This window comes from Bacillus sp. BSL6 (assembly GCF_052928345.1).
In genome coordinates this window covers 230686-288356 of sequence record NZ_JAVGCW010000003.1, presented here as the reverse complement: position 1 = coordinate 288356, position 57671 = coordinate 230686, and the positions used below count along the sequence as shown (strand labels likewise).

Below are 57671 nucleotides of genomic sequence, written 5' to 3'. Positions count from 1 at the left end.
AAGTTAAACACTTTACCAGAAGGCATAGTTACCATTTCTCCAACAGTAACATTTTTATTTGTTAAATCTGTATATAATTGATCAAGATTTTCTGAGAAGAACATTAAAGATGGTGTACCAAGATTCAATTCTGGGCTCATCTTAGAAATAACTTCTTTATTATGTAGTATAATGCTCGTTTCAGCACCGTTAGTTGGAGCGATTTCAATCCATCTCATTCCTTGTTTGTTATCTTCCTCTGCAACTACATGAAACCCTACCTTTTCCGTCCAAAAATTGACTGCCTCATCTTGATTATTTACATACAGCATAATTTGTCCGACCTTATGGATCATTACATTTCCCCCTAATGTTTTTTATATTCTAAGTAGGTTTCTACATGTACTATCATTATTCCTTTTGAGTTGGTATGTACTTCTTTGCAAAATTTATCGACTGACTCATCCCATCTAGTTCGTCAAAATAATCATTTCTTTCGATCATGTTATATCCATTGAATCCAATTTCATCTAATACTTTAAAGAATATATCGAAATCTACTTCACCATTTCCTACTGCTACTTCAATATACTTACTTGAACTATCGCTTTTCACTTTTGTACAATCTTTAATATGAGTTTGTACTATATAATCTTTTAATAACAATAAACCTTCTACCGGATTTTCATTTACATCACTAATTAAATTTGCTGGGTCAAAGTTAACCGCTCATCCTTTTGAATTTATATTTTCTATAAATCGCTTTTTCAGATCCCGTCTCAATAGCAAAGAATCCTCCAAATCTGAATGCTAATTCCCCTATTTCATTACAAACACGTATCATTTTATCATAGTACTCACTATTTTCATCATCTGGGGTTTTCCCAATATGGGCTGTTACTATGTTAGCTCCTAACCTTAACCCTTTATCACTTGATTACAAACAAAAAAGACGTAACTACAAATAGTTACGCCTTCCACATTATTTATCTAGGCTTTTTCTTCCCAGTAAATGCTGGTTTCTTTTTCTTTGGTGCTTTCGGTTTCGTTTCTACAAATGATCCTTTGAACATTTCTTGCTTCGTAAATACGATACCTAGTTTTTTCGCAAATTGTAGTAATTTACGCTCTTCTTGCGGTGTTACAAGAGATACAACAGTTCCTTCTTTCCCCATACGTCCAGTACGTCCAGAGCGGTGAATATATTGGTCTACTGTGTCTGGTAATTCTAAGTGAATTACATGTGTTAAATCGTCAATATCGATACCGCGTGCTGCAATATCAGTAGCAAGTAGAATTTCTAATTTTCCTCCGCGGAAAGCACGCATCGTCGCTTCACGCTCTTGTTTACTTGCTTCTGCATGAAGAGCCGCTGCTTTCATTTTACGGAATTTCAATTTCTCTGTAATTTCGTCTAAACGGAATGGGTCGTTTAAGAAAGCAACTGCTTTTACATCGCCCATATGCATAATTCTTCTTACGTAATCATTTTTCTCGCGTCGCTCACAAATGATATACGTATGCTCAACTAAGCTTTTTGACTCTGCTCGTGTTACACGTACTAATTGTGGTTCAACTGCTAAATCACGTGCCGCATCTTCTGCAGCTTTTGTCATTGTAGCCGAGAAGAATACTAATTGACGATCGCGCATCGTAGATTTAATTACATCTTGTACAGCGCCCATCATCTTTTGTTTTACAATTTGATCAAACTCATCAAATACAATTGTTTTCACTTCATGCATTTTTAGCTTTTTCATACGAATTAATTCTAAAATACGTCCCGGTGAACCGACAATCACTCTTGGGTGTTTCTTTAATTTTTCTACTTGGCGCTTAATATCTGCACCACCAATTAAAGATGCACCTGAAATTTCAGTTCCTGCTGTAAACTTTTGAACCTCTTCATGAATTTGCATGACAAGTTCACGTGTTGGCGCTAAAACAACAACTTGTGGTTGTTTTACTTCAGGATTGATTTTATGTAAAAGGGGTAATAAGTACGCTAATGTTTTTCCTGTTCCAGTTGGAGATTCAGCTATAACGTCTTGTCCTTCTAAAATAGTTGGAATCGCTTGTTTTTGAATTTCAGTTAACTCCTTAAAACCAGCCTTCTCCCAAGCTTGTTGTAAAAATGGTTGCATATCTTTTATCATTTGTTTTTCTCCTTTATCTCTATTTTTGAAGAAAATGTTGTATTGTTCGCACCGTTTCTATCATGTGTGAAATAACAGCTATTAAATCATCAACATGGTCTTCTGTAATCGCTTTTTGAAATAGAACCTCTACCTTATTATGATATGAAATCGCTTGCTTATTATATTCGTATGAAAGTTTTTGCGTAATCATTCTTTCTTTTCCCCATATAGAATGCATGAAAGTTTCAATTTCACCGCACACTACTTCTGGTTTTTCAATCGGGAATGAAAATGCTAACTTCATTTCGCATCCTGGTGTAAATTGTGGTACTTCTAATATTTCACCAGACAAGTTCTTTGCATCTACAGATAGTGAAAATGTTGCCTCTACTAACGGTTCGAATGGTTCTGTTAACTGAAATGAAATATGATATATACGACTTAATGAAGCAAGGTCCATCATATCTTTTCGATCTGTTACAAGAATATCTCCATGTAAATCAAAATCATATACAGCGCCTTCTACGATTACTTTTAAATTATCAAAAGCAGTTGGATCAAACATAATTTCCTCCAAAAAACAGGCGCCTTTCGATGGAAAGGCGCCACTTGATGTATATATAGTTTACAGATAAACGAGATGAATTACAACCTTTTAGAATAAACCTACTGCTTTTCCATCTTCATTTACATCCATTTGTAGTGCTGCTGGTTGTTTCGGAAGGCCTGGCATTGTTAACATTGTTCCTGTTAACGCAACGATAAAGCCTGCACCAATAGATGGTTTTAGCTCACGAATTGTAACGATAAAGTCAGATGGACGACCTAATTTCGTTGCATCGTCAGAAAGAGAGTATTGTGTTTTCGCCATACAAATTGGTAGGTTACTCCAACCTTCGCCTTCATATTGAGCTAATTGCTTACGTGCTTTCGGAGCAAATTCAATGTCTTTTGCGCCATACACTTTTTGAGCAATTGTACGAATTTTCTCTTCTAATGGTAATTCTAATTCATAAAGTGGTGCGTAGTTGTTTTCACCTTTTTCAATTTCTTTTAACACTTTTTCAGCAAGGTCAACCCCGCCTTGGCCACCTTTCTCCCAAACTTCTGTTAAGGATACCGCATAGCCACGCTCATTACACCATTCTTGTAAGTATGCAACTTCTGCATCTGTATCTGTAATGAATTTATTAATTGCAATTACGAAAGGCACACCGAAGCTTTGAATTGTTTCAACATGCTTCTGTAAGTTCTCCATACCTTTTGCTAATGCATCTACATTTTCTTCTTTTAATTGATCTTTTGCTACGCCACCATGCATTTTAAGCGCACGAATCGTCGCAACAATAACAACTGCTTCTGGTTTAATACCAGCTGCACGAGCTTTAATATCTAAAAACTTCTCAGCACCTAAATCTGCACCAAATCCAGCTTCTGTAATAACATAATCACCTAATTTTGCTGCCATTGTTGTAGCGATAACACTGTTACAACCATGAGCGATATTCGCAAATGGTCCGCCATGAATGATAGCTGGTGTATTTTCTAACGTTTGCACTAAGTTTGGCTTTAATGCATCTTTTAATAATAATGTTAACGCACCTTCTACACCTAAATCTTTAACCGTTACAGGTTGATTTGCAAAATTATAAGCAACTACGATGCGTGATAGACGTGCTTTTAAATCTTGAATATCTGTCGCAAGGCAGAATACGGCCATAATTTCAGATGCTACTGTAATATCAAAACCGTCTTCACGCGGTACACCTTGAACCGGTCCACCAAGACCAATTACTACGTTACGAAGGGCACGATCATTTAAGTCAACACAACGTTTCCAAACGATTTTACGCGTATCAATTCCAAGTGTATTTCCTTGTTGGATATGATTATCAATAAACGCGGCTAACGCGTTATTAGCAGTTGTGATCGCATGGATATCTCCAGTAAAGTGAAGGTTAATGTCTTCCATAGGTACAACCTGTGAAAAACCACCACCTGCTGCTCCGCCTTTTAGCCCCATCGTTGGTCCAAGAGATGGTTCGCGAAGTGCAATTACTGTTTTCTTACCAATTTTATTAAAAGCTTGACCTAAACCAACTGTTACTGTTGATTTACCTTCTCCAGCTGGAGTTGGGTTAATCGCTGTTACTAAAACAACTTTACCGTCTTTCTCATTCTGTAAGCGCTTAAAAATATCAAGAGATAACTTACCTTTATAATGCCCGTATGGCTCTAATTCATCTTCTAAAATATTTAAATCAGCTGCAATTTCTTGAATCTTTTTCATACTCGCTTCTTGTGCGATTTCAATATCGGATTTAACTGTTGTAGTAGTTGTCATATACCCTAGTCCCCCTTTAATTGGTTCTGATGATATTGTATCAGTTTTTTGTATTTTCTGCACTTATTTACCTCCTAAAAATTCTTTCATTTCTTTATGCTTTTTTAACATAAATACCCATAAGAACGTTAACGATTGTTGTAACTCTGTAGGAAGTTGACCTAACATCTTCTCATTTACTCCGCGCTTATATACACCGATACCATCTACAACTTTAAAACCTTGTTCTTTTGCTAACTGTTCAAATTCCCAAGGCATCATCGTATTACATACAACGTCTTTGCCGTATAAACGAGGATAACTGTTCTCTCTTGGCTTTGCTGTCGGCCCTAAAATTGCAATACATGCATACCCATCACTTTTTAGAACACGCTTTATCTCATTTAATGCTCGTAATGGCTCCTCGGTCCATTCTAAAGAATTAATTGCCATAATTGCTTCAAATTGTTCATTTTCAAATGGCAAGGAAGAAAGATCTCCTTTTATAAAAGATAAATCTGGTCCTTCTCCGCGCTCCTTCCCTTTTTGAATCATCACTTCTGATAAATCCACTCCAACTGCTTTATAGCCCGTGCGACTTAATTTATATGTACCGTATCCATCACCACAACCAACATCGAGCACCTCGGCTTCTTTCTTTACGTACTGTTCAAAAAACGGAATAATTGTACTCCTACTCCCGCTGTCCCACATCTCCTGACTATTTTGATTCCAAAACTCTGCGCTACTATCCCATTTCTTTTCTGCTGATTCATGCCAATTAAATTTCGTCATACATTCCCCTACCTTCACGCTTTATCACTCATTTCATTCTACATCATTTTCCAAAATTCCTGTTTTATCTTCATTAGGAAATGTACATGCTAATAAAGGAATCTTTATTCTCCAATTTTTGCTTTACTTGGGTTTAACTCATACTCATGTTCTTCTCTTTATGAAAGATAATATAAGTACACCCAATTGAAAGAGAGGGATGTACATGCGAAGAAAGAGAAATCATCATTTTAAAAGTGGTGAAAAAAACGAAGAGTATGCAGCTGAAATATCACCAGCTGGCATTCCAATTAGACATAAACGTAAAGAAATTGCAAATGAAATAGAAGGTACAAATACCGGTGCAATGATAGGCTATGTCGCTTTATTTCTTTCGCTTTTCTCCATTGCTTTTTATCCAGTTACACTCGGTTCTCTTGCGATTTTAGTTGGCTTATTAGCTGTCAATTTTGGAGCAAGAACACTTGGATATACAGCAATTGGTTTTGGTAGTTTTTCTGTTTTATTTACTTTACTTTATCCGCTTGCTTTGTCAGCGTTTTAAAAAAACACACCAAGTTATACTTGGTGTGTTCATTCGTGATACAACATAATATGACCGCATCCACAACAATGTTTCGCTGTAATTTCTTGAAACACTGGATAATTTTCTTCATCCCGATGCTCAATAAACACCTTTTCAAATCGATACATATTTGGTGCATATGCCCAATCTTGTTTCGTACGTGCGTATAATGTAGAAGAGAAAAACTCCTCACCGCCACAAACAATACATTCCTTTTTCATCAATACCCCTCCTATGCTTGTCTTACTTCATCTATATGAACATAAGCATAAGAAAAAGACCTTCTATTACTAGAAAGTCTTCTCTGAAACAAAAAGAAATGTACCAAACATTCCTACCCCGCTATATTCTCTCGTAACATCAGCTTCTGTTTTAAATGTTTGCTTTACAGTCATAAAGAATACACCATTTCGTGCATCTGTACTTTCAAATTTTAGTTTTTCTTTTTTACCATCTACATTTTGTGTGCATTCAAAACTACCCTCGTCACATTTCAATGCATACTTATCTTCTAGATACAATTTAAAATCTGATTCTTTCGGACAAGTGATAAGTAAAATTGCCACAAGAATAATACTTACAATACCCACACTTGTATAATATTTCTTCATTTGTACTCCTTTCAAAAGACAAGAAAACTTGACTGCATGCGCCAAGTTTTCTTAGTCCACAACCCATTGCCACTCTTGTTCTTTCTTATCAAAAATAAGCCAACCAGTCTCTGTTGCTTCTTCTTTCAATTCATCGATATTATCTAGTACCTCATCCGTACTTTCATACGAACCGACTACATAAACTGGAATTTCAAGACCCCTTCTTGACTCAATTTTCCCTGCCAGATCAATATAAAGACCATCTTCCATTAATGGAATAAGCCCCATAATCACTTCTTTTGAAATTGCTGGGAAAATTTTTGATTTTTGGAAGAAAGAAAAACGTTTCTTACCGAAAGCACCGAGTTTATAAGGAATGACTTTACTTAACATCCCTACAAAGTCTGCAATTCTACGATAATACACTTTGTTGTACCATCCGTCATCATGTGAAAAATAAACAAATCTATTTTTCAATAACGGAAAGAACGTTCTTGCAAGTGGTTCTTTTTTGTGAGCCAAATATAAAAGCTCTGCAATTTCTTTTGGCTCTAGTTCATCTAAATCGCTTGCATCATCAAAATCTACCCAACAAAATTCATCAAATTCATCAATCTCTGCTTGAATTAACTTATGTATATTTTCTTCCTCAACATATTCAAATAAAGTATGATAATGAAAATCTGTCCATTCAAAGTTATGCTTTAAAAGCAACACTTGATGAAGCGGTGAAGGGATGTTACTTGCAAACTCTTTAAACGTAATTCCTGATGTAATAAAACAATGACCCCGACGATTACCATTAATATATATCATATTCTTTACTTGGTCAGATCCTCCAGACAAAGCACCTAGCCACCTTCGTTTTATATGTTTCAATTCTATAGCATATTTTAACATGAAAAATTTTAGAAACATAGAAAAAACTTCAAAAACTATTTACAATTTCATGTGTTTTATTACACAGTGATTACAAGAAAAAACACCTGCTCGTAAGCAGGCGTTTTTAAAGGATTTCATCTGGGTTTTGAGGATGATGATTTCCCTCTTTCTTTTCATCTTTTTGGAACATCGATTGAATTTTATCAATTGTTTGTGGAGCTAATTCAATCATTTTCTCTGCTAAATGTGTCGCATTTTGCAAATGAAGAATATTTACTCCATCTTTATTCACCACAAGAAATGCTACTGGTGTAATAGAAACACCACCCGCGCTACCGCCACCAAATGCAGGGTTACCGTTCGCTCTTTGTCCATCATTCGTTTGGAAATCAGAACCTCCTGCTCCAAAACCGAACGCTACTTTAGAAACCGTTAACACTACACCACCGTCAGCCGTTTGAACAGGCTCTCCAACAATCGTATTTACATCGACCATTTCTTTTAAATTTTCCATTGCCGCTTTCATTAATCCTTGAATTGGATGATCCACCGTTCATAACCTCCTTTGTCATATCTTTCCTAGTTTTTCCGAAAGTTTGTGAACTAAACATAAAATTTTATATTGCTTTCAAAAAACTTAAGTTGTAATATTTAGAAAAATAAAAAAAGAGGTTGATTCGTTATGATGCGAAAATTAACAAAGAAAGATCATGAACAAGTATTCGCTTACCTAAAAGAAGAAGCAGCCCTTAACTTGTTTATTATTGGAGATATTGAAGCTTTCGGTTATGACACAGATTTTCAAGAATTATGGGGCGTATTTAAAGAGAATGGAACATTACAATCGATTTTACTCCGATTCCACGATTCATTTATACCCTATAGTAAAGAAGAACTTGTTACCACTGATTATGAGACAATTCTTTCCGCATATAAGCCGCTGAAACTCTCTGGTAAGTCAACTATTGTAGAAAGGTTTGAAACTGCTTCCAGTCTACAATTAGGCTCCAAAAATGAAATGTATTTTTGCGAATGTATAGATGCCGACAACTTGCCTAGTACACCTGCCCAAGAAACAATTAAACTTGCCACACTAGATGATGTAGAGCGAATTATGCAATTAAGAAGTAGCATCGATGAATTCCCGACTGCTCATGAATCAGAAAAAATTTTAAGGCAAGCTCTCGAAACAAATACAGGACGTACATATTACATTGAAAAAGACGGTGCAATCATCGCATCCGCCTCTACTTCCGCTGAAAATTCATTATCTGCAATGGTTGTTGGCGTATGTACACACCCGAATTACCGCGGAAATGGATTTGCTTCACTCATATTACAAAAAATGATTCAAGACTTTACGAAAGAAAGCCGAACACTTTGCCTGTTTTATAACAATCCAACTGCTGGACGAATTTATAAACGATTAGGTTTTAAAGACATTGGAATGTGGACGATGTATCGATAATTAAAAGCCGATTTTAAATCGGCTTTTATACATACTCTGCTATTCCAGCTTCAAAGGCTTTCTTATCATTATTTAATACGCCAAATAATGCTTCTTGAAGCGCAAATGTACTCTTATAAAAATCCATTCGCTCCTTTACTGCTTCTAAATTAGGATAATAGGCTTCAAATAGTTGTAAAAACTCTTCTCCATAACTAGCTAATATCCCAGCAAAATCATAAGCCGGATCTCCAATGCTCGCCCCACCAAAATCTATGACCCCTGAAATATTCTTTTTTGTTGCACTATATAGAATGTTTGTCATGCCAAAGTCCCCATGAACAAGACTAGGAGTAAAGTTAAAATGGCTACTTTTATTTAAATATAACTCAAACGATGTTGAGACCTCTTTTCTCGCTACATTTCTCATGAATGGATAAACATGTTCTTTTAATTGGCTATATAAACTATTTATTTCTGAATACATATCAGTACTATCACATTGCATAATGCCTTCGAATGTAGATAACGGAATTTCATGCAACTCTTTTAAAAATCTCGCCAATGTGTACGCAAGTTTCTGTAATTGCTTTTTATCATTTATTTCCGTAAAAACATTTTTCCAAAACGGGTCTCCTTCAATCATCTCATAACCTGCAAATACTTTCCCTGGTACTTCATTTTGAAACCCTTGATAACTTGGATTGGGAATTTGAAGCGTAATGAAGGGTCTTATTTTCTGTAGTAACTGTGTTTCTATTCGAAGTTTCTGAATACCTTTTTCATATTTCGGAAACCGAAATACTATATTATCATTTACAATTAACACATCATTATTTTGACCTATTTCATTTATATAGACAGAGTTTATTTGCAATTCAGGATACAACCTTTTTAAATACGCAACATACTCATTTTCTTTTCTCATGCTTTCGCTTCTCCCGTTCAAACTATTATTCTCACTTTAAAGTCATAATGACCTGTCTTTCAACAAAACCAAACTGTTCGTACATCTCTTTTGCAAAATTTCCAGCAAATACATTCAAACGAATTTCTGAATAATTCTTTTGTAATTCCTTAATACCAGCCTCCATTAACTTTCTTGACAATCCTTTCCCGCGGTACTCTGGAAAAACATACAATTCGTATATAAACCCTAGTTTTTCATGAGAAAAATAGTCCGTATTTTCCCCTATTAATATCCAACCCATTACAACGTTTTCTTCTTTAACGACTAAATAATACGCTCCCTTTTCTACAATCGGCCTTGTAATTTCAATCGCTTTCTCTGTATTTAAACGACAATTTCCCCTCGTACCTTCAAAAAGCGATTGAGCTGCATATTGTATTATTTCGTCCGTTTCTTCCCGATTTGCCTTTTCTATCATTTTTTACAACTCTCCTCTTTAATAGGCATTAATATCGCTCGTTCAAGATCCTCCGCTTCCATAACAATTGCCATCAATCCCTTTTCTGTACTCGTTTCATGAAATTCACCCTTCTCCCAAAACACAGCTTGTCCCGCTTCCACCTTCACTTTTTCTTTATTTGCCCCGCATACATATCCTTCTCCGTCCACAATAAGAAGCAGTTGCGATACAACTGCTTCATGATATCCAATTATTCCATTCTCTTTTAAATGCATAGCACCGATATGTATATTCCCTTGATGGTTTACTATTTTCGACATTATGAAATTAGATTGAAATGCTGTAATTTGCTTTCCTACTTTTTCACTAAAATCAAAGATTTTCACTTCTAGTCCTCCTTATATGTATAAAACCATCCTTACTGTCTGCATCATATGTCCTTCAAAATCTTCTTCAAATTCTTCTAATTGTGCAAAACCTTTCGCTTCATAAAACCGTTTTCCTTTTTCATTCGCTGCTTCTACATGAATGTATAGTTTCCGAATTCCTTTTAATACTGTTAACCCTTTTTGTAATAAAGCAGTTCCTATCCCTTTCCCTTGTTGATCTGGTAACAAATAAATTGCTCCTAATTCTGCTTCGTTTTGCAGTCTAACAGGTGAAAAATTTGCAAAGCCAATGACTTCTCCCTCTTCTTCTGCAACGAATAAATGTGTATTCTCAAGACGATATTTCATTTTTTCATCAGAATAAGCCTCGTCTAAAAAACTGTCTTGAATCTCTCTCGGAATAATGCCTTCGTATGTATCATGCCAAGCTATTTTCGCTACTGATTGTACAGCATGAATATCTTCCTGCTTCATTTCTCTAATTACATATGTCATCTCGATGTCTCCATTCTCTTTAAATTATATTCTGCTAATATACGAGAAGAAATGGCAGAACCATTTTCATAATTCACCTTTATTAATTTTAATTTCTCAATTGAAGCTGTTGCATGATCAAATTTTTCATAAATATATTCCATTACACGTAAAAACTGATTTGTATGTAATCTATTTGCAATCGTACAATGCGGAACCCACTTTCCCGGTACGTAATATGAATTTGGGTTGTCATGAAAATTGTTAAAATAATCATGATAAGAATGATGAAAATTTAACAATGTATCAGTAACAGTCGGTGCTAGAAAGACTGTTCCGTTAGTAGGAAAAATTCCAACAGAAGGAAAAGTCACTGGGTCCGTATTTTTTTGCATAACTACAAACTCCCCTAATTTCTCCTTATACAAATGAACATTTAACTCATTATAATCAGCTAACGTAATATGGGGTTCTCCTCCGGCTAATTGATCTGTGCCAATGATATTTGTTAATTCATTTTGCAATTCTGTAATTTTATTAGTAAATACACGATCAAATGTAGCAATAATAGCGTACATATCCCTTCACCCCTTTGTTACACATAGCGCTTCCCATTCTTCACGAATCATTCCCATTCGAATAGAGTCATAGTACGTTCCGTTATAATAACGGCATTTTCGCATTCTACCTTCTAAGCTCATTCCTATTTTCTCCGCCACTTTCATCATTCGTTCATTACCAGACCAAGTCGTGAGCCCTACTCTACCAATCTCCATCTTTTCAAATAGTAAATCCCGATATAACGTTAACGCTTCTGTACCGTAGCCGCCATTCCAGTAAGCCGGATTATAAATGACAATTCCCATCTCCAACCAACGCGTCGGTTTATACTCCCAATAAAATCCGACCGTCCCTATAACTTGACCGTTATGTTCTATAATTAAATTGGATAGCGGTTCTTCTTTTAAACGAGTTTGCATCTTTTCCTTATAGGCTGAGTATTCTTGCATCGAAAACGGAAAATACGGTGCATCCCATTTTTTCCATTCTGGATTTTCTTCTTTAAATACGAGGTTCCATAATGTTTTTATATCCGATTCTTCAATTGTACGAATTGTTACTTTATCCCCTTTTACTATTACGTTTTGCATAATTTCCTCCTACACTCCTCTTTATTTCATATATAATTATAATATTTTTTCAGAAAAATCAAAACAGATATCATTTATTATATTGTATAATTTTGTTATAAGATACCAATTATTCATGTAGAAAGCTGGTGATTCAATGAATAATCGATTTAGTATTGCTTTATTTCTCACTATTGTTACGACAAATATTATTCTCTATTTCTTCTTACCATTAAATATTGTTACGAAATGGGACTTCAATGGAACCCCTACATCAACAATAGATAAAGGCACTTTGGTTATCGTAAATATAATTCTATGTTCCTTCGTATTCTTTTTATTTTTAGCTCTATCTAAAGCAGCGAGTAATCGGAAATTTCTCCTTTGGATCGGCAACACAATGTTACTATTCTTATTTTTTGTTGATATTGTCATTGCCCTTATCGCCCCTGGCTTTTCATTTCCTCTTGATCATTTCATATTTTTAGCATTAGGGCTTTTATTTATATTAATAGGTTATTTCAGTTCCAAAATTGATACGACTAAATCAACCGTTTCATTGGAATGGAATGATAAGCACCTTGAAAAAAGAGCTTCAAATATTTGTAGTATTTCAATGATGATAGCAGGTATTTTTCTAGTGGGGCTTCCATTTATCGTTTCTGCTCCATATAGAGGTTATGCTATACTAACAATTATTTTAGGAATGACGCTTGTCATTTTACCGAGTACGATTTATTTACTTATTAAAGATAGCAAGCAATCTACTTCTTAAAAAAAATAGGAGGTTACATCCCTCCTATTTCAACTAAATATTTTCTTTTTCGCCTTTTCTATCTCAACTAAAATCCCTTTCTCTATCCAACCTTCTACTCCATCTTTTTTAATTAAATCATATCCTGAGCAGCTACCATCAATGAGAGAAACAATATCCCCTTTTTTTACGCTTATTTGCGCACAAGATATATCCGTTTTCACTATGTATTCACCTGAATCAAGTTGCTTAATGTATTCATCTTTCACAGAAAGTAATGTATTCGTTTCCTTTTGCCTGCATATTGTGTAATCTTGCTTCTTCTCAATAAGCTCTATGTAATAATGTGGATAGGTAACCCCGCCCTGCATTGTTGCATCGGCATGAAAATCTGCTATTACTTCATATTCTGGAAAATAGTCTACATATGTATAAGAAAACTTATCACTTGCACTTGTCCTCTGAATGATAAATGCATTTAATTGTCCTGCCTCTTTAATCGCATTTCCGCCGTCAATTGCTATAATCTTTTTCTCCTTATCAATAACTGGATTGTTAGACGGTGCCTTCTCTGAGTAGTTTACAACAGGCCAATGACCAACAACTACATACTTATTTGCTTTATGTGATTGATTGAAAAACTCCGGCATTGCTATCGCATTTTTTCGTTCTGTTTCTTTCCAATCCTCTCTATCTTCAAGGCCAGCATGTACAAAAATATAATCTTCCGTTTCAATCGCTGTTGGTAATTCTGTTAGCCACTTTATTTCTTTTGAGAAATGGCTCATTAATTTTGTTTTCAATTCACGGATATCACTCTCTTCATGAACGTTAATATTCAATTGCGCTAGCCATTCATTAAAAATTGTATTTTTTCGCGTACACAAATAATTTATTAAAGCAGGATTTTCATTTACAAGCGCTTCAACTATAACTTCACAATTCCCTTCAACAACATGAACATTTGAATTGTTCTTTACAATATTCATGACATAGTTTACGACGCCAATACTATTTCTTCCTTTCTCACAAAGATCACCATTAATAATTAAGTAATCCTCATCTTTAAAATTAACTTTATGTAGTAATTCCTTAAAAAGATCTAATTCTCCATGAATATCAGAAATAATGATGACTCTTACATCATTTGGTATAGATAATTCCTTTATTTTTTCCAAGTTTAAACGCTCCTAACATTCTCTAAATTCAAGATTCCATTTTTAATTTCTAATATTCGACAAATCATATTGCTAGACCTGTTCCTAACTCAAATCTGAAAAAGAAAATAGGTTCCACATATTTGTACATATGGAACCTACTTAATATTATAACGCTTTATAAAAAGAATAGCTTACCTTATTAAAGCCCTCTCTTTCATAAAAACGATGTGCATCAATTCTTGGAAACGCAGATGTAAGTACGATAGAACTACAACCTTTTTCTTTCCCCCATTTTTCTACATATGACAGCAGAACCTTACCATACCCTTTTGATCTGTGAGCTTCCGCAGTTACAAGGTCATACACAAAAACATGTTTCTCATTATAAAAATTCGTACAAATCGCTACACCAGCTAGACTAACAACTTCATTCTCTTCGTTACGCAGCGAAAATAGTTTGTAATTTTCTTCTTTCATTTTTTGAAATAAAGAACTTGCTTCTTCTCTTGAAAGTTTTGTTCGCAGCTGCTGTAATACGGGAAATACTTCATGTAAATCTGCCTCTGTTACTACTTCTTTAATATTCATTATGATTCTCTCCTTACTATTTATAAAATTTTCTAAATGTTATATCATCATTATAGAAAGCGACTGCCCTTAGTTTAAGTGACAGTTCTATTCTTTTTTATAAGGCCAGTATAAAAAGGAGCGTCTACAAATGGATCTGACTATCCCATTAGTGTTACAAAATAAAACACCTATTTACTTACAAATTTACGAATATATGAAACGAGAAATCTCTCATGGATCACTACGTGCCGGTACACGTCTTCCTTCTCACAGAAATTTAGCTATGCAACTTAATGTAAGCCGTATTACAGTTGAATCCGCTTATCAACAATTACTAGCTGAAGGTTACGTAGAAAGCAAACCGAAACGCGGGATTTTTGTTGCGGAAGTAGATATTGATGTCATTCAAAAGAAACAACAAATTGCGTCAAGCAGTACTAACAATAAAGAAAAAGAACAATATGATTATGATTGTAGTCAAGGACTTATTGATCAAAAAGCTTTTCCCATAACAAACTGGAAAAGAGCGTTATACGAAACTTTATTTCAGTATGAAAATGAATTATTTGCTAAAGAAGATCCACAAGGTGAGCTCGTTCTACGAGAACATATTTCAAAGTATTTATATCATGCTCGCGGGGTACATTCTTCACCTGATCAAATTATTATTGGAGCAGGTACGCAGCCTCTTCTTTGGCTACTCCTTCAACTACTTGGTTCAAAAAAAGAATACGGAATCGAAAATCCTGGATTTCACCGTATACCTGCTATGATTCAAAGTTGTGGCCTTCCTGTTCACCCGATCCCTTTAGACGATAAAGGGATTCATATTTCCGCTTTACGTGAATCCGGTTCCAATGTGACATATGTCACTCCATCTCACCAATTTCCACTCGGAATCATTATGCCATTATCTAGAAGACTCGAGTTATTAAAATGGGCGAATGATTGTAATGGTTATATTATTGAAGATGATTACGACGGGGAATTTCGCTATATAGGAAAACCTATTCCTTCTTTACAAGGGCTAGATTCAAATGAACGTGTTATTTATATGGGAACTTTCTCGAAATCTTTTTTACCTTCTTTACGAATGGGATATATCGTTTTACCACCTCATCTTTTAAAAGTCTATAAAGAACTTGGTGGTATGTTTAAACAAACTGTCTCTACAATGCAACAACTTACCTTCGCCACCTTTATTCAAAATGGGGATTGGGAACGTCATATTAACCGAAGTCGTACGTTATATAAAAGAAAACATATTTCTTTAATTAAATCTATTAAAAGCGAAATGGGAAATAACGTGCATATACTCGGTGAACAATCCGGGCTTCATATTGTACTTCACGTTCATAACGGGATGAATGAACAAGAACTTATTCATGCAGCTGCAAAACAACGTATTAAGTTATACCCTCTCTCCACATATGATTCTGTTTATAATGTGAGGGAGGAGTCATATGTATTGCTCGGTTTTGGCAGTATTCGAGAGGAATGTATTGAAACTGTTGTCAAATTACTGAAAAAAGCGTGGTTCCCTAAATAAAAATAGCTCCACGCAAGTTATACTTACGTGGAGCTATTTTTATGCACTATTTTTCTGATCTCATTGCCCTTCCCGGACGTTTGACACCAGTTGTTTCTGTTGAATAGGAAGCTTCAATAATAGCAGTTGGATCTACAGAGAGAACGAGATCTTTCATTTTCGGATAAATGAAACGGTTTGTAATACAATAAATAATTCTCTTATGTTCTCCTAAAAAACCACCTTCTCCATGTAGATACGTAACGGATAATTGCAATTCTTTCATAAGTAGATCGCCTATTTCTTTATTTTTACCAGAAATAATCATAACGCTCTTTCCTTGATTAATGCCATCTAATATGAAATCAATCATCTTCGTAACAATATAGAAAATTGCTAATGAGAACATCGCTTGTTCAATTGAAAACAAAATGGCAACAAAGATGAAAATAACCGCATTTACTGCAAGTAAAAATGTACTAATCGGCACTTTAAAATGTTTATTCATCCAAACAGCTAACATTTCTGATCCGTCAATTGCTCCACCCATTTTTACTACAATCCCTACACCAACACCAAATAGAACTCCTCCATAAAGAACAATTAACAATTCAGAAGTTGTAATTGCTGGAAATGGTTTCAAATAAATCAATCCGAGTGTTGTCACAACATTTGCATAGGACGTACGGATAAAGAACTTCTTTCCCATTACTTTTGCAGTAAATAATAAAATCGGGATATTAATCCCTAAGAATACTCCATAAAGCGGCAATCCTGCAACTTTATTCGCCATAATAGCAATGGCTGTTACCCCGCCATCTACTAATCCATTAGGCGCTAAAATAAGCTCTAATGAACCTGCTACAATAATTGAGCCAATTGTTAATAATACGTATTCAAATACTTTCTTCATTCATTACCCCCAAAACTTATATATTTTCTTAGTATTATTTTAACGTAATTTCTCTACTAATACAAAGATATCAGTTTATATACACAAAAGTTTCACCTTTATAGTGATTTTTATGTAATTTTTTATTGAAGCACACTTACCCATTGTAGTAAGTGTGCCTCAAACATTTATTTAAGTTTCAAGTACGAATTCATTTTCATTTTAAATATTTCATCAACTGCCCTTTTATATCCACCAGCCTTTCGAAGTGACTCTCCAACTTTACGACTATTTTCCTTAAACGTTACATCATACATTACTTTCTTTACAGTCTCACGTAACAATTCAGAAGTTAATTCTTTACGATTAAGCCTTATTCCTGCCCCTACTTCATTCACTCGTTTCGCAACTAAAGGCTGATCTCCTGTTACCGGAATTACAACTAACGGGACACCGTAATATAGTGCTTCACTCGAACTATTCATACCACCGTGTGTCACGAATACATCAGCATGCTGTAATACTTCTAATTGTGGCACATAATTATACAACTTAAAGTTATTCGGAATGTTTTCAAACTGACTTATATTTATCTTCTTACCAACAACTAATACGACTGTCGCTTCTACCCCTTTAAACGCTTCAAAACATTTTTCATATAACTCAGGTTGTTCATTAAAAACTGTTCCCATAGAAATAAAAATCAATTTTTCACCTTTTAAATCTTCCATAGGAAAGCTACCTACTTCTTTTCGAGTAGCAATTGATGGACCGACAAACTTATACGATTCATCGAATACATCTGAACGTGGTTGATATTCTTTTGAAGTATACACAATCGTAATATCACCAGGATGGTTCATAATATCATACATACTATTACATTTCATTCCATACTGTTTGTTCCATTTTTCCATTCCCGCTAAACAAGATTGATACAATGGATTCATTTCATCTACTTCTCTTGATTCATGTTCATCGTTAAAAGTAATGTACTGATTAAAAGCAAACGTTGTACAAGAAGAAACACTAGGTACTTTTAAAACATTGGCTATAATACGTCCTACTGGAAAATGATTATCATATATCAAATAATCGTACTTTTCCCCTTTTGTTTCTTCTACAATTTGAGTAACAATACGTTCTGATGCTTCCATCATATGAGACAGCATCGTCAAAGGACTCCCACCTTCATTTACTCGCTCCATAATATTAATTTGAGAGAGGAAATTCTCAAACACTCGGAATTTTGCACCCGTTGCTTCAATCTTCTTTTTATAATCTTCAATACAATACGAAACAACTGTCTCCCCTCGCCGAACTAACTCACTTACAATAGCTAAAGTCGGATTTATATGACCTTCTCCAGGGAAATTTATTACGAGTACATTTGCCATCATCTTCTCTCCTATCTAATATAATTAATAATTAATCATATTAATTAATTTAAAACTATTATAAAGGAATCTATTCTACTTCTTCATATTTTTCTCTTCATTTTATTATTGAGAAATATTTTTCATAACCTACGTTATACTCCTATAGAAAGTGAGCTTAACTCTTCATTTACTGAAAAATATGAGATTTATATTTGGGTATTTTTACAGATTTATCATTAGAAACATTATTTTGATAATTCATACAAAAGTAGAAAAATATAATTTTCACACTGATTTCTCACCGTAAATTTATTTAAATTCTATGTTGTCCCTATCATTATCCACTTGCAACATATTCTGTTATATAATAAATTTATCGAATTTACAGAAAAAGGAGCAATTTCATGCTACAACAACTATTCGTTTCCCCTATTTTATCTGTTCAAACTTTACATCCGGGTTATGAAGACCATGCAAGCGATGTGTTTCTCGTCCAAACAGAAGATGAAGAAGTCATCGTTCGTTCTTCTAAAATGAATGAAGAGCCAAATAATGATTTTTGGTGGGGATGTAAAAACCTATTCGGAATTGATCCAAGGAACGTCCATCATTTAAAACTTATACACGAATTATTGAAAAAGCATACTAACTTGCCCATCCCCACTATTTTGCAAAAACATGTTTTAAATGGCCGGAAGTTTGTTAGTGTCGAAAAACTAACAGGAAATACGCTACAATCCTTTATCGGACAATCTGATTCAATTTTATTCAGCCTTGGAAAAGGACTAGCAGAAATTCATTCGTTTCAAGCAAAGTTTATAGGAAACCCATCAGGTACTTTCCAAGTTTCACTAGAAGAATTTAAGTCTCACATATTAAAAGTCAGTAAAGAACTTGTAAATAGGTTTTATTCCGATAATGCGAGCATCCGTAACGCATTATCTACTTTTGAACAACAACTTTCTTCCTTACCGGTACCAAAGGAAGCTACGCTCGTTTTAATTGATATAGACCCTACTCAGTTTTTATCAGATGGTACAACTATTACAGGTTTAGTAGATACAGAAGCTTATGCAGTTGCTCCCCGAGAATTTGATTTTATCGGGCTAGAATATGTACTTACCGAAAAAGAAGCGCGTGCCTTTAAAAGTGGTTACGAAACAATTATGCCTATTCCTCAACTTGAAAGGTGTAGACAGCCTTACCGTTATTTATACCGACTGTTGTCTGTTCAAGGGAGTGTGGAATTAGAAAAGTGGTTAAGTCACCCATCCTATTTTTAAATATGAATGTGAGGGATTATGAAATGGAAATTCAGAAAAAGTGGTCTTTAACAGAATGTGAAATACAACAAATGAAGGATTTAGCTCATATTTGCGGGCAACACGATCGAATTGATTATTCGTCAGATTTACATATAAACTTTTTAACTGCCCGTAATAAAGAAGAGATAAATGATTTTCTATTTTATGACGATACAAAATTAGTCGGTGCATTAAGTATGTATGGCTTTGAAAGACCTACTAAACTTGAGTTAATAGGCTTTGTTCATCCGAACTATAGGAAACAACGTATAGGTACTACTCTTTTACAAACCGCAATGAAAGAAATACGATTAAGAGGGGCAGACGAAGCTCTTCTTATTATGAATGGGGAGTCTGCTTCTGGGAAAGAATTTGCAATACATATGGAGCTGCCTTATTTACATAGTGAATATAGTATGGAGTTCAAAGGAAAAGAAGTTCAAAAAACAACGAAGAATGCTATACAGCTTACTCTTGCATCTTCAAAATCACTTCTTGATCTTATTGAGCTTTCTAGTAAAGCGTTTGGAGATTCAGTAGAAAATACCGCTACATGGTTACAAAAGATGATGAATTCATCTTCCCATCAAGTTTACAGCGTCCTTATCGATGAAAAAGTGATAGGAACAATTACAGTTTCTAAAGAAGACCAATCTACTACACTATCAGGATTCGCCGTTCACCCTTCTTATCAAGGGAAAGGATACGGTAAAGATATTCTTAAGTCTATGATACATACCCTTATTACAAAAGGAGTTTCAACAATTAAATTAGACGTCGAAACGAAAAATAAAAATGCTTTAAAACTATATACACAATGTGGTTTTGAAATGAAAGCGAAGCATGACTATTATAATGTAAAGAATTTCGGGGTAAATACATATGTCTAAAAAACTAATTTATTCTAATTATGATATTTTCGCATCCATTTATAATAAACATTGGGGGCATTATGCTGAACATGCCTATCTACTTTTGGAAAAACTCGTTTTACAATATGCACCACCACATTCTCATCTTTTAGATCTTTGCTGCGGGGCTGGTCACCTTACTAAGAAATTGATTGATAATTCTTTTGTAGTAACTGGTATAGATGGTTCTGCTCAAATGATTGAATACGCACGTCAAAACGCTCCAGACGCAACCTTTATCGTCGATGATGCTCGTTATTTCAATATAAATAAACAATTCCACTATGTTATCTCTACTGGTGATAGCTTAAACCACATTTTAAAATTAGATGAATTAATAACTGTTTTTCGTAATGTTTATTCCGTATTACATAGCGAAGGTACATTCGTATTTGATATGAATATGGAAAAAGGTTTTCTAGAAAACTGGAGCGCGTCCTTTCACATTTCAGAAACGGAATATGTTTGTACAATCGATTCTACATATGATAATGACAATAAAAAAGCAGTCATGAACTTTATACTATTTCAACATGACATAGATAATAATTGGACAAGAAGTGACTTTTCTTTTGAAGAAGCTTGTTATTCCAATGAAGAAATAATATTTTCATTGGAATCCGTAGGTTTTAAGAACATTCAATCACACGGTACTAATAGGGCATTTTTTATTTGTCAAAAATAAAAAAACTGAATCATAACGATTCAGTTTTTTCTTAGTATATTTACAACAGCAGTTGTTTCATTATTTTCTTTATACACACGTGGAATTCTTCTATCTAACATACATGTAACTTCATAGTTAATTGTACCTAACATATCCGCTATTTCTTCTACTGCGATGTTTTCTTCGCCTTGTTTACCGTAGAATACTACTTCGTCTCCCACTTGTACAGGCATTGCTTTTGAAACGTCTAACATGAGCTGATCCATACAAACACGGCCAATAACAGGTACTCGAACTCCATTTATTAATGCATGCCCTTTATTAGATAACTGACGATTATAACCATCAGCATAACCAATCGGTACAGTGGCAATCCATTCTTCACCAGTCGTTACATACGTATTCCCATAACTTACACCGCGATTTTTCTTCGCATGCTTAATATGGGCTACTTTTGATTTTAACGACAACGCAGGCTGCAGAGAAACAACTGAATGATCTACCTCTTTTGAAGGATACATTCCATAAATTCCGATACCTACACGAACCATATTTTGAAATGTATTGCTAAGTTCCATTGAACCTGCACTATTTGAACTATGAATATATGGAATATGAATTCCTAATTCTTTTGCTGTATTGACAGCTTTCTCAAATAAACTTGTTTGCATATTCGTATATGATTTATCGATTTCATCTGCCGTAGAGTAATGTGTAAACATTCCTACTACCTCTACATACTCCATACGTTTTAATTCTTCTAAAAATGGTTTAACCTCTTCTTCCTGTAAACCAATGCGACTCATTCCTGTATCAATTTTCACCTGAATTTGCGCTTTCTTTTGAAGACGTTTTGCGATTTCATTTATACCTTGTAAATCTTCACTTCTATAAACAGTCATCATAACGTCATATTGAATTGCTTCTTCCGCAGCCGCTACTGATGTATAGCCTAAAATTAAAATCGGCACGTTAATTCCTGCTTCTCTTAACTCTATCGCTTCATCTACAAATGCGACTGCAAGCTGATTTATTCCTGCTTCAATAGCAGCTTTTGCAACTTCAACTGCCCCATGACCATACCCATTCGCTTTTACAGCAGCCATCATTGTAATATTTTCATCATTCACACGTTTTTTAAATTCTTTTACATTATGTTTTACTGCATTTAAGTCAACTTCAACAATTGTATCTCTTCCATATTTCAAACTCATTGGTCTAACTCCTAACTCAATAATTGCATTCCATTCTATTTCACGTTTCATATGACCTTTTACAATATAATACTTTTCAATATGCTAGTCAAACTACTAGAATTTTCGGAATTTTGAGCATGATATAATACCCTCAAGAAACTATTATATACGTAGAAGAGGAGAATTACAATGTTTGTACAATCTGCATTACACCAACTACAAGTTGCTGTTGATACTTCTATTCGAATGCTTAACCGATATAAAGAAGACGAATTAAAAATACAACCAATTCACTCGAAGCGATCATTATTTGAAATGTGTGCACATCTTTCTCTTATTTGCCATGCTGATTTACTCATTTTAAATGGTATTACAGAAAAAGAGCTACATACTTTCTATAAAGAACAAACACCCGAAACAATTATGCAAATACAACAAACGATGATACATGGCTACGATTTACTTTCTAAAACTTTTTTATCTTATTCCAATGAACAATTAGCAGAAATTAAGACTGCTTATTGGGGTATTTCTTATTCACGCTTTGAATGGTTGCTAGAAATTGTTACACACTTTTATCATCATCGTGGACAAGTTCATATTTTACTATGTGAGCATATAAAAGATCCTAACATACCTTTATTTCAATAAAGGTATGTTAGACGATATGAAACTTCTCTAAGGCAAATAAAATACCACCTTCACTCGCCTTCTTTGTAACAAAATCAGCTCTTGTTTTTAACTCTTCTCCAGCATTCCCCATCGCAATACCTAATTCTACATACTGCAACATCTCAATATCATTTCTACCGTCGCCGAAAGCAATGGCTTCTGATTTGCAAATGTTTAGGTGTTCTAATACCTTTTGAATTGCAGTTACCTTTGATACTTTATTATCTTCCAACACATTCATAACGTAACCGTGAAAACGTTCAAACGTAAGTGCTGGATATCTTTCAAGAAATTTTTGAGCTTCTATTTCATCTGCATACAGACATAAACAATAGATTTCTTCTGACAAATCTCTGCTTTTTTCTGGATACTTCTCTAAATTCAACGTCTCGCTAAGCGCTTGCATTACACGCTCATTATCCGAGGCTATTCCGTTCATTGCAAAATCCTCGGTAAAATAAGAAATACCGTGACCATGTAATTCTGCAAACTCTGAGATATCATGAACGATTTCACTTGAAAGTACTGATTTATGTAGAACCGTTTCCTCACACTTAATATGTGCACCATTTGCAGAAATAATTGTATGTATGCCCAGCTCTTTAAATTGCGAACATAAGCTATATGGTCTCCCTGTAGTAACAACTACGTGAATCCCTTTTTCTATTAATCTTTGTATTGCTTCTTTTGTGCTTTCATGCATACTTCTATCAATTTCGCTTAAAAGCGTACCGTCAACATCAAAAAATACTACTTTGTACATAGATCTTTACATCCCGTCCAAATGATTCGTATCATTAATAAAATGTACTGTTTTTTGTTCGCCATCAATTTCAATTAAGCTTATTCCCGTATCTCCCATTTTAAAATAATAGTCCATTGAAATGGGCATTTTGAAAAACGCACGTAATAGACTATTTATTACACCACCATGTGCAACAATTGCAATTCGGTCATACGTATTCTCCGTCACGATTTTAGAAAAGATGCCTTCTATTCTCATTCTAAATTCAATAAATGATTCCCCGTTTTCAAAACGATCATGGAGGAACTTTGGCTCTGGGCATTTCTTTGCTTCTTCAAACGAAAGACCTGCTTGCACTCCATTATTGAACTCCATTAATTCCTCTTCTAATTGAATTGGACACCCAATTCCTTCCGCTAATGTTTCACCCGTTTCACGAGCACGTTTTAATGTACTTGCCCAAATGAAATCTGGCGGAAAATCTGCTTTCACTTTCTGTACAAGCCTTTGCACTTGCTGCCTTCCCTTTTCTGTCAATTCAAAATCAGCTCGTCCTTCATGTACGTTTAAGATATCAGCTTCTGATTCTCCGTGGCGTATTAGCAGTATTTGCATGTATTCTCCACTCCTCTATTTAACATTCGCAAAATTCAATTATATCACACTCTGAATTTTTTATAAAAAAAATAGATTGCTTTAACAATTGTTCAATCCCTTTTAGTTAAGGCGTTATTTCCCTTAACAATTCCATGTACTCTAGACTTATAATTCTTTCAAAAGTGACATAGAAAAAAGTCCTATCCATACGTATAGGACTCTTTTGTCTATTAAAATTCAGCTTGAGCTGTCTTCATCAATTGGGCTTTATAAGATACAATCCCTTTTCCTTCTGTCGCACTTTTCTGTTCACTTTTGAGTTCGATTGTTGCATCCTCACCGTTAATAACTAATATTCCAGTGCCTTTTGTACCGATATCATCTGTCCAAGCAAATATCCAAGTTGTTTCATTTTGTTTTGTAGCCTGTGTTTCGAACATACCGGTAAGTGTATTATTTAGGCGCTGTTCTACATACAGCGTAGCTTTATCTACTTTCGGATTAGATTCAGTAGTTCCCCATGTTTGAATGAATACACTTACCTGATTTTCACTGTTACTATCAACAGGATCGAAGAAGGCCTTTAGTGATTCTGATTGTTCCGTATTGTTTTTAGTGCCATCATTTGGGTTATTTTCATCCGGTTGACTTACTCCTGCGCTGCTATCAGAACTTGGCATTGCTTGTTTTGCTCTCTCTTCCTCCATTGCTTTTTCTGACGATCTTGTTAGGACAATTGGGTAATCCCCTTGAGTAATGCGTATTTTATCCTTACTAAGTTTTTCTAGCTTAAATTCTAAAGCTGGTTCTTGATGCGTACCAGGATACATAAATGTATATTCCGGTTTCCCTGAAAAAACATTTTTTTGTATATTTGTAAACTTCACTACCGCTGTGTAGTCCGTTTCATATAAAGCCATTGCAGAAACTTCAATTATATTTTGACCTTTTTCAACTATCTTATAGAAATATGTTTTATCCTTTTCACTCTGCCACATTCCTTTTAGCCCTTTTGTTGCATCTGAGGCATAATCCTTAATTGTGATAGGTATCTTTCTTGTTAATTCTCCATTATGCTTTTTATTTTTATAACTAACTTCAATTTCCACACTTATTTTTGAAGGTGACTCGTTTGCAATGATATTCACTTGCCCACTTTCGGTTATTTTCACCTTAGCAACATTTTCATCTTTTGATTTAACCGATAGAAATTCTTTTTCAGCCGCCCCTAAGTTTATCGTATTTTCTTTTGCTGTTCCTTCATCGTATAACCTTAAGGATACATTAATGTTTTTTTCTTCACCAGGCTTCAGTGATACTTCACTGAAATTTGCAATAAGTTCCTTGGCTATTATACTTGCATCCGCTTTTTCCACATTCACATTTGTTTTTTGTTCTTCTTTCTTCGGTTCTGTTTGTTTCTTTTCAGTTTGTTGTCGCTCTGTATTCGTTTTTGCCCCTTGTAATTGATACAGAAAAAATACAGATATACACACAATCATAATTCCTATCAAAATAATAATTCCCTTTTTCACAAGCTCCCCTCAATTCTATAATACTGAATAACTTTGCTTTCTTTTCTACTTTTGATAACTATTTATATATAAAATTGACTAATTCATTTAAAATATATTACAAATCAGAAACATATAAAACGTTTATTTCGAATATTTTTTACTTCTCCTCAAAAAGCAGATATAAAATAAATTGAAACTTTAATCAGTAGGGGTTTTCTTCATCCCCACTGATTATTAGTTGAACCAATTGGGCTTTAATGGGCAGTTGATCCCCCACCTTACTTCTTTGTTTTCGCTGAATTTTGAGGTGGGGGTCTTACTGCCCATTAAAGCGGGATAAATAACGAATTGCAAGACTAAGAAATTGATAGCTATATTGTGTACAACAAATAAGAAAAAACACCATCTTAAGATGGTGTTTTTTCTTATCTATCTCATCTACAATATCGATCAGGTTGACCGCAGGTATCACAGTATTCACAGGGATATGAGTCGCATTAACTTCAACACATACATGGATGGTCATTACATTTGCAACATGTGCATTCGCGTTCAATTTCACCACACCCGAAACAGCGAGCTGCATGCATCTCATCTTCATAGTCTCTTTGTTGTGGACTACGTCCTAAAAAGTCGTCAGCTGCATCCACCATATATTCATTACCGCCTTGTTGTCTATAAAAGCGGGCATCTTCCTCAGCTTGATTCTTCCGTTCTTCATAATCGTTAATATGATCATAAGTACCTGTATATCCACCATATCCTGTATTGGTGAGCCTTATTATAGGTTCCCTAATTGGATTACTGTTAAAACCTCCGCCATAATTCCTTTTATCATTTTGTTCTTTTTTTCTCGTTGTATCATACAATATTCCTGCTGCAAATAATACAAGCAAAATGGCAAAAGCACCTAAAAGAATTGAAATAGATATAGCTACAAAGAATAGCATAACAGTACCTAAAAAGAACAACACACTTTTTACATTTTTATATACAATTGTAGAAATTATAATAATAAAAATACAACTATATTCTACAATTGCAGCACTTGGAAAATCCAAGAAATACCAAACAATCGGTATAATCGTTGCTAATATTACCCACATAAATTCTTTCCCCCTTGTTTTCCTCTCTTACATATCATATGAAATATATTATGAAAAATAAATATATATAAGAAAAATGCTAAAAATATATATCGTTTTTTTATATTATTTTTCCGTTAATTATTCTTCGGTTTCTTTCAAGAGCGTTTCCTGTTCCTTTGTGTAGTCTAGTATTTTCCCTTCCATTCTGCTCTTACTATCATTTTTAACTTTATATTCCGTTTATTATAATTTATAATAATTATTTGTTTTTTCTACCAATAAAACGCGTAGACACAAAACAGCGGAATTATAATTCCGCTGTTCGCTTTTTCACTTAATATTAATTCCGAATTTATCTCCAAATTTCAAATCAGCATTAGGAGCAATAGTAATTTCGGCCTGACCTTTCTTAATAGCATGTATTGTATATTCCTCAATAGGCATTGCAACTCTTCCTTCATGAGGAACTTCATCCATACTTAACGTATCCGCACTTACTAAGATTTTAAGTGGCTGATCTGGGTCCATATTCTTATGGTGGAGTTTTAGCTTCTGCCCTACTGACATTTGTAAAAGTCCATCCGCCCCTGGAATATGCCAAATCACTTTATTAGTCCCTTTTTCTATTTCAAAATCTATAATATACTCTCCATTCTCTCCATTCTTGACTTGATTATCATCATCTGCTGTTTTACCTGATGTTTCAATTTGTACTTTAGGTTTACTTTCTTTCGCACCCTGTTTAACACCACTAGAATCTGTTTTTTCCTTAGGCTTATTTTCTTCTATATTTTGTTTTACATCACCTGCAACAGTCTGCTCCTTAGGCTTATTCTGTTCAGCTTTTTGTTTCTCATTACTTGATGTAGCTTGCTCATTCGATTTGCTTTCTTCAGTTTGTGACTTTTCACTACTCGATTCAGTTTTTTGTTTTTCACCACACCCTGATAATGAAATCAATATAACAATAAGTAAAAACCAGCCTTTGCGCATATAACTAATCCCCTTCCCCTTCCCCTTTTATACATGTACTTACTAATGTTAATCCATCTAGCATGTTAATTTGTATTCTCTTATTCAACAAATCTCTCCCAAAAAGCGCACCGCATACGGAATCTCCATTAAATAATTTTCTTGAAAAATAATTAAATCAAACTTTTACCACCTCATTGTGGTACATAATTCTATGTACTTACTTTTTCAAACACCCTAAACCTACAAGTATTTCAAAAGAATCAGACAAGAAAAATCCTATCTATGTGTATAAGATTGAACTTTCCTTGTCTTTTAGAATTCTTGGCTGTGCTGTTTTTTTACTAGTCCTTTTTAAGTTTTACGTTTTGAGTTATTACTCCTCTTCCTTCAATGCCATTTCGATTTCCTTTTAAGTCTAATGTTACGTTGCCTTCTTAAAATGTAATAGTACCTGTTCCTTTGGTTTCAAAGTTATCAACCCATGTGAATGACCATGTGGACTCATTTTGCTTTACGGCATTCGATGTAAACATCCCCATCATGGAAGTTGTTATTCCATTACTATTATTAGACCGCTGTTCTACTTGGATTGTTGCATTTTTGTCATCAACCATGGTAAACAAAGCACTGACAAGAAGTTTATCTCCATTTTGGATATTATAATAATCTCCATTTAGTTTGTTATTTTGACTTGTTTTTACATTATTATCTTGTTTTGCATGTGTAGTGTTGTCTTGGTTGGGTTGCGTATTGGTACCTTGGTCCCCTCCAACAGGAACTAACTGTGCTTGTTCGAATTCTGCTTTAGACGATTTCGTCAAATTCAATACATCTTTCCCTTTTCGCACAATCATTTTATTTACACTAACTCTCTCTAGTGTGAACTCTTCATCTGGTGGTGTATCTCCATCTTGTGCGTACGCCTGTGTATACTTCATTTTTCCGAATAATTCTTTTTGCTTAAATGTATTAAATTGAACATCACCCGTATACCAGATTTCATACAAATCAAACGCTTGAAACTCTATTTTCTTTGCATTTTTCTGATTTATTTTCACAAACAATTTTTTATTATTTTCATCACGCCAATACCCTTCTAATCCTTGTGTTACATTTGTTTCCTGATTGTTAATTGTAATAGGTATCTTTACTGTTGATTCTCTATTTTTCTTTTTATTTCTATAAGTAATCTCAATTTCCGTACTTTTTTGTGACGGGGACTCGTTTGCAATAATTTTCACTTGCCCATTTTTCATTATATTTGCCTCTGCAACATCATCATTTCTAGATTTAACGGATAGAAACTCTACATCATCTACACCTAGGTTAAACGTATTTTCTTTCATTGTTTTTTCATCATATAATTTTAAAGATAAAGTGACGCTACTTTCTTCACCAGGTTTCAGCGATACTTCTTTAGGATTTGAAATAAGTTCCTTGGCTATTATACTTGCATCCGCTTTTTCTACATTCACATTTGCTTTTTGTTCTTCTTTCTTCGGTTCTGTTTGTTTCTTTTCAGTTTGTTGTCGCTCTGTATTCGTTTTTTCCCCCTGTGATTGATACACAAAAAATGCAGCCATACACACAATTATAATCCCTATAAAAATAATAATTCCCTTTTTCACAAATTCCCCTCAATTCTATAATACTTAATAACTTCTCTTTCTTTTCTACTTTTCATAACCATTTTTATTTATAACTCACTTAGACATTTAAAATATATTACATATTATTGATATTTAAAACCCTTATTTTGAATATTTTTAAATTTATGTAAAAAAATACAGACATAGATTAAAATCTTTGAAAAATATTACTTAAAAACAGATAGGAAACTACTTACAACTTTGTGCGTCAAAAGAATGAAAAAACTGTCTACTATTATTACACGAATCAAAAATTAAAAGAGAAATGGCATCCCATTTCTCTTTTTCACTCTTATTGTTCTTTTTCTGTATTATTTAAAGGCAGTTTCTTCGCTTGTTTTTCTTTAAAGATTTCACCAATTGCCCCGAGAGTACCAAGTGTTTCAATTGCATTAGATGGAATAAAGACTTTATTTGCTGGCCCTTTCGCAACTTCAGCTAATGATTCAAATGATTTGTAAGCAAGTATACGTTCATCTAAATTCGCCTCGCGAAGTAATTGAATTCGATTTTGTTCTGCTTTTGCAATTTCCTCAATCGCTCTTGCTTCCCCTTGCGCTTCTAATTCTTTTGCTTCTTTAATACCTTCTGCTTCTCGAATACGTGCTTCTTTATCCCCTTCAGCCATTAAGATTTTACTTTGCTTTTCCCCTTCAGCACGAAGGACTTTATCTTGTTTTGCAGCTTCAGCTTCTAATATGATCGCACGTTTATTACGCTCTGCTTTCATTTGTTTTTCCATTGATGCTTGCACATCTTTCGGCGGATTAATATCGACAACTTCAACACGTTCAATGCGAACGCCCCATTTTTCTGTAGCTTCATCAAGTGCTAAGCGAATTTCTGTTGAAATTTTTTCACGACCAGATAACGTTTCATCCAGTTCCATTTTACCAATGATTTGACGCATCGTTGCTGAAGTAATGTTACGTACACCGTATTCATAGTTCGAAATACCATATGTCGCAAGTTCCGGTTCAACGACTTGATAGAAAATAATTGTATCAATTTCCACTTGTACATTATCTTTCGTAATTACCTTCTGCGGTGGTACATTCGTTTGTTGAATACGCAAGTCGTGATATACGCGAACACGATCCACAATCGGAATTAATAAATTTAATCCCGGCTGCATAACCCGCTGAAACTTACCAAATCTTTCAACGACTCCAACTTTTTGCTGTGGAATAATTTTAATTGTTAATGCGATAAATGTAACAACAATTAGTGCAAAAATAATCGTTAACGTTAATGCTACCATATTTATTCACTCTCCTTTTTTACTTGTAATATAGTACTATGCCTCTTTATAACAATAACTTTTTCTCCGGCATCAATTGGATCATCTGCAATAGCTGTCCAAGTATCTCCATCCACTTTCACAATGCCGTTCGCCTCATTTGTAATCGCTTGCATAACAATCCCTTTTTTACCTGCAAGCATATCTACTGTATCAGTAAAACCTTTTGCTTCCCGAAAGTTTTTTGATATTCTTTTCGTAAAGAAAGTCAATGTTAAACTTACAATCGCACCAGCAACAACTTGTAACAGTAGTGCTTCAGGAACAAACAAAGCAATAAGACCTCCGACAACAGCTCCAATTCCAAGCCAAAGCATGTAAAATGTAATCGACAGCATTTCCCCAATAAATAAAATACCAGCTATTATAAACCAAATTACCCAAGCAGCCATTTGCAACCCTCACTTTCTTTCTCATTTTCTATATGTATATGAAGAAAAGAATGGTTTATCCGCCCTTTCTCATACATGGGCGCTTACTACAAGCTATTGTACATTTTCACTGTTACAATGAGTATTATTAAAATACTATATTAATATATTCTTCATTATACATGAAAATCCCTTTCAAAAAGTGACAAAAAATTTAATTCTTTCAAAATTTATTTTTCAAATTATAATGATTATAACTACTGTCATATTTCCCCAGAAAGGGTGTGTACTTATTGCAAAAACGTTCATTGACTTACTATTTAGGATCGAAAATATGCATTACTCTCGCTGACATCGTATACGTAATGATTATTACAACTCATATGTATATCACAACGAAATCAGCTACATTAACTGCTCTTTTTCCATTATTACAAGTCATAACTAATCTTATAGCAAATACATCTGCACCACTTATAATGAATCGTTTTCCATCTTATTCATTACTGTTTACACTACAATGGATAAAAACTGCTCTATTATTTTTATTAATGATATTATTCCCGGTCCTTTCCACAAACATTGTAGTACTATTCATTTTCATTTTTTTCATTTCATTATGTAGTGGCTGGAGCGCTCCATTACTATACGGTATTCTTCCGCGCCTTACACCGAAAGAAAAATTAGTAAAAGTAAATAGTATTTTTTCCTTTTCCACACAAATTGCACAAGCCGCTGCTTATTCATTTACAAGTGTTATTGTGCTTCTTATTGGTGCTTCTTCTACACTGATGATGAATAATATTTTGATGATTTTCGGATGTGTTGCACTACACTTTTCATTACGATCCATACATACTGAACGAGTAATAGAGCCTTCTTCTTCAAAAGGTGATACTTTATTGGAAGGTTGGAAGCTCTTATTTCAAAACCCTTCTCTCCGTACTGTTACATGTATGGACTTAATTGAAACTTTTGCAGGGACGATATGGATCGGTGCTATTACGATGGCTTATGTAACAACTGTCCTTCATAAAGGAGAAGAATGGTGGGGATTTATTAATACAAGTTATTATGTTGGGACGTTAATTGGCGGTCTATTAGCGTGGAAAATGAGTACATACATTCAAAACAATTTAATACGCTCTATGGCGATAGGCTCTCTTCTGTTTAGTATGCTTACATTTTTATATGGTATAACAAGTAGCGGATTTATTGCGCTGTTCCTATGCATTCTAATGGGCCCATGTTACCAAATTAGAGATATTTCTCAAACAACTGTTTTACAATCCAGCGTCGCTCCATCTTTATTATCAAAGATGTATACAGCTCACGGCGCTCTTCTCTCAACAGCTTCTGGCCTTTCTATGCTGAGTGTTGGCATTATTACCGATTTGTTCGGTGTTCGTACGATCTATATTCTCGCTTCAATCCTTATATTGTGCTCTGCTTGTTTATCATTTAACTTATTAAAATATGATAAGACAAAGCAAAAAAACATGTCACTTTAATGAACAAAATAAATAGGACAAGATTTCCTGTCCTATTTATTTATGATAAGTTAGGAGATTTCCGATGCTTTGTCGCTTGTTCAAAAGCGTATGCGAGTTTAATTAAAGTCCCCTCACGAAAAGCAGTGCTTGCAAGCGTAATTCCAAATGGTCTCCCGTTATCCATATATCCCGCAGGTATTGCTATAGACGGATAACCTGCTTTCGCACATATAGTGGAGCCTATATAAGAAGGGAACAGAATCGCATCAAGATTATATTTTTCCAGTGCAAAATCAATGCCTTGTTCTTGTGAAAAATATATATCTTCTAATCTTGCATTTAAATATTGTGGATTTCTTAACGTATTAGGAAAATCTTTTCTTCTTTCTAACTTAGTTTGTCCATATCTCAGAGCTCTTTCTGCTATGTTTTCATTAAACTCCATTAACTCTGAAATAGAATGGACTGGTATAGTAGAAGGCAATTTCGAAAGATAGTTATCTAAACTATGCTTTAATTCATAAAGCGATACACCCCAGCTCCATTCTCTATGAAAAGATGGAATATTAATATCCTCTACTACTGTCGCACCCTTACTACGTAATACTTCAATTGTTTCCTTAAACAAATTCTCATCATACTCACCAGATTTATAATAATCTTTTGGTGCGTTGTTATATACACCAATCTTTGTTCCATTTAAACCGTTAACATCCAAATACTTTGTATAATCATGTTCTGCTATCCCTTCACTTTTACGAGTAGCTACATCTTTCTCATCTAGCCCAGTTAACCCCCCTAGTAAAATAGCGGCATCTGTTACTGTTCTAGCAAATGGGCCGGCTGTATCTTGCGAATATGTGAACGGAATAATACCTCTACGACTAATTAGACCAACAGTCGGTTTAATACCGACTACAGAGTTTTGAACAGCTGGACTCAAAATAGAACCATCTGTTTCTGTTCCAACCGATACTACTGTAAAGTTAGCAGCAACTGCTATGGCAGATCCTGTACTTGAGCCACCAACAAACATATCATCCTCACCCGTACCGTAAGGGTTTATTGTTTGACCACCTCTTGCACTATATCCAGCCCACATTTCAAATGACATTGCATTTGCTAATTCTGTCATATTTGTTTTCCCTATTATCACTGCTCCTGCTTCTCGCAGCTTCGTAACGAGAAATGCATCTTCACTACTTATATGTTGTTCTAGCGCAATTGTACCTGCACTTGTATGCATAGAGTCATTCGTTTCAATATTATCCTTAAGTAAAACCGGTATACCATGTAATGGACCTCTTTTACCTTTAATCTTTCTTTCATAATCTAACGCTTCAGCAATAAAGATGGCGTCTGGATTGATTTCTAAAATAGAATTAATTTCCGGTCCATCTTGATCATACTTTGCGATTCTATGAAGGTAATACATAACTAGTTCTTTTGAAGTTAACTTTCCATCTTCCATCGCTCTTTGTATATCATGAATTGTTAATTCTTTTTGTAGTAGTGTATTGAACTGAATCTCCATTTTCATTCTCCTTCTATAAACCTTTATTGATAGCATATCTCTATTACTTTTTCATTTTCTCCGCTCCTCACATATACAACTACAATCCCTCTATAAGAATTCAACTTACCGATGTAAAAACCTTTTATTTCCTGAAAAATAAAAAAAGTCTGAAACGATTTCACCTTCGCCTCAGACCCTATTATTACTGCACGTATACCTCATCTAACAAATGTAAAAACTCACCTTGTTTCCCCGCTAATTCAGGGCATTTTGCAATATCAATCCATTCATAGCAAAATACTAATCCTTCATCTTCCTTACCAGCACTTACAATATGTTCCCAACTATCTTTTACATCTGTTAGTAATGTTACGTGGAAGAAATGGCGTTTTTGATATTCCTTTTTTTCTTTCACATGTATGATGTAATCAGCTAGGAATCGTTCTATGCATAAATGCCGTAATCCAGTCTCTTCTTGTACTTCACGTAAAATCGCTGCTTCTAATGTTTCCCCTTCTTCCACTGTTCCTCCTGGTATTTGTATACCAGCTTCAGGTATATCACGATGTTTAAAAACAAGCAGTTGCATAACTCCTTCTTTTTCTCTTGTCACATATACGTGTACTTTTTTATTATATAACACCGTCATAACCCTTCTCTCCCCTCAATTTTTCACTCTGCTACTTCTTCAAGCGTGAGTTGATTTTCATATAAATATGTAGCTTGTGGATTCCCCACATACCTCACATGCCATGGTTCATATCGATAACCAGTAAGCGACTCCTTCTCTTTCGTATATCGAATGACAAAACCAAATTTATGGGCATTTTCAGAAAGCCACTGCCCTTCTTTCGTTTCACCAAAAATTGTCTCTAACTGAAACTTAGCAGATTGCGATGTAATATCCATAGCAAGCCCTGTTTGATGTTCACTCGTTCCAGGAACTGCACTCGACATTGCTGTTTTTGCTTCTCCATCTTGTTTTTTATACATTGTATTTAACGCTTTTTGTCGATCAAAAGATCTAAATCCAGAAACTGCAAATAAGAAAACACGCTCCTTATCCGCTTGCTGAAACATTTCCTCAAGCGCACCAGCTGCCTCTTTCCTCATTTTTTTCTTTTCTTGATCACCTTCACTTGAGTAGCGCACTTTCGGAATAACTAAATCTGGCGGTTTATACCCATCTGGTAAACGCCTACTTTTATTCACAAGCACAAGCATCGAATTCGGATTACTAATTACCGCAATATCCCCATCCATATTCGCAATCGTTTCTTTCGCTTTCGGAAATATGTTATTTACATTTACCTCGCGCGCCTGCTTATCCTTATACATTTTATAATTAATTCCTGCTACTCCAACAATGAGTATCATCGCTACGATACCAAGTAGTATCCATCTTTTTTTCATATAACGACCTCTTATTTTAATAATTTGGCCATTTCATACTCATCGATGTTCTCTCCATCGATAATAAGAGAAGCTCTTTTGACACCTTCTTTCTCAAATCCAACTTTTTTATATAGTGCCTGAGCTCTTGTATTGTGGGCCATTACCGTTAATTCTAAACGCCATATATCTTGTAATCTTGCCCACTTCTCGACCTCTTTAAACAATCTAGTCCCAATACCTCGCCCGCTATACTCTTGCAAAATACCAATTACAATACTTGCTACATGTCGCTTTCTTTGAATATTATTTCCATTCACTAAAATAAATCCTACTATTCTCTCTTCTTCAACTGCTACGAATATTGTTGTATATTTATTTTCTATAAAGCGATGAATCATTTGTTCTTGTTGCTTGGCTGTAAATTTTCTTTCTCCTGGCTCGTATAACATAAATTTCGTTTCTGCATCTAATTGCTTACTTAATTGCAAAAATGATGCTGCATCTTCTACTTTGATTTCCCTAATCACTTCAATCACCCTACCAATTTCATAATAAAAAGCTTTCCTTATAAAAAGATTTTCTCTACTTTCCCGAAAATCCCTTTGTAAATCTCCCAGTATAATTTGACAAATTTCGATATTACTATAACATCGACAAATTATGTCTATTCTGTGACACATCATTAATTACAAAAAAACGCAAGCATTACACTCACGTTTTTTCAGACTCTCGCATTCATTTCTGTTTCACTTTATCCATTCACTTTTTCTGCCTGCCAGAAATATTCACCAAACGCTTTAGCTAGCGCATCAATCGATCGATTTAGTTCTTCCTCTGTATTATCTACGCCACCAACTTCAATTAATATCGCTTGTCCTGACAAATCTTGATTGTAGACACCATTTCCTGTTTGGAATCCTTTTTGAATGACACCGCGGCTAACTCCTGGATACTTCTTATTAATTGTCTCATGTAAAGCCGTTGCTAATTGTAAATTCTTTTCATAATTTTTATTACCTTTCCCTATTACGAAAGCAAGCTTTGCATATGATTTATCTCCAATTGCTTTTGTCGTTACATTTTTCCGAGCACTATCACGATGTAAATCAAAAAAGTACTGCAATTCCTTATTGCTAGTCATTGCTTCTTGTACAATTTCTCGTGACATTTTATAAGAACTATTGCTATTTAATCCTTTACTAATCAACTTTTGCCCAACATCAGTCTTGTCGTTAGTTGCTCCGATCCCTTCATTTGCTAATTGTTCACGAAATCGGTCGCCGACTATTGAAATATTCGTTACGGAACTTGTTGCTTTATTCGGATTTGGATCATTTGTTAAATTCAATAACGGCAAATAAGATTCCCAACTATGCGAATGATAAATAAATGCAACTTGTCGTTTTCCTGTCGTTTGAGCTGGTTGCTTTTTCTCTTTATTCGTATCCGGCTTTGGAGCCTGTCCACCTTCTCCAGTCCGTTCTTTTACTACTTCTTCAAGTGGAACGCTCGACTCTATAGGCAAGTTAGAATAATTTGTTCCTTCACCCGCAATGACAATTTCTGTATCGTACTTACCGAAACCAGGTAGCTCTTTGCCGACAAAACTGCGTACATCGTTAAAACGAATATTTGTAGCCATAGAAAAGAGAAACGAAGATATTGAAAAATCTTGATTTAAATTTCGATATTCCTGTGTAAAATAATGATTCTCCTTCCCAAGAACGTACATGTAACCATTCATTGATAACTCATTTAACCAATTATATAAATACGTTGACTTTGTCTCTTTCATAGAGGTTACCATCATACTAATAAGAAAAAAAGTCGCTAGTACTGTAGCAATAATAAATAATACTAACTTACGTACACTCGTGAACTTCACATAAAAAAAGCCTCGATTCATACTATCACCTCTCTATTTCAAGTTATGTACAAGCTCTAGAGAATAGACCGTCTAAATTCCGGCTATATTGTTAATGAGGTGAAATGAATTGAAGCTACTAATAGGAACATTACCCATTGTATTATCATTTATTTTTTATTGGCTCGCTAAGCATTCTACAGTCCGCGTTGTGTTACATATTTCAGCGTACTTCGCACTTTATGTACTCGGTACAATCATTTCTATTCATATATATGATGTTTTAATGCAAGATTTAGTTTTTATGACAAGCATTCATGGAATTTTACTAAATCCATTTTTTCTTATTTCAGGAGCATATATAGGGATATACACTTTATACTTACTTTTATCTTACACTATTACAAATATAAAAAATGGAGTATAATGAAATGCGACCACCATTCATCTGTCATACATGCAAAAAAAGAATTGCTCGAAAGAAAGATCTTATTACTGCCACACGATACTTCCGCTTGTATTTATTTCACAGTGATTGCTTTAAGCAACAGCAAGTGTTTCTCTCACGATTTATCCCTGTGAATACACTTTTTAATTTCTTTCTTATTATATATGGACTTATTTTTGGCAGCCTTCTTATGCTTACAGAGCCATCTATCATTTGGCTTATTTTCTTATTTCCCATTTTATATCGGTTTCTTTCCTTTTATTATGTTGAACGTTTTTTCTCTACATAACATGCAGACTGTCCTCTAGGAATGCTTAAACATTCCCACTCATTTTCTTTTAACATTTTACCAATGTAAATTATTTGTCCAATATGTAAAGCATAATGAGAAATTTGTCTTTCAATTGCTTGTATGACAGTATGTGCTTCACCGCGAATATATACCGTCTGTATTAAATGTTCCGGCGTTAACACATTCATCGTTTTAAAAACGTATTCCCATCCTTCATTCCATGCTGCGAGTACCTCTTCCTTAGAAGAATAACCACCTTCAAATTCAGCATCTCGGTTACGATCTATTTTTTCACCGTCAGATGTTAGAAAATCCGTCCATCTAGAACGCATATTACCGTGTAGATGCTTAATTATGATTGCTATGCTATTTGTTTCTTCATGAGAAGACCATTCAATCTGTTCATATGATAATTGTGAAAGCACCCGTTCCCCTTGTTTCTTTGTTGATTTAAAATTGGAAATGGCACATTGTAAATATTCTTGTCCAATATCCATGTTCTCCCGCCTTTACATTAACTAATTTTTGTTCCATTTGGTAATTCCATATTAGGCTGCAGTAATACAACATCACCAGCTTCAGGTACTCCTCCTAAAACAAGCACTTCTGATTTAAATCCAGCTACACGTTTTGGCGGGAAATTTACAACAGCAACGATTTGCTGACCAATTAAATCGTCCGGGTTATATCTCTTCGTAATTTGAGCACTTGACTGCTTCATTCCAAGCTCCCCAAAATCAATTTCTAGTTTAATCGCTGGAACTCTCGCTTCTTTAAATTCCTCTGCGTGTGTTACAGTTCCAATTCTTACATCCAAAGTTAAGAAATCTTCAAAGTTAGCCATTTTATCATTCCTGGTTTGAAATTCTTATAAAAATCTATACATTGTTGGCGAACCAAGTCAAATGCCAACTACCGAAAAGGAATCTCACCTTTTTTCCTGTCCGTAAGGGTTGTGACCTTTTCATCCACCTATTGTGAAAGAGTGACGGCAGGTTCCTGTTAGGAACGGTCTGTTTTTGCATACTACCATTCATCCAAGTCAGTAGTATGCAAGAGGTTATAAGAACGAAACCAGTACCCCCTTCTCATTTAAATTTTAAATACGAATTGTTGATTGCTCATATAAACAGTTTTGTGAAGAATGCTCCACAATTTCCAATTATGATGTTCTTTCCACGTTTGAATTGTTTGTAACCATTTTTTATATACTTTTTTCGTATTCTTTTTACTTTCTTCCATAGAAGCAACAAGAATACGCAGTTTTGTTGTAATTTGGTTTTTTAATAATAAAATAATTTCTTTTGGTACTTGTTCTTGTAATTCTAATCCACGTCTTGCGATCGTGAATGCGGCTGTTTCATGAACGCTAATACCGTATTTCTTACTATATTTTAATTTTCCAATCACACTTGTATAAGCAGGATTCACTGTTTTGACAGAAAACCCATTGCGAAGAGCCATACGAATTAAACTGTTCAACATCTTTTTATACGTAAATTGATGGAAATTACGATTACTGTATGCATCAGTATCCTGAGATTGTTGAAACTTTAAATCTTCTAAAACAATTCCACCTACATTGTTTTCCAACAACCATGTTTTAATTTGTTGTACGATTTGTCCAATTATCGTTCCGCGTTTGTTTGTTGAAAACGTATTAAGATTGTGTAGACAAAAAATTTTTGAACCTTTAAAATTACCTTGTTTTGTACATAAACTAACTGCAATACGGTCCGGATTTACATCGATTCCTGCAATTACATCTGATTGTGGTGTTTCCTTGAGATCTAGTACAAGACCTATTTCCGTTTCATCAAACGTAATATTTACATAAAATTCATTTTGTTTACGAATGATTTCTACACTATATTTTTGATGCTCTATAATCGGTTTTCCTTTTGGATTTACACCGAGTTGCTCTCCCATAACGACATTTGTAATTTGATGATAAAAACGATATGGAATGATAATCGGAACTTTGATTCGTGGGCTTTTTGTTTTTCCATTTGTTAGTCTTAATGGATTTGCAATTTCTAACCATCCTTGCCCACAGTCATCCACTGTAATGCGCATGTTCAAATTCCCTTTTTTACTTTTATCTCCACGAGAATATAATTGTCGTGTACGCAAATCTTTCCATTCTTGATTGGATATCTTGCTTTTCATTCTTTCATAGAAATTTTTCCGCCCACCAAAAATAATAGGAGGTAATGTTTTATTTTTAATATGTTTTGCATACATTTCTATTCTCTGTTCTAATTTTTGTTTTCGTTTTCTTAAACCAATTAAACAAGTTTCTAATGAAACTTGTTTAGGTCTTTTTTTGCCGCTTTCATAATCATCTATTTTTTGTAACGTCTTTTCTAACTTTTTTTGATTGTTTTCTAGGTAAACAGGAAGAAGTTCTTTTTGAGAGGAAAGGATTGTTTGCGCTTGTAAAACCGCATCTTCACAAAAACGTTTATTTAACAAATATTTAGGCTGTAGTTTTTTTATCAATTCTTTCTCGTTTTCGCCCTCAATCAAACGATTCAAACTATATCGTTTTGCACTTTCGAACGTACGAATCAAAGTAATTAAATCTTCCGTTTGTTCTTTTGTGATAGAACTGATTTTACAAGCCCGTGTTGTTTTCATCCTTTCCACCCTTTTCTAATACGGATTTTTTAGTGTTCTATCCGCAATAAAAATACCTTCTTTATCCCAATTCCGTAAAGTTTGTTGTGTTTTTCCTAATATGTTTGTAGCTTTCTCAATTGAAATATAATTTTTCATTTTCATCACCTAAAAATATTACGTGTTGAATTCCATAAAATAAACAACCTTAAATTATATTTTTTTATATTTATTTACTCTTATTTCCTCCCAATTATTAATTAGACAAAACCTAAAAATCCCCTTTTAAAAAAGAAAGGCGCCTAAGCACCTTTCTTTTGTAATTCACTTGATTCATTTGATCTATAGAAAAAGAAACCGAGAATGCCGCCGATACATGACGGGATTAACCACCCTATTCCTTCTTTATATAATGGTAACATTTGTAATACGTTAGAAATCGCTTCAATTTTAATGTTCGCACTTTCTAAACCATTAAAGAAACTAATTAACAATGCACCTAAAATAGCTCCAATATAAATGGTATTACGCTTCCCAATCCATTTATGGAAGTAAGAAAGTATGATTAATACGATTGCAACTGGATAAATAATCATTAACACTGGTAAAGTAACTGCGATTAATTGTGTTAAACCTAGGTTAGATACAATTAAACTAAATACACATACCATTGTTACAATCGTTTTATGCGAAAGTTTTGGGAATAAGTTTGTAAAGAAGCCAGCACAGGCTGATGTTAATCCAACAGAAGTTGTTAAACAAGCAAGTATAATAACAAGTCCTAATAAAATTTTACCACCTGTTCCATATAACTCATTTACAACATTCGTTAAAATAAGTCCACCATTCTCTGATATTCCAAGTGATGTACTTGTTGAACCAAGATACGCAAGTGATAAATAAATTAACGTTAAACCAAGTACTGCAATAATACCTGATACTACTGTTATTTTTGCAATTTGATTACTCTCTTTTATTCCTTTAGAGCGGATAACTTGTACAACGACAATTCCAAATACAAGTGCACTAATCGCATCCATCGTTAAATACCCTTGAATAAATCCACCAAAGAAAGCATTTTCTTTGTATGCCGCTAGCGGCGCAGCTGGTTCTCCAATCGGATCAATAATTGCCTTTCCGACAATTACAGCAACAATTAATACTAACAATGGTGTAAGAAATTTCCCGAACCAATCCACTAATTTTGATGGATTTAAAGATAAATACCAAGTTATTCCGAAGAAAATTATAGTGAAAAGAAATAGCATGTACCACTCTGAAACCAATGCCTCTGATAAAAATGGCTTCATACCCATTTCAAATGAAACGGCTCCAGTACGCGGAATCGCGAAAAATGGTCCAATCGCTAAATAACTAATTAACGGGAAAACAAATGCAAATATAGGGTGAACTCTAGAAGATAGCGCTTTCAAGTCCCCCTCTACAAACGCGACAGCTGTAACAGCTAATAGGGGTAATCCGACTCCCGTTACAAGGAATCCAATTGTAGCAACCCAAACATTCTCTCCAGCTTGTTGCCCTAAAACTGGTGGGAAAATTAAATTTCCTGCTCCTAAAAATAGTGCAAATAACATTAAACCAATTGCTACCGTATCACCTGGCCTTAAACGTCCCTTCATGCTTTTCATTTGCATAGCACTTTTTCATTGTTTATCTCTATTTTCACAATATGCTATGCATCCTCCTCTCTGCTCAAGATGATAAAATATGCCCCTTACAAAGCAGTGTCTTTCTCCATAATTTCTCCATTCCCCTTATTCTTACTCTAATTATTAATTTTTGATTTTTGATTTTTTTGAATTTTTAAATCATTAGAGTGGTATTGCGTGGAGTATAGTTGTCAGACCTCTTTGTTTTTATCACACATATAGTAACATATTTAGTTGAAAAATAAAAACATATTTTCAAATTGACTTTTTTGAAAATCAAAATTATCTACATTTTTTATTCTTTTGCACAAATATTGTTTCAAACTCACTTATTATCCTATCGTTATTTTCAAATAATTTTATACACGTAACATAACAAAAGCCATCCAACATAATTAGACGGCTTTTGCATATTATTCTATCGTTTCAACTTCACGTGGATTTTTCATCTCTTCCACATACACCACTCTAAATCCGTGATCTTCTAAATCTTTCAATAACGTCTCTAATTCACCATCGTTAAACTCTTCTCCTAATGTAAACATAATTCTACGAACCAATAAGGCATCATTATCAAAAGTCATTAAACTTTGGATACCTGTATATTTTTTTAATACTGTCGATAATTTTTGAATAGCCCCATTATAATCTTGTGTCCCAATCATGACAGAATATTTACTAGAATGAACGCCCCAAGCATCTTCTAATAGCTCAAAAACTTTTTTATGCGTTAAAATCCCAAGAAAGACTCCTTTTTCATCAACTACTGATAAATAAGGTAATTTTTTTATTGTAAAAAATACTTTAAAGAACGAAGAATCTTCTCTGACATATCCTTCTTTATCGTTTAATAGTTGTAATACACTCTCTTCCATTGAACCTTTATATTCTAAAATATCTACTTTATATATATTCCCTAAATATTTCTCTTTTTTTTCATCTAAAACTGGTACACAACGATAACCAGTTTTATTTAAATGCTCTAGCGCTTCCCCTACTGTAATTGAACTTGAGCAAAATAAAACTTCCCTTTTCGGCACATAATTCCCTTTAATCCTCATAAACAGCCTCCTTATGTTAAAATACTTTCTGTGCCATAACTATATTATATTTTCAGAAAAAAATAAATAATTTATTTTATTTTTCTGAAAATTATTCATTTTCTTGTCATAATTTATTCACGTTTCATTCAATTCTATCCACTACAATACTAAACTTCTTTAAGAAAAATATATTGTAACTTACTCCGAAAAAAGCTAAAATAAGAATAAGAATTTTCTGAATATTCAAAGAGTAGGTGATTACATGTCTTTATTTCGCTCACATATATATAAATTTATCGTTGGTGTTCTCATTATATTTATCATTAGTCCTATTCCAGCTTTATTCATTACACATAAATACTCATACATCACCGGCTTTATAAGCATTTTCCATAACTTCGCACAACTTTCTTCGATGACAATTCCAACGATTGATTGGATGCACGAATCTATCTTTTTCTCAGCAAATGAGATGGTACATACTGCTAATCAATCAACACCGTTATTCCCTTACATGTGGGAAATATATTTTTTATCGATTGTTCGTTTTACCTTTACTCTTGCGATCGGATTCTTCATCAGCTTAGGGGTTGGCCATTTATTTTTTAAAGCACCTCAATCGGTTAAAAAGTTCGCTTCTTTATTAAGATGGATCCCTTATTCTTTATGTACTGTATTATTACAATGCGCAGTCTTATTACTACTCCTATACATCACAAAATTTATAAAGATTCCTTACTACTCATCTTTTATCATCGTTTTTAGTACTTCCATGCTTATCGTTATGCAAGCAATAAAAAAATGGATTCCTTTCTTAAGTAATACAAATGAATATGAAATAAAACAAGCTTCTTTCCTTGTAGATACATTGTTTTTAGCGCTTACTTCGAATCATAAATCTATTTTAGGTTCCATTATTCTTTCATTCGTTTTTATGGAATGCGTTTTTCACGCAAGTGGGCTATTGCAATTTATCGTTCAATTCGGCGGAAATGCCCCTATTATTGTTACAATTAGCTTATTGCTTTTATATATCCCGTATTGCATACTCTCATTCCTTCAAACACTATGGACGACAAACTACTTTAAACAACAATCATACGCTTTAACGAGAAGTATTCCAAAACCTTAATTTGAAATAACCCTCTAGAATCTGAAAGTAGGGGGTTATTCCTTTTGTATAGCGGACAAAATAACAACAAATTCAAAAACCATTGCAGAAACATACCAATATTTACCCTTTTTCTTTGACTATTCTTTTCATTTGGATTTATTATAAAAGTATAACATAATTGCAGGAGGTGACATCTTTATTCCAAACGACGGAATAGAGAATACACTTGGACATATTAAATATTTTTCTCATCTTTGTTCTTATCCTTATTTCCGGCTTTTTCGTTGCATCAGAATTTGCTGTTGTAAAAGTACGAAAAAGTCGAATTGACCAGCTTGCAAACGAAGGCAATAAACAAGCCTTAGCTGCAAGAAGTGTCATTTCTAATTTAGATGTTTATTTATCAGCTTGTCAGCTCGGGATTACAATTACTTCTTTAGGGCTTGGTTGGCTTGGTGAACCGACTGTGGAACATTTACTACGACCGCTCTTTGAAAAGATTAATATTACTGGAACAATGGCAAATACTTTATCATTTATTATTGCTTTTAGTGTGATTACATTTTTCCATGTTGTATTAGGTGAATTAGTTCCAAAGTCATTCGCAATTCAAAAAGCAGAGGCAATCACGCTTAAGTTTGCACGACCACTTATTTTATTTGATAAAATTATGTACCCGTTCATTTGGTTACTTAATAGTACTGCTATCTTTTTCACAAAACTACTCGGTTTAGAACCTGCGAAAGAAAATGAACTTGCCCATTCTGAAGAGGAACTACGACTCATTTTAGGTGAAAGTTTCAAAAGCGGCGAAATAAATCAAACCGAATATAAATATGTAAATAATATTTTTGAATTTGACGACCGAGTTGCGAAAGAAATTATGGTCCCTCGTACAGAGATGATTTGCTTATCTACTGAAAATACGTTAGAAGAAAATATGGATATCGTCGCAACTGAAAAGTATACACGCTACCCTATCATCGAAAAAGATAAAGATGATATTATCGGTATGATCAATACGAAAGAAGTATTTCACGATCAAACGAAAGGCATTCATAAGCCACTTGAATCTTACATACATCCAGTACTAACTGTATTTGAAACTGTTCCAATTCGTAAAACACTGGTACATCTACAAAAGAATCGCGTTCAGATGGCAATCGTTATGGATGAATATGGTGGTACTGCTGGACTTTTAACAATGGAAGATATTCTTGAAGAAATCATTGGAGAAATTCAAGATGAGTTTGATGCAGATGAATCACCTATGATTGAAAAACGTACGCCTAAACTTACTGTTCTAGATGGAAAAGTACTTATTTCTGAAGTAAATGATATGTTTGGCTTACATATTGATGAGAGCGACTTAGATACAATTGGAGGCTGGCTATTATCGCAAGCAGTTGACGTAAATATTGAAGCTGGCTACTCCATCGAATATGCCGGTTTTCAATTTAAGGCATTAGAACTTGATGGACATCAAGTCAAAAAAATTGCTGTACATAAATTAGATATACAAAAGGAGTTATAAAGTGACTGTTTTCTTAACAATCTGTATCATTGCCTGTTTCATTATTTCATTTCTAGCTTTTATTTATCCTATTATCCCGGGCATCCTAGCTGTCTGGGCTGGATATTTCATTTACCATTTTGGTATAAATGGCGGAGAACTAACGATTTCTTTTTGGATTATTCAAGCTATTTTCACACTATTCATTTTCGTTGCTGATTTTATTGCAAATGGATATTTCTTAAAGAAATACGGTAGTTCTAAATGGGGCGAACGTGTCGGAATGATTTCGATCATTGCCGGATCTTTCTTCTTCCCACCATTCGGACTTATTATCATACCGTTCTTAGCGGTATTTATAACCGAATTAATGCATAAAAAAGCGCCAAAAGACGCTTTTCTAGTAGGAGTTGCTACTGTAGTTGGTTTTTTAAGCAGTACAGTAGCGAAAGCCATTCTCCAAATCATTATGATTATCATATTTGTATGTTATATCGTCTTTTAACCATCCCAATTTCGGGATGGTTTTTTAATATGAAATACCTACTCGACTATTCTCATATTTGTTTTCACTACACAGATTCCATGTAAATTGCGCTGTATCACCAACTGTTATTTTTGCTCCTCCTTCTGGTAATACATCTTTTTCAGTTCGATATACCCCTGTCACATCACCGTCAATTAAATGCGTCGGACAAACGACCGTCCAACATAAATTACTACTACTAAGTATCTTATATGCAGCTAAATGATCTTCTGCTGCTGTTGTCGACTTTCTCTTTGATTCCGTTGATTGAAAACGATATAAATTTAGATTTGTTCTTGCTTGTAAAATACCGGCTGTTCCTATTGTAATGATTTTACGAACTCCTTCTTCTTCCATTTTCTTTATAATTTGTGGCATACTCTTCGCTAACGTCCCATTTTGATCCGTTCCAAGTGCACTAATTACTATATCGCTTCCTTCTATCGCTTGCTTTATATCATTTTCATTTAATACATTACCTTCTATAACTCGTAATCTTTCATGATTTATTTCTACTCTACTTGAATCACGCGCTAATGCAGTCACTTCTGCTGAATCTTTTAATGCTAATTTAATTATGTTTGAACCTACTCGCCCTGTTGCTCCCAATATACATACTTTCATTTGTTTTCCCCCTCTTTCATTCTTTCTCTATTTTTCAATAATCTCAATCAATTTACAACAAAAAAGCTTCCTCACATAAAAGAGGAAGCTCTATTATTACATTATTTCTTTTCTTTAGAATCCGTAGACTTCTCAGTTCCACTTGTTTCTTTATCCTTTTTATCCTCTTGTTGTGTTGTTGTATCGTCTTCTTTCTTCTTGTCCTCACCTTTACTACAACCTACCATTAATAAAGAACTTGCAAGTGCCATAGCAGTTAATGATTTAACCCATTTGTTCATTTGCGTTTCCTCCTTGTGATAGAATATGTACAACCTTATATTACTCTCTGTTTTTAAAGTAGAGATTGATAAATAGTAAATAAACAGTAAATCTTTGTAAATTTTCTGATAATAAATATGTAAACTTAATCATTTTTCTCCACGAAAAATAAAAAACTAAGGCGCCTATCTTTCCGCCTTAGTCTCTTATGCAAATTTCTCATTTTCATATACATGTTTAATCTTATACTCTTTCTTCACCACATATTGCCATACACTATAGGCATAACGATTCATTTTCAGGAAGCAGTTTTCTAAAAACGAGCGAAATTCTGGATTTGCAACTTCAACTGCCACTTGAGCAAACTTTAACGCTAACCGTTTCAAATGCGCAATATAACAAGTTGCAATATAAATATCACCTGTATATTTACTATCAGTTTCCTTTTCCATTTCATGAAAATGAAATGAAATTGGTTCACAAGTTATATGCTGTACATTCTCTCCTTCTTGAAAATTCACTTGTTCATTATATGCTTGCAACATATATGGTAAATGATGCTGTAATAGCTCCTTTAATTCTTCGTCTCTTACCTGTCCTGTATACTCCCCAACCTTATATATAAGCATATAACTATACCTCATCAATTCTTTCATACAATCCATGAAAGTGCCTCCCTACTTTTTGTCTATATGCTATAAATATGATGCTATAACATTTGCTATTCTTGCTAAAAACCAATCCCATTTACTAATTTTCTCAAAATCTTCTTCCGAAAATCTTTTTGATTTATGGAAGTCTTCTTTTAGTCGATCCCATACGTCAGCAACAACTGTTCTATCATATATGACACAGTTAGATTCACAATTTAAATAAAAACTTCTATTATCAAAATTCGCTGTACCTATATCAACAATTTCTCCATCAATGATTGTTACTTTCCCATGAAAAAAACCATTCCGATATTGATAAATCTCCGCTCCAGCATGTAACATGTCTTTCAAATACGGATAGGCAGCTTGTTTTAACAATACTGCATCACTTTTAAATGGTACGAGAATTTTCACATTGACACCGCGGTTTAATGCATCTTTTAACGCTTTTATCATTTCTTTACTTGGTACAAAATATGGCGTTGCAATAATTAAAGATTTTTTAGCCTGCTTTATAAGCGCTCCATATTTTTCCCATAAACCTTTTCCGTCTGAAAATAAATATTGATATTTCACATTCCCTATTGCAGGTAAACTTTCATGTACAGGCATTTTTTCTCCCGTATCTTCTTTCCAGTCAGCAGAGAATTTTCTTTCCATATCCGTGGCACCATTCCCCTTGACTCGTACATGATAATCACGCCACGGACCAAATTTCGGATTTTGTCCAAGGTATTCCTTGCCGATGTTAAAGCCACCAATATATGATACTTTTCCATCTATTGTAACAATGCGTCTATGGTTCCGTTGATGCAACGAGTAGAATATATGTTTCAGTTTAGGTTTTTTACTAAATGTAAACTGAACACCATTGCTTTTCAGTTGACGAATTACCTTTTTCTTCAGCTTATATCCACCTATTCGATCGACTGACAATTTCACTTCTACTCCGCTAGATGCCTTTTTCTGGAGCAACTGCAATAACTCTTTGCTTATTTCATCTTTACCTACAATATAAAAATGGATATATATGTACTTTTCTGCATTGCGTATATCATCAAATAATTTCGTATATAATTCTTCACCGTTCGTATACAGTTGAAATTCACCCAATCGAACTTGTCCTAATTCATATTCACTAGCCATTTTTTTCCCCATTTCCACATCGATGTTCATCCAAATGAATACACCTATTAAACAAAGGATTACAACGAAAAAGTGTTTCATGGATATTTTCCTTTCTCCACTTACTGTTATTTCTATATCTTCCCTTTTTTAATACAATATCATTCAAGAAAATATGTCATTGCATGATATATGTCCATATCAAACGATAGCTCATTTGCATATTGTATGTTGTATCTTAAAATAAAAGGAGGAAATAACAATGGGCTTCGCACATGGTAATGGATTCGCGCTATTAGTCGTATTATTTATCCTCTTAATCATCGTCGGTGCTGCTTGCTTCTGCTAAGTAGTTACTGTCACATGATATGCGGATAGAAAAACTATAAAAGCGGACACCTACTTTTAGGTGTCCGCTTTTCATATGAAAAACATTTCGGTCTGTTATAATACCATTAACGACTAAATATTCAACTCAAAAAGTTAGTAATGTAGCTACTTTCTTACTCTCTGCCTTACGTATATGACGTTGTTCTGCACGCAACACTGCAATGCGATGTAATTCTTTCTCTTCTTCTGTTTCAGGGATTACTCGCGGCACAGGAACTGGATTATTTTCCTTACTCAGTGCAACAAAAGTAACAAAAGACGTTGCTGCGATACGCTTCTCACCTGAAATTAAATCTTCCGCTACTACCTTCACAAATACTTCCATAGAAGTTCTACCCGTCCAAATTACGAAGGATTCATAACTAACACAATCTGAAGAGCGAACTGGATGTAAGAAATCCACCCAATCCATAGAGGCTGTGACACATTCTTTTCTTGCATGCCTCGTTGCTGAAATAGAAGCAACCATATCCATCTCGGCTAATATCTTTCCACCAAATAGCGTATTGTGATCATTTAAATCTGTCGGAAATACTCGGCTCGTTTTAAACACTCTGGATTCATTTGCTGTTTTTCCCTTTACTTCAGTCATTGTTATCACCTCTTTGATTATTTAACCCGCTATTTGTAGACAATAAGAATCCCACCACAAAATTCGGCTCGAGCAAAGAAGTTTGGCAAGAGTTCCCTTCCCCATTCACACTTGAACAGTATGATCCTATTACAACTACTCATTTAATATTAACAACATTCAGAACCTTTAGTCCATAAAAAAGAACCGATGTTATCAATCGGCTCCTCTAAATACATATTGTTCTTTTGGTTGTTCAACTTTATTCCATTTCGTTACTTCTAAAACAGGGATATTCGCATGGAACGGCTGATAAAATTCAGTAGAAATTTCTCCCTCTATTTGAATCCAATCATCGTTTTTCCATTCTACACCTTCTGGCTTTTTCACTAACATACCATATACACCAGAATCCGCTACACAATGTATAATACCGAAACGGAATAAGAAGTATTGTTCTTTTTTAGAAGAATCATCTTTGAAAACAAAACCTTTAAATGATAATTTTTTCCCAGTAAACTCACCAGGGTAATTGTAAATCGTCTCCATTCCTTTTAGGAAGTTTTCATCATTTAAAGTAACACTATCCTTTGTTACAAACTCTTTCTTCCCTTTCTCCATTACACCACGGTATCCTTCTTTTCCGTAATATATACTCGTGTCAGGTCTTAAAAATTGCCTTCTCATAAATGGATCTGTACTTTCTGCTTGTGCAACAGGAAAATGAAACCCTTTTGCCTTAACTATATCTGAATCTAACGTTGCAATTGGAAAAAATAATCCCGAAACAATTGGAAAACAGAACAATGTGTACGAGAATGCTTTTTTCCACCATGTATTCTCATCTTTTGAATGGTCATGCCCGCAATGGCTATGATCACAACTACAATCCTGTTTTCCTTGTTCTTTCTCATGTTCTTTTTGGAAAACGATAATAATTTGAACGATCGTTAAGAAACCTAAAATAATAGCTGCTGTTGTTGATAAATAGGCATACTTCATATTGATATACTTCGTAATATTACCTGAAATATGAAGCTGCGCGATTAAGATTGTAAAACCTAATAATATATATGCTCGAAACATAACCTACCACCCCATCGCATAAATGAGTAGTGAGCTTGCATAAACAACAAGTGTAACTGTAACTGTAACGACAATTACAAATTTTGTTTTAAATGTCGCAAGCATCATAAACATATTTTTAATATCCACCATCGGTCCATATACAAGGAACGCAACAAGTGACGCTGTTGAAAATGTACTTTGGAATGATGAAGCAATAAACGCATCCGCTTCTGAACAAAGTGATAATATATATGCAAGTCCCATCATAACAGCTGGTGAAGAAAACGGCCCTTGTCCTATAGCAAGAAGTGTTGAAGTTTGTACGAATGTTTGAACTGCAGCTGCAATTAACGCTCCTAATACTAAATATTTCCCCATCGAGAAAAATTCCTCAACAGCATGCGTACATACATCCCACATTTTTTTACGTAACGGACGCTTATGATTCACTTCTGGGAAGTGATCATCTCGTAATTGATGTTCTTTAAACATAAATGATAATATAATTCCAACGATAATTGCTACGATAATCGCTACAATCGAACGATACCATACCATGTGCATACTACTTCCAAAAGCAACGTATGTTGCAAATAATACGACCGGATTAATAATTGGACCAGTTAACATAAATGCAATCCCGGCATATGGCGGAACCCCTTTTCCGATTAATCGTCTTACAATCGGAACGATTCCACATTCACAGCCCGGAAACATCATCCCTAAAAAAGTAGCCATTAAAACAGACAGAAAACGGTTTTTCGGCATCCATTTTGCTACCATATCTTCTGTCACAAACATTTGAATGAATCCTGAAATAAATACACCAATGAGCACGAAAGGAAGTGCTTCGATCAATATGGAGATAAAGATTGTATTCATTTGCAGGAATGCTTTCGGTAATTGAAACAATTCCATGATGTATTTCCTCCAACTTTTCATTAACAATATGTAATTTTAACCCCATTTTATTAATTGGACAAGACTTATACGGAATTCACACCTTTCATATACATGACATTTTATAAGTTTTATTCTATTCCAAACTTTGGATTTCATAGCAAAAAAGCTGCTCTAGCGCAGTTATACAACTATGCTAGAGCAGCTTTTTTATCGTTAAAAGTAACGTTTCTTCCAAAAAACAAATGCTAATGTAAGAGATAGTGTTACACATATGATGAGTACAATTACAAAACCATGTGCTTCTCCTTCAAACGGAACTTTTACGTTCATTCCAAAGAAACTAGAAACCATCGTTGGCAACGATAAAATGATTGTAATAGACGTTAACAATTTCATAACACTATTTAAATTATTTGATATAACGGAGCTAAAAGTATTCATCATTCCACTTAAAATGTGACTATATATTTCCGCCATTTCAATAGCCTGTTTATTTTCAATTAATACATCTTCTAATAAATCTTGATCGTCTTCATACATTTTTAAAAATGTACTGTTACGCATTAATTTTTGAATTACAATTTTATTCGCCTTTAATGATGTTGTAAAGTAAACTAAACTTTTTTCAAGGCCTAGCAATGTGAAAATCTCTTTATTTTTCATCGATTTATTTAATTGGTGCTCTAAATCAATTGTTTTTCTGTTAATTTGCTTTAAGTATCTTAAATAATAAGTAGAAATCGTATATAAGAGCTGAAGTGCAAAGCGTGTCTTTTTAAACGTATAAAATTCTTTAATACGTTGATTAATAAAACGTTCAAAAATTGGATTTTCTTCTAAACAAATTGTAACAAAGCAATCTGGCATTACAATCATACCTATTGGAATCGTGTCATAAATCGAATTTCCTTCTTCATCATGTCTAACTGTTGGAATATCCACGATTATTAAAGTATTATTGTCTTCCTTTTCAATACGAGAGCGTTCTTCATCATCTAAAGGGTCTTTAATGAAATCTAAGTCTACATTTAAAGTTTGTACTAGATATTGAATTTCTTCTTCCGTTGGATGAAGTACATTAATCCAGCAACCCTTTTGCATTTCCTCAACCTCTTGTAGTTTTCCGTTTCGGTCTGTTAAATAAATATTTAACATACTATCACCCCGATTCTTTTTACATGTAGGAATCTACCTCTCTTACATAACAGTTTTTGAACCGCCATTCTCAGCATATGAAACATACGTTTAAATTTCAATAGAAAAATTATTTTGAAAACGTTTTTATAAGAAAAATATTATAAACAAAGAAAAAGACAGAGTGCTCTCTGCCTTAAAAAGCTTATGTTGCCTTTATAACATATTTAGAAAGCATCCACAAGTTAAAGCCAACTGAAATCGTATAACCAGCGTATGTTGAAATAATAAAACTTACATAATCAAAATACGGAAGCAATACAATATTTAAAACTATCTTTACAATAATGCCAATCACTAACCCTAGCACCGTTTTCTGTTGCTGATTGATTCCTTGGAGCATCGCAGCTGTTACTGTAAAAAGCGAAAATAGTATACAGGCAGGAGCGTAATACTGTAAAATAATACTTCCCATCTCTGGATCATTTCCGGCACCGAATAAAAGAGTATATACCGGCTTTGCTAACATCATCATTCCAATCGCCGCTGGTACCGTAATACCTACTACTAATAGATTCGTCCTCGTAAAATGTTTGTACAGTAACTTCACATTTCCTGCTGTATAAGCTTTTGTCATCTCAGGTACGAGTGACATACTAAAAGCAGTCGCAACGGAAACTGGGATAAGTACAACCATCTGAACAAGTCCAATTATTGCATTAATCTTCTCTGCTTCTCCTTGCATATATCCCATTTGTATAAGCAATTTATTAATTGTAAATGTGTCAATCGTCTGATACAACGGAATTGCTAAACCAACCACCACAAATGGTATTGAATATGTAAAGAGCTCCTTATATAGCGAAAAAAAAGATTTCGTTGTTTGCGGTATACTTACCATTTCTTTTTTCTTTAAGTGCTTTCTCCTCCTTATGTAATACGCACTTAAAACAGTCAGTCCACCTATCGCTCCCATAAAAGCACCGAACGTTGAAATACCAACAGCTAGAGAGACAGAAGCTTTTAAAATATATAAAACGACAAAACTTCCTATCAAAATGGTTAAGACTCGAAAAAATTGCTCTACAACTACACTTAGAGCAGAAGGCCCCATCGATTGGAACCCTTGAAAAAAGCCTCGTAATAAACTCATTACTGGTACAAGTATTAACGCAAAACTGACAATTTGAATATTAGTAGTAACCGCCGCTACACTATTCCCCGTTTGATCATTTCCATCGATTACAAGTTTAGCCAAATGCGGAGCTAGCATATATAACGTAAAACACGAAATAACTCCCATTATAAACATAAACACCATTCCACTTTTCAGCACTCTCTTCACCGTATGATAATCATTTAGTTGATCATATTTTGATACCATCTTTGAAACCGCAAGTGGTAGTCCCATCGTGGCAATGCTGAGCATAATTGTATATGGACGATAAGCATACGTGTATAAAACATACCCACTCGTACCGACCATAGCTGTAAATGGTATAACATATATAAACCCTAACATTTTAGATATCATCGTTGCCATTGTTAAAAATATCGTTCCACGTATAAACGGTGACCCTTTCATCACATTCCCCCGCTACACTTTATTATTACACATTATGGACAACTCTTTTTTTTTAGAACCGAAACAAGTAAAAAAAGCCAATGAAAAATCATTGACTTTAACGCGCTGCTTTTTTCTTTTTGAAATACTTTAAACCGAAGTATAGAGCAATAAAGAGAATCGCTCCTATAATTATGTAATGTGTGTAATCAGATGCATATTCTTTAATATGTCGCCAATTTCCACCAAGCTTTTCACCTAAATATATAAATAGTATTGACCACGGAATAATCGCAACTACTGTATACAGTGTGAATAGTTTTAATGGCATCTTAGCTAATCCTGCTGGAATAGAAATTGCATGACGTACGACTGGGATAAAACGTGCCGAAAAGATTACTCCTGCTCCGTAACGCTTAAACCAATTTTCTGCTATGTCTAAATGGTTTTTATTAATAAGCAGATATTTCCCATATTTCTCTACAACTGGACGTCCCCCGTAGTATCCAAGCCAGTATAAAAAGATTTGGGCTAAAGTACCACCGATTGTTCCAGCAATAACTGCACCAACAAAGCTAATTTTACCATCTGCGACTAAAAAGCCAGCATACGAAAGTACAATTTCACTCGGGATAATTTCAATCATTAAAGCTAGCGCTACTCCAAAGTAACCTAAACTTGCAAAAAATTGCAATAACTGATCTATTATGCTTGCTAACATCTTATTTTCTATCTCCTTTTTTCTTCACATACCATCTCATTATTACATAAAGGTTGCATTCTGCCAATATCTTCATGCCGACAATATCACAGGCATACGCATTATTAATCTATTACTATTTCTTTCTGAGGTTCTTTTAGGTAGGCAAACATTTGTTTAATTTGCTCTTCTGTATTTCTAGCAATCGATAAATTAGGCAATTCATTTTCACCAAAAAACTCCACATCATCTGTTTCAATACTAGTTTTCTTTTCACCACCAATAATTTTACAGCCAATAAAAATTTTATATACATGCGTTGCTGAAGGCGATGGTTGATGTTTTTCTTTATCAAATATAGCTAGTAACTTAAAATGATCTACCTCATAACCTGTCTCTTCGAAAACCTCTTTTGCTGCTACTTCTGTCGGCGTATAACCGATATCAGCCCATCCACCTGGCAATGCCCATTTCCCATCACTTTTTTCTTTCACAAATAATAACTTTTCATTTTGAAAAACGACTGCTCTTATATCGACTTTAGGTGTTTGATAGCCTGTCTCACTTGCAAATAACTTCTCTACAACTTCCCAATCTGTCTTTGTATAATGTGACATCATCGAAATGGAAATATCCCGTAATTGTTGGAAACGTTCTATATCATACACATCCTTAGAATACGTTAAACCCGCTTGAGCTATAGATTGTATTTGTTTTACCCAATCAATCCATTTTACCGTCATGTTTCCACATCTCCATCCTTTATTAAGTATATATTACGCCAATTCTACCAATACTTCTTTATTATACAAAAAAAGAGATTGATAATGTTCCAATCTCTTTCAAAATTAATCCAATTCATGTAAATGATCTTGTATATACTTTCTTCTTTTATTTATATATTCCTCAATCATATCAGCTTCTTGATCAAATATTTCTAATTTTTCTTTCATATATGGATCTTGTAGTAAATAAGGACGAATCGACTCACACAAACTTTCTACTTTCGGCATCATAAATGAAACGGTAAATTGTTCTGCTAATATTTCTTCTAAAATACTTCGGTATTGTTTTCTAAATATAGGTATATCTAACAATCTTGCACTTAATGTGTTATAACCTTGAATACGAATATATTCATGATTAAGTGGTCTCCCTTGTACATCTCGCCCCCAAGTCGCATCATAATCCCACGGTATTACTTCAAATAAATTTGTTTCATCATTATGATATAGTGCATAGTTATGAACGAAACCATCAAAGTTTTGTGTAAAAATAACGCCAGCTAACCATCGTAAATATTTATCAACATGCAAAAACTTCCCAATTTCTTTTTCATAAGATTCCCTCGACAAAGCGTTCGCTTGAAATACAAATTCACTCAGCTGTTCTTCACTATTTTCATTCGAGTATTTAAATTCATAACCCGCAAAGAGCTCGGTCTTAACATCTTTATCTCTCTCACTCATTAAAGAAAAATTCGCATCATCATCTATCGCATAATAAATAGAACCACTCGGTAATCCTCTATTTTTCAAAAAGTTTTCGTCAACTGATTCTAACTGTAAATATACACCTTGAATTTGACCATTAATTTTTATAAACACATGTTGTGATTTCGGTGAAAGTACACCAATATCATGAAAAAAGTCTAAAGATAATTTATTTCGTATGAGAGACGGATCCATAAACTCAGAATTTAAATGAATCTCTTTCGCACCTTGAAATTTTTTAGGCTTATAAAACATAACATGATAAGATTTTTTCTCAAATTCACGAATATGAGCACCACGGTATACGATATCAATATCATACTTCTTTTTTC

The 57671-nt window shown here is 34.1% G+C and carries 65 protein-coding genes and 1 pseudogene (2 of these 66 only partly in view); 15 read left to right on the top strand and 51 right to left on the bottom strand.

From position 1 onward, the window contains the following. The 6 genes and pseudogenes from RCJ96_RS12500 to RCJ96_RS12475 form a co-directional block, all read right to left on the bottom strand. Positions 1-335, bottom strand: partial view of a VOC family protein gene (locus tag RCJ96_RS12500; RefSeq protein ID WP_074606021.1) — the 5' portion only. 49 nt of this gene lie to the left of the window's left edge; the window shows 335 of its 384 coding nt (coding positions 1-335); it begins with the start codon at positions 333-335; its stop codon lies beyond the left edge, outside the window. Positions 336-390: 55 nt separating this feature from the next. Then, positions 391-913, bottom strand: a pseudogene (locus RCJ96_RS12495) (sugar phosphate isomerase/epimerase family protein); the annotation flags it as partial. 52 nt (positions 914-965) lie between these two features. Continuing rightward, positions 966-2135 (bottom strand): DEAD/DEAH box helicase, encoded by a 1170-nt coding sequence (locus RCJ96_RS12490; protein WP_000588613.1) that lies wholly within the window; start codon positions 2133-2135, stop codon positions 966-968. 19 nt (positions 2136-2154) lie between these two features. Then, positions 2155-2682 carry a hypothetical protein gene (locus RCJ96_RS12485; RefSeq protein WP_000460210.1) on the bottom strand — a complete coding sequence of 176 codons (528 nt, stop codon included), beginning with the start codon at positions 2680-2682 and terminating at the stop codon, positions 2155-2157. Between the two features lie 90 nt (positions 2683-2772). Beyond that, the gene (locus RCJ96_RS12480) at positions 2773-4461 is read right to left on the bottom strand and encodes a formate--tetrahydrofolate ligase (protein ID WP_001985392.1); all 1689 of its coding nucleotides are present in this window, start codon (positions 4459-4461) and stop codon (positions 2773-2775) included. A gap of 63 nt (positions 4462-4524) precedes the next feature. Continuing rightward, a complete protein-coding gene (locus tag RCJ96_RS12475) occupies positions 4525-5235 on the bottom strand; it encodes a class I SAM-dependent methyltransferase (protein WP_074606017.1) in 711 nt (236 codons plus the stop codon). 205 nt (positions 5236-5440) lie between these two features. Here RCJ96_RS12475 and RCJ96_RS12470 point away from each other — a divergent pair, with 205 nt between their 5' ends. Continuing rightward, positions 5441-5779, top strand: coding sequence for a hypothetical protein (locus RCJ96_RS12470; RefSeq protein ID WP_001253199.1), 339 nt, complete (start codon positions 5441-5443; stop codon positions 5777-5779). 29 nt (positions 5780-5808) lie between these two features. Here RCJ96_RS12470 and RCJ96_RS12465 read toward each other — a convergent pair whose 3' ends face one another. The 4 genes from RCJ96_RS12465 to ytfJ form a co-directional block, all read right to left on the bottom strand. After that, entirely contained in the window at positions 5809-6021 is a 213-nt protein-coding gene (locus tag RCJ96_RS12465; protein WP_000711202.1) for a hypothetical protein, read from the bottom strand. Positions 6022-6090: 69 nt separating this feature from the next. Next, positions 6091-6411 (bottom strand): hypothetical protein, encoded by a 321-nt coding sequence (locus RCJ96_RS12460; protein WP_074606015.1) that lies wholly within the window; start codon positions 6409-6411, stop codon positions 6091-6093. Between the two features lie 51 nt (positions 6412-6462). Then, the gene (locus RCJ96_RS12455; protein WP_000014090.1) at positions 6463-7239 is read right to left on the bottom strand and encodes an oxalate:formate antiporter; all 777 of its coding nucleotides are present in this window, start codon (positions 7237-7239) and stop codon (positions 6463-6465) included. 160 nt (positions 7240-7399) lie between these two features. Beyond that, positions 7400-7825 (bottom strand): GerW family sporulation protein, encoded by a 426-nt coding sequence (ytfJ, locus tag RCJ96_RS12450; protein ID WP_000349987.1) that lies wholly within the window; start codon positions 7823-7825, stop codon positions 7400-7402. Between the two features lie 132 nt (positions 7826-7957). On the opposite strand from ytfJ, the gene RCJ96_RS12445 reads away from it, so the two are divergent. Further along, positions 7958-8743: a GNAT family N-acetyltransferase gene (locus RCJ96_RS12445; RefSeq protein ID WP_074606014.1), complete on the top strand. Its 786-nt coding sequence runs from the start codon at positions 7958-7960 to the stop codon at positions 8741-8743. A 25-nt stretch (positions 8744-8768) separates the two neighbouring features. Here the strand turns inward: RCJ96_RS12445 and RCJ96_RS12440 are convergent, their stop codons facing one another. From RCJ96_RS12440 to RCJ96_RS12415, 6 genes are read right to left on the bottom strand one after another with little or no spacing between them, the layout of a single operon-like run. Then, the gene (locus RCJ96_RS12440) at positions 8769-9650 is read right to left on the bottom strand and encodes a phosphotransferase family protein (protein WP_416503742.1); all 882 of its coding nucleotides are present in this window, start codon (positions 9648-9650) and stop codon (positions 8769-8771) included. Positions 9651-9681: 31 nt separating this feature from the next. Further along, positions 9682-10110 (bottom strand): GNAT family N-acetyltransferase, encoded by a 429-nt coding sequence (locus RCJ96_RS12435; RefSeq protein ID WP_000570289.1) that lies wholly within the window; start codon positions 10108-10110, stop codon positions 9682-9684. Next, positions 10107-10478 (bottom strand): hypothetical protein, encoded by a 372-nt coding sequence (locus tag RCJ96_RS12430; protein ID WP_000688091.1) that lies wholly within the window; start codon positions 10476-10478, stop codon positions 10107-10109. Before RCJ96_RS12430 ends, RCJ96_RS12435 begins: the two co-directional genes overlap by 4 nt. A 12-nt stretch (positions 10479-10490) precedes the next feature. Next, entirely contained in the window at positions 10491-10976 is a 486-nt protein-coding gene (locus tag RCJ96_RS12425; RefSeq protein WP_074606010.1) for a GNAT family N-acetyltransferase, read from the bottom strand. After that, on the bottom strand, positions 10973-11533 hold the full coding sequence (locus tag RCJ96_RS12420; RefSeq protein WP_074606008.1) for a 2'-5' RNA ligase family protein: 561 nt from the start codon (positions 11531-11533) through the stop codon (positions 10973-10975). Before RCJ96_RS12420 ends, RCJ96_RS12425 begins: the two co-directional genes overlap by 4 nt. A gap of 6 nt (positions 11534-11539) precedes the next feature. Beyond that, positions 11540-12106 carry a GNAT family N-acetyltransferase gene (locus RCJ96_RS12415; protein ID WP_074606007.1) on the bottom strand — a complete coding sequence of 189 codons (567 nt, stop codon included), beginning with the start codon at positions 12104-12106 and terminating at the stop codon, positions 11540-11542. 136 nt (positions 12107-12242) lie between these two features. Between RCJ96_RS12415 and RCJ96_RS12410 the strand changes: the two genes are divergently transcribed. Then, a complete protein-coding gene (locus RCJ96_RS12410; RefSeq protein WP_074610612.1) occupies positions 12243-12860 on the top strand; it encodes a DUF1648 domain-containing protein in 618 nt (205 codons plus the stop codon). A gap of 29 nt (positions 12861-12889) precedes the next feature. Here the strand turns inward: RCJ96_RS12410 and RCJ96_RS12405 are convergent, their stop codons facing one another. Both RCJ96_RS12405 and RCJ96_RS12400 read right to left on the bottom strand, forming a co-directional pair. Beyond that, complete coding sequence (locus RCJ96_RS12405) at positions 12890-14017, bottom strand: metallophosphoesterase (protein WP_074610610.1); 1128 nt, start codon at positions 14015-14017, stop codon at positions 12890-12892. 147 nt (positions 14018-14164) lie between these two features. Continuing rightward, positions 14165-14587: a GNAT family N-acetyltransferase gene (locus tag RCJ96_RS12400; RefSeq protein ID WP_074610608.1), complete on the bottom strand. Its 423-nt coding sequence runs from the start codon at positions 14585-14587 to the stop codon at positions 14165-14167. A gap of 130 nt (positions 14588-14717) precedes the next feature. Here RCJ96_RS12400 and pdxR point away from each other — a divergent pair, with 130 nt between their 5' ends. Continuing rightward, positions 14718-16118, top strand: a complete 1401-nt coding sequence (gene pdxR / locus RCJ96_RS12395; RefSeq protein ID WP_074610605.1) for a MocR-like pyridoxine biosynthesis transcription factor PdxR — start codon at positions 14718-14720, stop codon at positions 16116-16118. 46 nt (positions 16119-16164) lie between these two features. Here pdxR and RCJ96_RS12390 read toward each other — a convergent pair whose 3' ends face one another. Both RCJ96_RS12390 and RCJ96_RS12385 read right to left on the bottom strand, forming a co-directional pair. Then, positions 16165-17010 (bottom strand): YitT family protein, encoded by an 846-nt coding sequence (locus RCJ96_RS12390; protein WP_000755132.1) that lies wholly within the window; start codon positions 17008-17010, stop codon positions 16165-16167. 167 nt (positions 17011-17177) lie between these two features. After that, positions 17178-18386 carry a macrolide family glycosyltransferase gene (locus tag RCJ96_RS12385; protein ID WP_074610603.1) on the bottom strand — a complete coding sequence of 403 codons (1209 nt, stop codon included), beginning with the start codon at positions 18384-18386 and terminating at the stop codon, positions 17178-17180. 386 nt (positions 18387-18772) lie between these two features. Between RCJ96_RS12385 and RCJ96_RS12380 the strand changes: the two genes are divergently transcribed. Genes RCJ96_RS12380 through RCJ96_RS12370 form a run of 3 tightly spaced genes read left to right on the top strand, consistent with a single transcriptional unit; the run spans position 18773 to position 21268 of the window. Then, on the top strand, positions 18773-19651 hold the full coding sequence (locus tag RCJ96_RS12380) for a nitrate reductase (protein ID WP_074610601.1): 879 nt from the start codon (positions 18773-18775) through the stop codon (positions 19649-19651). A 23-nt stretch (positions 19652-19674) separates the two neighbouring features. Beyond that, a complete protein-coding gene (locus RCJ96_RS12375) occupies positions 19675-20562 on the top strand; it encodes a GNAT family N-acetyltransferase (RefSeq protein ID WP_074610599.1) in 888 nt (295 codons plus the stop codon). Next, positions 20555-21268 (top strand): class I SAM-dependent methyltransferase, encoded by a 714-nt coding sequence (locus tag RCJ96_RS12370; protein WP_074610596.1) that lies wholly within the window; start codon positions 20555-20557, stop codon positions 21266-21268. The genes RCJ96_RS12375 and RCJ96_RS12370 overlap by 8 nt, the downstream gene beginning before the upstream one ends. A 20-nt stretch (positions 21269-21288) precedes the next feature. Here the strand turns inward: RCJ96_RS12370 and alr are convergent, their stop codons facing one another. Further along, positions 21289-22464 (bottom strand): alanine racemase, encoded by a 1176-nt coding sequence (alr, locus tag RCJ96_RS12365; protein WP_074610614.1) that lies wholly within the window; start codon positions 22462-22464, stop codon positions 21289-21291. 171 nt (positions 22465-22635) lie between these two features. Here alr and RCJ96_RS12360 point away from each other — a divergent pair, with 171 nt between their 5' ends. Then, positions 22636-23097, top strand: a complete 462-nt coding sequence (locus RCJ96_RS12360) for a DinB family protein (protein ID WP_074610594.1) — start codon at positions 22636-22638, stop codon at positions 23095-23097. A 7-nt stretch (positions 23098-23104) separates the two neighbouring features. Here RCJ96_RS12360 and RCJ96_RS12355 read toward each other — a convergent pair whose 3' ends face one another. The 8 genes from RCJ96_RS12355 to RCJ96_RS12320 all read right to left on the bottom strand — a co-directional run bounded on the left by RCJ96_RS12355 (position 23105) and on the right by RCJ96_RS12320 (position 31381). Then, a complete protein-coding gene (locus RCJ96_RS12355; protein WP_074610591.1) occupies positions 23105-23881 on the bottom strand; it encodes a Cof-type HAD-IIB family hydrolase in 777 nt (258 codons plus the stop codon). A 6-nt stretch (positions 23882-23887) separates the two neighbouring features. Then, a complete protein-coding gene (locus RCJ96_RS12350; RefSeq protein WP_074610588.1) occupies positions 23888-24478 on the bottom strand; it encodes a histidine phosphatase family protein in 591 nt (196 codons plus the stop codon). A 212-nt stretch (positions 24479-24690) separates the two neighbouring features. Beyond that, complete coding sequence (locus RCJ96_RS12345; protein ID WP_242303608.1) at positions 24691-25995, bottom strand: hypothetical protein; 1305 nt, start codon at positions 25993-25995, stop codon at positions 24691-24693. 485 nt (positions 25996-26480) lie between these two features. Then, entirely contained in the window at positions 26481-27083 is a 603-nt protein-coding gene (locus RCJ96_RS12340) for a hypothetical protein (protein WP_416503738.1), read from the bottom strand. A gap of 312 nt (positions 27084-27395) precedes the next feature. Continuing rightward, positions 27396-28058 (bottom strand): hypothetical protein, encoded by a 663-nt coding sequence (locus RCJ96_RS12335; RefSeq protein ID WP_074607275.1) that lies wholly within the window; start codon positions 28056-28058, stop codon positions 27396-27398. A gap of 416 nt (positions 28059-28474) precedes the next feature. Next, complete coding sequence (locus tag RCJ96_RS12330; RefSeq protein WP_446699791.1) at positions 28475-29668, bottom strand: hypothetical protein; 1194 nt, start codon at positions 29666-29668, stop codon at positions 28475-28477. Positions 29669-29981: 313 nt separating this feature from the next. Next, positions 29982-30950 (bottom strand): SPFH domain-containing protein, encoded by a 969-nt coding sequence (locus RCJ96_RS12325; protein ID WP_074607273.1) that lies wholly within the window; start codon positions 30948-30950, stop codon positions 29982-29984. A gap of 2 nt (positions 30951-30952) precedes the next feature. Further along, a complete protein-coding gene (locus RCJ96_RS12320; protein WP_074607272.1) occupies positions 30953-31381 on the bottom strand; it encodes an NfeD family protein in 429 nt (142 codons plus the stop codon). A gap of 272 nt (positions 31382-31653) precedes the next feature. Here RCJ96_RS12320 and RCJ96_RS12315 point away from each other — a divergent pair, with 272 nt between their 5' ends. Next, positions 31654-32871: an MFS transporter gene (locus RCJ96_RS12315; protein WP_139302749.1), complete on the top strand. Its 1218-nt coding sequence runs from the start codon at positions 31654-31656 to the stop codon at positions 32869-32871. Between the two features lie 40 nt (positions 32872-32911). Here RCJ96_RS12315 and RCJ96_RS12310 read toward each other — a convergent pair whose 3' ends face one another. The 5 genes from RCJ96_RS12310 to spoIIP form a co-directional block, all read right to left on the bottom strand. Continuing rightward, complete coding sequence (locus RCJ96_RS12310) at positions 32912-34387, bottom strand: amidase family protein (RefSeq protein WP_074607270.1); 1476 nt, start codon at positions 34385-34387, stop codon at positions 32912-32914. Positions 34388-34571: 184 nt separating this feature from the next. After that, the gene (locus tag RCJ96_RS12305) at positions 34572-35018 is read right to left on the bottom strand and encodes an NUDIX hydrolase (RefSeq protein WP_074607268.1); all 447 of its coding nucleotides are present in this window, start codon (positions 35016-35018) and stop codon (positions 34572-34574) included. Between the two features lie 23 nt (positions 35019-35041). Further along, positions 35042-35782, bottom strand: coding sequence for a M15 family metallopeptidase (locus tag RCJ96_RS12300; RefSeq protein WP_000747664.1), 741 nt, complete (start codon positions 35780-35782; stop codon positions 35042-35044). Positions 35783-35793: 11 nt separating this feature from the next. Continuing rightward, positions 35794-36291, bottom strand: coding sequence for a GNAT family N-acetyltransferase (locus RCJ96_RS12295; RefSeq protein ID WP_074607267.1), 498 nt, complete (start codon positions 36289-36291; stop codon positions 35794-35796). Between the two features lie 224 nt (positions 36292-36515). Then, positions 36516-37670 (bottom strand): stage II sporulation protein SpoIIP, encoded by a 1155-nt coding sequence (gene spoIIP / locus RCJ96_RS12290; RefSeq protein ID WP_074607266.1) that lies wholly within the window; start codon positions 37668-37670, stop codon positions 36516-36518. 88 nt (positions 37671-37758) lie between these two features. Between spoIIP and RCJ96_RS12285 the strand changes: the two genes are divergently transcribed. Next, positions 37759-38055, top strand: coding sequence for a hypothetical protein (locus RCJ96_RS12285; protein WP_000770748.1), 297 nt, complete (start codon positions 37759-37761; stop codon positions 38053-38055). Positions 38056-38059: 4 nt separating this feature from the next. Next, positions 38060-38365: a permease gene (locus tag RCJ96_RS12280; protein ID WP_074607265.1), complete on the top strand. Its 306-nt coding sequence runs from the start codon at positions 38060-38062 to the stop codon at positions 38363-38365. On the opposite strand, the gene RCJ96_RS12275 is transcribed toward RCJ96_RS12280, so the two are convergent. The 5 genes from RCJ96_RS12275 to cbpA all read right to left on the bottom strand — a co-directional run bounded on the left by RCJ96_RS12275 (position 38338) and on the right by cbpA (position 43718). Next, positions 38338-38865 carry a DUF1572 domain-containing protein gene (locus RCJ96_RS12275; protein ID WP_242303603.1) on the bottom strand — a complete coding sequence of 176 codons (528 nt, stop codon included), beginning with the start codon at positions 38863-38865 and terminating at the stop codon, positions 38338-38340. The genes RCJ96_RS12280 and RCJ96_RS12275 overlap by 28 nt on opposite strands. Before the next feature lie 17 nt (positions 38866-38882). Beyond that, positions 38883-39212 (bottom strand): chaperone CsaA, encoded by a 330-nt coding sequence (gene csaA, locus RCJ96_RS12270; protein ID WP_044790769.1) that lies wholly within the window; start codon positions 39210-39212, stop codon positions 38883-38885. Positions 39213-39460: 248 nt separating this feature from the next. After that, positions 39461-41008: an IS200/IS605 family accessory protein TnpB-related protein gene (locus tag RCJ96_RS12265; protein WP_074607259.1), complete on the bottom strand. Its 1548-nt coding sequence runs from the start codon at positions 41006-41008 to the stop codon at positions 39461-39463. A 281-nt stretch (positions 41009-41289) separates the two neighbouring features. Further along, a complete protein-coding gene (gene brnQ4, locus RCJ96_RS12260) occupies positions 41290-42627 on the bottom strand; it encodes a branched-chain amino acid transport system II carrier protein BrnQ4 (RefSeq protein ID WP_074607285.1) in 1338 nt (445 codons plus the stop codon). Between the two features lie 443 nt (positions 42628-43070). Next, positions 43071-43718 carry a cyclic di-AMP binding protein CbpA gene (gene cbpA / locus RCJ96_RS12255; protein WP_046197594.1) on the bottom strand — a complete coding sequence of 216 codons (648 nt, stop codon included), beginning with the start codon at positions 43716-43718 and terminating at the stop codon, positions 43071-43073. Positions 43719-43962: 244 nt separating this feature from the next. On the opposite strand from cbpA, the gene RCJ96_RS12250 reads away from it, so the two are divergent. From RCJ96_RS12250 to RCJ96_RS12240, 3 genes are all read left to right on the top strand, one after another. After that, positions 43963-44832: a hypothetical protein gene (locus RCJ96_RS12250; RefSeq protein WP_446699790.1), complete on the top strand. Its 870-nt coding sequence runs from the start codon at positions 43963-43965 to the stop codon at positions 44830-44832. A gap of 208 nt (positions 44833-45040) precedes the next feature. Beyond that, on the top strand, positions 45041-46348 hold the full coding sequence (locus RCJ96_RS12245) for a hemolysin family protein (RefSeq protein WP_000353728.1): 1308 nt from the start codon (positions 45041-45043) through the stop codon (positions 46346-46348). Position 46349: 1 nt separating this feature from the next. Next, entirely contained in the window at positions 46350-46832 is a 483-nt protein-coding gene (locus tag RCJ96_RS12240; RefSeq protein ID WP_000215659.1) for a DUF456 domain-containing protein, read from the top strand. Between the two features lie 24 nt (positions 46833-46856). Here the strand turns inward: RCJ96_RS12240 and RCJ96_RS12235 are convergent, their stop codons facing one another. From RCJ96_RS12235 to cls, 4 genes are all read right to left on the bottom strand, one after another. Beyond that, positions 46857-47477 (bottom strand): NAD(P)-dependent oxidoreductase, encoded by a 621-nt coding sequence (locus RCJ96_RS12235; RefSeq protein ID WP_074607253.1) that lies wholly within the window; start codon positions 47475-47477, stop codon positions 46857-46859. Positions 47478-47578: 101 nt separating this feature from the next. Beyond that, a complete protein-coding gene (locus RCJ96_RS12230; RefSeq protein ID WP_001045960.1) occupies positions 47579-47758 on the bottom strand; it encodes a hypothetical protein in 180 nt (59 codons plus the stop codon). 186 nt (positions 47759-47944) lie between these two features. After that, positions 47945-48403 (bottom strand): spore coat protein, encoded by a 459-nt coding sequence (locus RCJ96_RS12225; protein WP_074607251.1) that lies wholly within the window; start codon positions 48401-48403, stop codon positions 47945-47947. Positions 48404-48433: 30 nt separating this feature from the next. Further along, entirely contained in the window at positions 48434-49618 is a 1185-nt protein-coding gene (cls, locus tag RCJ96_RS12220) for a cardiolipin synthase (RefSeq protein ID WP_139302748.1), read from the bottom strand. A 160-nt stretch (positions 49619-49778) separates the two neighbouring features. Here cls and RCJ96_RS12215 point away from each other — a divergent pair, with 160 nt between their 5' ends. Further along, the gene (locus RCJ96_RS12215; RefSeq protein ID WP_000505094.1) at positions 49779-49865 is read left to right on the top strand and encodes a YjcZ family sporulation protein; all 87 of its coding nucleotides are present in this window, start codon (positions 49779-49781) and stop codon (positions 49863-49865) included. A gap of 126 nt (positions 49866-49991) precedes the next feature. Here the strand turns inward: RCJ96_RS12215 and RCJ96_RS12210 are convergent, their stop codons facing one another. The 8 genes from RCJ96_RS12210 to cotH all read right to left on the bottom strand — a co-directional run. Continuing rightward, positions 49992-50498, bottom strand: coding sequence for an acyl-CoA thioesterase (locus RCJ96_RS12210; protein WP_000141167.1), 507 nt, complete (start codon positions 50496-50498; stop codon positions 49992-49994). A gap of 195 nt (positions 50499-50693) precedes the next feature. After that, positions 50694-51563 (bottom strand): TIGR03943 family putative permease subunit, encoded by an 870-nt coding sequence (locus RCJ96_RS12205; RefSeq protein ID WP_000488047.1) that lies wholly within the window; start codon positions 51561-51563, stop codon positions 50694-50696. 3 nt (positions 51564-51566) lie between these two features. Next, entirely contained in the window at positions 51567-52463 is an 897-nt protein-coding gene (locus RCJ96_RS12200) for a permease (RefSeq protein ID WP_000418724.1), read from the bottom strand. Positions 52464-52661: 198 nt separating this feature from the next. Continuing rightward, complete coding sequence (locus RCJ96_RS12195) at positions 52662-53603, bottom strand: magnesium transporter CorA family protein (protein WP_000932393.1); 942 nt, start codon at positions 53601-53603, stop codon at positions 52662-52664. A 184-nt stretch (positions 53604-53787) separates the two neighbouring features. Beyond that, a complete protein-coding gene (locus RCJ96_RS12190; RefSeq protein ID WP_074607249.1) occupies positions 53788-55167 on the bottom strand; it encodes a putative polysaccharide biosynthesis protein in 1380 nt (459 codons plus the stop codon). Between the two features lie 97 nt (positions 55168-55264). Beyond that, a complete protein-coding gene (locus RCJ96_RS12185) occupies positions 55265-55867 on the bottom strand; it encodes a DedA family protein (protein ID WP_074607247.1) in 603 nt (200 codons plus the stop codon). A 104-nt stretch (positions 55868-55971) separates the two neighbouring features. Continuing rightward, positions 55972-56589 (bottom strand): NUDIX hydrolase N-terminal domain-containing protein, encoded by a 618-nt coding sequence (locus RCJ96_RS12180; protein WP_074607246.1) that lies wholly within the window; start codon positions 56587-56589, stop codon positions 55972-55974. Between the two features lie 105 nt (positions 56590-56694). Beyond that, positions 56695-57671, bottom strand: the 3' portion of a protein-coding gene (cotH, locus tag RCJ96_RS12175) for a spore coat protein CotH (protein WP_074607244.1). It continues 100 nt past the right edge of the window; 977 of the gene's 1077 nt are visible here — the last part of the coding sequence; its start codon lies beyond the right edge, outside the window; it ends in the stop codon at positions 56695-56697.

Bases quoted from the DNA above. Each gene is read 5' to 3' on its own strand.
- RCJ96_RS12490 (WP_000588613.1), bottom strand. From the start codon at position 2,135: ATGATAAAAGATATGCAACCATTTTTACAACAAGCTTGGGAGAAGGCT.
- RCJ96_RS12485 (WP_000460210.1), bottom strand. From the start codon at position 2,682: ATGTTTGATCCAACTGCTTTTGATAATTTAAAAGTAATCGTAGAAGGC.
- RCJ96_RS12480 (WP_001985392.1), bottom strand. From the start codon at position 4,461: ATGACAACTACTACAACAGTTAAATCCGATATTGAAATCGCACAAGAA.
- RCJ96_RS12475 (WP_074606017.1), bottom strand. From the start codon at position 5,235: ATGACGAAATTTAATTGGCATGAATCAGCAGAAAAGAAATGGGATAGT.
- RCJ96_RS12470 (WP_001253199.1), top strand. From the start codon at position 5,441: ATGCGAAGAAAGAGAAATCATCATTTTAAAAGTGGTGAAAAAAACGAA.
- RCJ96_RS12465 (WP_000711202.1), bottom strand. From the start codon at position 6,021: ATGAAAAAGGAATGTATTGTTTGTGGCGGTGAGGAGTTTTTCTCTTCT.
- RCJ96_RS12460 (WP_074606015.1), bottom strand. From the start codon at position 6,411: ATGAAGAAATATTATACAAGTGTGGGTATTGTAAGTATTATTCTTGTG.
- RCJ96_RS12445 (WP_074606014.1), top strand. From the start codon at position 7,958: ATGATGCGAAAATTAACAAAGAAAGATCATGAACAAGTATTCGCTTAC.
- RCJ96_RS12440 (WP_416503742.1), bottom strand. From the start codon at position 9,650: ATGAGAAAAGAAAATGAGTATGTTGCGTATTTAAAAAGGTTGTATCCT.
- RCJ96_RS12435 (WP_000570289.1), bottom strand. From the start codon at position 10,110: ATGATAGAAAAGGCAAATCGGGAAGAAACGGACGAAATAATACAATAT.
- RCJ96_RS12425 (WP_074606010.1), bottom strand. From the start codon at position 10,976: ATGACATATGTAATTAGAGAAATGAAGCAGGAAGATATTCATGCTGTA.
- RCJ96_RS12420 (WP_074606008.1), bottom strand. From the start codon at position 11,533: ATGTACGCTATTATTGCTACATTTGATCGTGTATTTACTAATAAAATT.
- RCJ96_RS12415 (WP_074606007.1), bottom strand. From the start codon at position 12,106: ATGCAAAACGTAATAGTAAAAGGGGATAAAGTAACAATTCGTACAATT.
- RCJ96_RS12410 (WP_074610612.1), top strand. From the start codon at position 12,243: ATGAATAATCGATTTAGTATTGCTTTATTTCTCACTATTGTTACGACA.
- RCJ96_RS12400 (WP_074610608.1), bottom strand. From the start codon at position 14,587: ATGAATATTAAAGAAGTAGTAACAGAGGCAGATTTACATGAAGTATTT.
- pdxR (WP_074610605.1), top strand. From the start codon at position 14,718: ATGGATCTGACTATCCCATTAGTGTTACAAAATAAAACACCTATTTAC.
- RCJ96_RS12390 (WP_000755132.1), bottom strand. From the start codon at position 17,010: ATGAAGAAAGTATTTGAATACGTATTATTAACAATTGGCTCAATTATT.
- RCJ96_RS12385 (WP_074610603.1), bottom strand. From the start codon at position 18,386: ATGGCAAATGTACTCGTAATAAATTTCCCTGGAGAAGGTCATATAAAT.
- RCJ96_RS12380 (WP_074610601.1), top strand. From the start codon at position 18,773: ATGCTACAACAACTATTCGTTTCCCCTATTTTATCTGTTCAAACTTTA.
- RCJ96_RS12375 (WP_074610599.1), top strand. From the start codon at position 19,675: ATGGAAATTCAGAAAAAGTGGTCTTTAACAGAATGTGAAATACAACAA.
- RCJ96_RS12370 (WP_074610596.1), top strand. From the start codon at position 20,555: ATGTCTAAAAAACTAATTTATTCTAATTATGATATTTTCGCATCCATT.
- alr (WP_074610614.1), bottom strand. From the start codon at position 22,464: ATGAGTTTGAAATATGGAAGAGATACAATTGTTGAAGTTGACTTAAAT.
- RCJ96_RS12360 (WP_074610594.1), top strand. From the start codon at position 22,636: ATGTTTGTACAATCTGCATTACACCAACTACAAGTTGCTGTTGATACT.
- RCJ96_RS12355 (WP_074610591.1), bottom strand. From the start codon at position 23,881: ATGTACAAAGTAGTATTTTTTGATGTTGACGGTACGCTTTTAAGCGAA.
- RCJ96_RS12350 (WP_074610588.1), bottom strand. From the start codon at position 24,478: ATGCAAATACTGCTAATACGCCACGGAGAATCAGAAGCTGATATCTTA.
- RCJ96_RS12340 (WP_416503738.1), bottom strand. From the start codon at position 27,083: ATGTGGGTAATATTAGCAACGATTATACCGATTGTTTGGTATTTCTTG.
- RCJ96_RS12335 (WP_074607275.1), bottom strand. From the start codon at position 28,058: ATGCGCAAAGGCTGGTTTTTACTTATTGTTATATTGATTTCATTATCA.
- RCJ96_RS12325 (WP_074607273.1), bottom strand. From the start codon at position 30,950: ATGGTAGCATTAACGTTAACGATTATTTTTGCACTAATTGTTGTTACA.
- RCJ96_RS12320 (WP_074607272.1), bottom strand. From the start codon at position 31,381: ATGGCTGCTTGGGTAATTTGGTTTATAATAGCTGGTATTTTATTTATT.
- RCJ96_RS12310 (WP_074607270.1), bottom strand. From the start codon at position 34,387: ATGGAGATTCAGTTCAATACACTACTACAAAAAGAATTAACAATTCAT.
- RCJ96_RS12305 (WP_074607268.1), bottom strand. From the start codon at position 35,018: ATGACGGTGTTATATAATAAAAAAGTACACGTATATGTGACAAGAGAA.
- RCJ96_RS12300 (WP_000747664.1), bottom strand. From the start codon at position 35,782: ATGAAAAAAAGATGGATACTACTTGGTATCGTAGCGATGATACTCATT.
- spoIIP (WP_074607266.1), bottom strand. From the start codon at position 37,670: ATGAATCGAGGCTTTTTTTATGTGAAGTTCACGAGTGTACGTAAGTTA.
- RCJ96_RS12280 (WP_074607265.1), top strand. From the start codon at position 38,060: ATGCGACCACCATTCATCTGTCATACATGCAAAAAAAGAATTGCTCGA.
- RCJ96_RS12275 (WP_242303603.1), bottom strand. From the start codon at position 38,865: ATGGATATTGGACAAGAATATTTACAATGTGCCATTTCCAATTTTAAA.
- csaA (WP_044790769.1), bottom strand. From the start codon at position 39,212: ATGGCTAACTTTGAAGATTTCTTAACTTTGGATGTAAGAATTGGAACT.
- RCJ96_RS12265 (WP_074607259.1), bottom strand. From the start codon at position 41,008: ATGAAAACAACACGGGCTTGTAAAATCAGTTCTATCACAAAAGAACAA.
- brnQ4 (WP_074607285.1), bottom strand. From the start codon at position 42,627: ATGAAGGGACGTTTAAGGCCAGGTGATACGGTAGCAATTGGTTTAATG.
- cbpA (WP_046197594.1), bottom strand. From the start codon at position 43,718: ATGAGGATTAAAGGGAATTATGTGCCGAAAAGGGAAGTTTTATTTTGC.
- RCJ96_RS12250 (WP_446699790.1), top strand. From the start codon at position 43,963: ATGTCTTTATTTCGCTCACATATATATAAATTTATCGTTGGTGTTCTC.
- RCJ96_RS12235 (WP_074607253.1), bottom strand. From the start codon at position 47,477: ATGAAAGTATGTATATTGGGAGCAACAGGGCGAGTAGGTTCAAACATA.
- RCJ96_RS12230 (WP_001045960.1), bottom strand. From the start codon at position 47,758: ATGAACAAATGGGTTAAATCATTAACTGCTATGGCACTTGCAAGTTCT.
- RCJ96_RS12225 (WP_074607251.1), bottom strand. From the start codon at position 48,403: ATGGATTGTATGAAAGAATTGATGAGGTATAGTTATATGCTTATATAT.
- cls (WP_139302748.1), bottom strand. From the start codon at position 49,618: ATGAAACACTTTTTCGTTGTAATCCTTTGTTTAATAGGTGTATTCATT.
- RCJ96_RS12215 (WP_000505094.1), top strand. From the start codon at position 49,779: ATGGGCTTCGCACATGGTAATGGATTCGCGCTATTAGTCGTATTATTT.
- RCJ96_RS12210 (WP_000141167.1), bottom strand. From the start codon at position 50,498: ATGACTGAAGTAAAGGGAAAAACAGCAAATGAATCCAGAGTGTTTAAA.
- RCJ96_RS12205 (WP_000488047.1), bottom strand. From the start codon at position 51,563: ATGTTTCGAGCATATATATTATTAGGTTTTACAATCTTAATCGCGCAG.
- RCJ96_RS12200 (WP_000418724.1), bottom strand. From the start codon at position 52,463: ATGGAATTGTTTCAATTACCGAAAGCATTCCTGCAAATGAATACAATC.
- RCJ96_RS12195 (WP_000932393.1), bottom strand. From the start codon at position 53,603: ATGTTAAATATTTATTTAACAGACCGAAACGGAAAACTACAAGAGGTT.
- RCJ96_RS12190 (WP_074607249.1), bottom strand. From the start codon at position 55,167: ATGAAAGGGTCACCGTTTATACGTGGAACGATATTTTTAACAATGGCA.
- RCJ96_RS12185 (WP_074607247.1), bottom strand. From the start codon at position 55,867: ATGTTAGCAAGCATAATAGATCAGTTATTGCAATTTTTTGCAAGTTTA.
- RCJ96_RS12180 (WP_074607246.1), bottom strand. From the start codon at position 56,589: ATGACGGTAAAATGGATTGATTGGGTAAAACAAATACAATCTATAGCT.